We start from the raw sequence: 57,671 nt of genomic DNA, 5'->3' as shown, positions 1-57,671 counted from the left end.
CGGCGAACGTACCAACGTCACCGGTTCGGCTAAGTTCAAGCGCCTGATTAAAGAAGAAAAATATAACGAAGCACTGGACGTTGCCCGCCAGCAGGTGGAAAGCGGCGCGCAGATTATCGATATCAACATGGATGAGGGGATGCTCGACGCCGAAGCGGCGATGGTGCGTTTCCTCAACCTGATTGCCGGCGAGCCTGATATTGCCCGGGTGCCGATTATGATCGACTCCTCGAAATGGGATGTCATCGAAAAGGGCCTGAAATGCATTCAGGGGAAAGGCATCGTCAACTCTATCTCGATGAAAGAGGGGGTTGAGGCCTTCGTCGCGCATGCGAAAAAGGTCCGTCGCTACGGCGCGGCCGTCGTGGTCATGGCCTTTGACGAAGTCGGCCAGGCCGACACCCGTGCGCGCAAAATTGAGATTTGCCGCAGGGCGTACAACATTCTGACCAAAGAGGTGGGCTTCCCACCGGAAGACATTATTTTTGACCCCAATATCTTCGCCGTCGCCACCGGTATTGAAGAACACAACAATTATGCCCAGGACTTTATCGGTGCCTGCGAAGACATTAAACGCGAGCTGCCGCACGCGCTGATTTCCGGCGGCGTCTCGAACGTCTCGTTCTCATTCCGTGGCAACGATCCGGTGCGCGAAGCGATTCACGCGGTGTTCCTCTACTACGCCATTCGCAACGGCATGGATATGGGGATTGTTAACGCCGGGCAGCTGGCTATTTATGACGATCTCCCTGCCGAGCTACGCGACGCCGTAGAAGACGTGATCCTCAATCGACACGCCGAGGGTACCGATCGCCTGCTGGAGCTGGCGGAAAAATACCGCGGCAGTAAAACCGACGACGCTGCCAACGCCCAACAGGCGGAATGGCGCAGCTGGGACGTGAAAAAGCGCCTTGAATACTCGCTGGTAAAAGGGATTACCGAGTTTATCGAGCTGGACACCGAAGAGGCTCGCCAGCAGTCTGCTCGCCCGATTGAGGTGATTGAAGGCCCGCTGATGGACGGCATGAATGTAGTCGGCGATCTGTTTGGTGAGGGCAAAATGTTCCTGCCGCAGGTGGTGAAATCGGCCCGCGTCATGAAACAGGCGGTCGCCTATCTGGAGCCGTATATCGAAGCCAGTAAGGAAAAAGGCTCCAGCAACGGCAAGATGGTGATTGCCACCGTCAAAGGCGACGTCCATGACATCGGTAAAAATATCGTTGGCGTGGTGCTGCAGTGTAATAACTACGAAATTATCGATCTTGGCGTAATGGTACCGGCGGATAAAATCCTCAAAACCGCCCGTGAAGTGAATGCCGACCTGATTGGCCTCTCTGGGTTGATTACCCCGTCTCTGGATGAAATGGTCAACGTGGCGAAAGAGATGGAACGCCAGGGCTTTACCATTCCACTGCTGATTGGCGGCGCCACGACCTCGAAAGCGCATACGGCGGTTAAAATCGAGCAGAACTACAGCGGCCCGACGGTGTACGTGCAGAACGCCTCGCGTACCGTGGGCGTGGTGGCTTCGCTGCTTTCGGAAACCCAGCACGATGAGTTCGTCGCGCGTACCCGTAAAGAGTACAACACCGTGCGTATTCAACACGCCCGTAAAAAACCGCGCACGCCGCCGGTGACGCTGGCTGCCGCCCGGGATAACGACCTGGCCTTTGACTGGGATAACTACACGCCGCCGGTGGTCCACCGTCTGGGCGTACAAAGCGTGGAAGCCAGCATCGAAACCCTGCGCAACTACATCGACTGGACGCCGTTCTTTATGACCTGGTCGCTGGCCGGGAAATATCCGCGCATCCTTGAAGATGAAGTTGTGGGTGAAGAGGCGCAGCGGCTGTTCAATGATGCCAACGAAATGCTGGATATGCTGAGCGCCGGGAAGCAGCTCAACCCGCGCGGCGTGGTGGGATTATTCCCGGCCAACCGCGTGGGCGACGATATTGAAATTTACCGCGATGAGACCCGCACCCACGTCCTGACGGTCAGTCATCATCTGCGTCAGCAAACGGAGAAAGTGGGCTTTGCCAACTACTGCCTCGCCGACTTTGTCGCTCCGAAGCTAAGCGGTAAAGCGGATTACATCGGCGCCTTTGCGGTCACCGGTGGGCTGGAAGAGGATGCGCTGGCGGAAGCGTTTGATGCGCAGCACGATGATTACAACAAGATCATGGTGAAAGCCATCGCCGACCGTCTGGCAGAAGCCTTCGCGGAATATCTGCATGAGCGGGTGCGTAAAGTCTACTGGGGCTATGCGGCGAATGAAAACCTCAGCAATGAAGAACTGATCCGTGAAAACTACCAGGGGATTCGTCCGGCACCGGGTTATCCGGCCTGCCCGGAACATACCGAAAAAGCCGTTATCTGGGAACTGCTGGATGTTGAAGCCCAGACCGGCATGAAGCTCACCGAGTCGTTTGCCATGTGGCCTGGCGCCTCGGTTTCCGGCTGGTATTTCAGTCATCCGGACAGCAAGTACTACGCGGTGGCGCAAATTCAGCGCGATCAGGTGGAAGATTATGCCCGGCGTAAAGAGATGACCCCTGCCGAAGTTGAGCGCTGGCTGGCGCCAAACCTCGGGTACGACGCGGACTAGCTCGCGGCCGGTCACAAATCTGTCATCTCACCTTACAACTTACAGGGCGCGCCAGTCGCGCCCTGTCTCTTTATTGCTGCTAAACCCTTATACTGGTTATTGGTTCAGCGCGTGCCGTCTTCCATGGCGAGCGTTCTGGACGGTGTAGCCCGGTTGAGCACTGCCGGGGGAATTCCTGGCGGGGAAGCAATATTTATCCGTCGGGTAAGTAAGGAGAAAAAGAATCCGTGTTAACTCTGCTGCACCTGCTGTCTGCCGTCGCTCTACTGGTTTGGGGGACGCATATCGTTCGTACCGGCGTGATGCGCGTATTTGGTGCGCGCCTGCGCTCCGTGCTGAGTAGCAGCGTCGAGAAAAAGCCGCTCGCCTTCTGCGCGGGTATTGGCGTCACGGCGCTGGTACAGAGCAGTAACGCCACCACCATGCTGGTGACCTCGTTCGTAGCCCAGGATCTGGTGGCGCTGACGCCGGCGCTGGTGATTGTCCTCGGGGCCGATGTCGGTACCGCGCTGATGGCGAGGGTGCTGACCTTCGACCTCTCCTGGCTATCACCGCTGCTGATTTTTATCGGGGTAATTTTCTTTCTTGGCCGCAAACAAACCCGCGCCGGCCAGCTCGGGCGGGTGGGCATCGGTCTGGGGCTGATTTTATTAGCGCTGGAACTGATCGTGCAGGCGGTTCACCCCATTACGCAGGCCAACGGCGTACAGGTGATTTTCGCCTCGTTGACCGGCGACATCATGCTGGATGCGCTGATCGGTGCCATGTTCGCCATTATCAGTTATTCCAGCCTGGCGGCGGTGCTGTTAACGGCTACCCTGACCTCAACCGGCGTGATTTCGTTCCCGGTGGCGTTGTGTCTGGTGATTGGCGCCAACCTCGGCTCGGGGATTCTGGCGATGATCAACAACAGCGCCGCCAATGCCTCCGCGCGGCGCGTGGCGCTTGGTAGCTTGTTGTTTAAGCTGGTGGGTAGCCTGATTATCCTGCCGTTTGTCCATGTGCTGGCCGATGTGATGCACCGTATGCCGCTGCCGGAAGCTGAGCTGGTCATCTACTTCCACGTCTTCTACAACCTGATCCGCTGCGTGGCGATGGTGCCGTTTGCTGAACCGATGGCCCGGCTCTGTAAGCGCCTGATTCACGAAGATCCTGAGCTTGACCTGCATCTTAAGCCGAAGCACCTGGATACTTCGGCGCTGGATACGCCGACGCTGGCGTTAGCCAATGCCGCGCGTGAGACTCTGCGTATTGGCGACGCCATGGAGCAGATGCTGGAAGGGTTGCACAAGGTGATGCACGGTGAACCGCGAGAGGAGAAGGAGCTGCGTCGGCTGGCTGACGACATCAACGTGCTTTATACCGCGATCAAGCTGTATCTGGCGCGGATGCCGAAAGATGAACTGGCCGAAGAGGAATCCCGGCGCTGGGCGGAAATCATCGAGATGGCGCTGAACCTCGAGCAGGCCTCTGATATCGTCGAACGCATGGGCAGCGAGATCGCCGATAAATCTCTGGCGGCGCGGCGCGCCTTTTCCGTCGAAGGGCTGAAAGAGCTGGACGGGCTGTACGATCAGCTGCTCAGCAACTTACAGCTGGCGATGTCGGTCTTTTTCTCCAGCGACGTGCCGAGCGCCCGCCGTCTGCGCCGCAACAAGCACCGTTTCCGCATCCTCAACCGTCGCTACTCTCATGCGCACGTCGATCGTCTGCATCAGCAGAACGTACAGAGCATTGAGACCAGTTCGCTGCATTTGGGCTTACTGGGCGATATGAAACGTCTGAACTCGTTGTTCTGTTCCGTGGCGTATAGCGTGATGGAACAGCCGGATGAAGACGATGAGCGGGATGAGTATTAAGCCCGGGTTAGCGGCGGGTCTGTAGCCCGGCTGACGTGCGTACGTCAGCCGGGAAGCGGTCTTAAAAGCGGTGGCCTGCCTCGAGCGTCACCGCTTCTTCACCGGCCCTGAACACCAGCGTAGGGTTCGGGCCACCGAGGGTAGCGTGTCCCTGGGTCACCTGAATCCAGTTGCCTTCCGGTAAGCCGATCACCGTCAGCTCCGGCGCGACCACCAGCAGCTCGCGGATCCGCTGCTCACGGGTTTCACCTTTATGGCCTTCCGGCAGCGCATTGGTAAAGTGCGGGTTAATTTGCAGCGGGAACAGCCCCAGCGCAGAAAACCCCTGCGGGTCAACGATCGGCATATCGTTGGTGGTGCGGATGGTCGGACAGGCGAGATTCGCGCCGGCGCTCCAGCCGATATACAGCGCGCCGCGCGTTACCACATCGACGATAGGAGCCAGAAGCCCGCGCTCACGACACTCCTTCAGCAACTGAAAGGTATTGCCGCCACCCACGATCACCAGTTCGGCAGCGTTGATGGCGGCCACCGGGTCGGCGACGCTATGAATGCCGGTGACTTTGACACCGAGCGAGGCGAGTACCGCGGCAGTTTTGGCCGTGTAGTCATCCCAGGTTTGCGTCACCCCAGCGAAGGGGATAAACACCGCCGAACGGCGTCCGTTGAGCTGGCCGCTAATCACGGGCAGCGCGTGTTCCAGCCATGCTTTACCAGGTAGCGACGAGTTACTTAATAACAGCAGTTCCATCTTTTCTCCATGTAGCCAGGTGATAGCATCGGCTGCGGATCCTACCACCGCTTGCCTGCTCGCTCGCTGATATGGCTCACGATGTTGCAAGGTCGCGACAGGAATTGCGCCCTCCCTGGCGCTCAGCGTTACTCTGCCCGGGCGAATGCCGCGGCTTCTCTGACGAGGTCCGCATCCGGGCGCACGCCGGTATACAGCGCAAACTGCTCCACCGCCTGCAGTGCGATCACCTCGGCTCCGCTAATAATGTGTTTATCCAACTGCCGCGCCAGGCGAATCAGCGGCGTTTCCACGGGCAGGGCCACTACATCGAACACCACGCTGGCCTGGGCAACCATCGTCTGGCTGAACGCCAGGGTGTCGCTGTGCGCTCCGCCCGCCATGCCGAGCGGCGTGACGTTGACCAGGATATCGGCGGCGATCCCTTCCGGCTGGGGCTGCCACTGAAAACCGTACTGTCTGGCGAGCGCCAGGCCGTTGTCGCGGTTGCGCGCGGCGATCACCACGTTGCGAAAACCAGCATCGCGGAAGGCAGCGATTACCGCTTTCCCCATGCCGCCGCTACCCTGAATCATCACGGCGGCGGCGTTATTCAACTGGTGGCTGTCGATCAGGCTTTTCACCGCAATATAATCGGTATTAAGACCGGTCAGCCTGCCGTTGTCGTTGACGATGGTGTTCACCGAATCAATAACCGCGGCGGAAGGATCGATGGCGTCGAGAAAGGGCATGCAGCTCTCTTTAAACGGCATCGATACCGCGCAGCCGCGAATGCCCAGCGCCCGCACGCCGGCCACCGCAGCGGCAATGTCCTGCGTCGTAAAGGCCTTGTAGAGATAGTTCAGCCCCAGTTTCTGATACAGATAGTTGTGAAAGCGCGTGCCGAAATTACCCGGGCGACCGGCCAGCGACATACAGAGTTGGGTATCACGATTAATCATGAGCAATGTCCGGTGCGTGGGCTAACAGGTACTGTTCCGCTTCCGCAGACCAGATCCCATGGTGGCGCTCCATAATGGCCGCCAGTTGCGGATCGGCAATCTGGCCCAGGGGCGTCAGTGGAATAGATTTTTCGGTATACACCAGCTTTTTACCGCCGCCGACGGCGGGCAAATCGAGGGTCGTATCACCCGCGGCGTTAAGCCCAAGAATATGGGTAACCACTTTAGCGGCCTGGACTTTTTTCGCCTGCATCAGGGCGACGGCGGCCCGCATATCATCGGTATTCCCGCCGGATGTGCCGACGTAATGGGTGAAGGCGTAGTGCACATCGTAAAAGTTGATCGGCGCGCTGAACTGCTTATCCTGCGGACCGGCAAAGAAGTTCAGGCAGCCGTCAGGGGCCAGCAGCGAAGAGGCCATGGTAATCAGCTGATCATTGGGAACGAAGACGAAAATATCGTCAAAGCCGTGGCCGCCGGTCAGCGCCATCAGCGTCTCACGTCCGGCATCGTGTCCGTCAAGGTAGTGGATCAGCGTCTGCGGCTCGGACGGATAGTGCTGGCGGGCATAGCTCAGCTTCGGCTTATTGGTATCGGTCACCACCAGCAACGAAGGATTCACCGGCCCGTGCAACGCATAGTCGATCGCCAGCAGCCCCATTGGTCCGGTGCCGCCGAGGATCAGCGTGCGCCCCTGTGGCCGGATACCCATGGTGTGGTTGTAGGTGCCTTCCTGCAGGTGATAGTTGGCATTGAACGCGCCGATCACGCAGGAGAGCGGTTCGACCAGCGAGCCTTCAAACCAGCTATCGCCCTCCCAGGTGAGCAGGCAATCTTGCGTCATCACCTCGTCAGGGATCACCACGTGCGTGGCTTCACCACCGATCCACGGGAAAGAGTAGCCGGGACAATCGGGGCGGTCCGGCAGCTGCAGATTGGCCTGAATCACGTAGCGCTGACCGGCCTGAAACTTGTGCTGCCATTTTTTCCCGACCGCGAGAATTTCGCCGCAGAATTCATGACCGATGATGATGGGGTTGACCGCCACATCGTCCGGGACTTTCTTATGGTTTTCCCCCTGATTAGCCTCTTTCCAGGAAGAGAGACACAGGCTGTCGGTCACCACGCGGGCGAGGATTTCGTCGTCCTGCATGGCCGGGAGTTCGAAGGTTTCCAGGCGCAGATCGCGCTTGCCGTACAGTCGAAGAGCTGTTGTTTGCATAAACCACCTCATATTGAGCACAGTGGCCCCGGCGCGGCCGGGGCAGAAAAATCAGGACAAGAAGCCCAGCGCGTTGCCGATAATCCCCAGCCCGAACAGGGCGAAGATCAGCCATACTGGATTCACTTTTTTGTTGAGCAGGCGCACCATCAGCAGCGTCAGACCCAGCGCCAGCAGGCCAGGGCAGAGCTGATCGAGGATGTTTTGCACGGTCATGGTGACGGTTGTTCCGTCGGCGCCCGGCGTTTTCGATACCACCAACGGCACGTTGATGGTGGTCCATTTCGTGACCAGCACCCCCATGACGAACAGACCCAGAATCGACGCCCCTTCGGTCAGTTTTTGCAGCAGGTTACCGCCCATATCGCTGACGATATTGACCCCTTTACGGAAGCCGAGCTGCAGGCCATACCATTTCATGGCCAGACGTACTGCGTTGAAAATAAAGAAGAACAGCAAAGGACCCAGCAGGTTTCCGGAGAGCGCCAGCGATGCGCCGAGCGCCGCGGTAATCGGGCGTAGCGTCCCCCAGACCAACGGATCGCCGACGCCGGCCAGCGGACCCATCAGGCCAACTTTGATGCCGTTAATGGCTCCATCGTCGATGGCCGCCCCGTTGGCGCGTGCTTCCTCCATGGCCGCCGTCACGCCCAGCACCGGGCCACAGACGGCGGGGGTGGTGTTGAAGAACACCAGATGGCGCTTCAGCGCCGCCACCTGATCCTCTTTTAGCGGATAGAGGCGTTTGATCGCCGGGATCATGTCGTAGCAAAAACCGAGGCCATGAATACGTTCGAAGTTGAAGGAGGCCTGCTGCAGGTTGGAGCGCAGAAATATGCTAACCAGGTCGCCTTGTGTCAGTTTTTTCGGTTCCATTGTGGGCTCCATCAGTCGTCAAGTTGGTCAAGGGCGGTGGAAGAGGCGGCAGCCTGCTGCGGCTCGGTCTTACGCCATTGCGGGTTCAGCTGGATATAAATCAGCGCGATGATGACGCCCACGCCGCCAAAGGCCAGCAGGCTGAAATTGAGGTAGCCACCCGCCAGAAAACCGAGGAAAAAGAAAGGCATCAGATATTTCACGCCCATCATGCGCAGGACCATGGCGTAGCCCACCACCACAATAAAGCCGCCGGCGATTTGCAGACCGCGAGTGACAAATTCCGGGATGGCGTTGAGCATGTTGCTGACCATGTCGGCGCTGACAAACATCGAGACCACCAGTGCCGGAATGGCGACGCGCAGCGCCTGTACGCCCAGCGCCGAGACGTGCAACAGGTCGATAGTGCGAAAACGGGCCTCTTCTGCCGCTTTGTCCGCCGCATGCTGGAAGACGACGGTGATGGTGCGGGCGAAAACGGTTAATACCTGGCCTGCCGCCGCTACCGGCAGCGCGATGGCGATACCGGTGGCGATGCTTTGATGACCGACGATAACCAGAATGGCGGAGATAATGCTGGCCAGCGCGGAGTCCGGCGATTGTGCGGCACCAACGTTCATCCAGCCGAGGGCGATCAGCTCCAGCGTACCGCCGAGCATAATCCCGGTTTTTAAATCACCGAGAATTAACCCAATGACGGTACAGGCAATTAACGGGCGGTGAGTCTGGAATTCATCCAGCACGCTGCCCATGCCGGCAATACAGGAAAAAATAAATATGGCGATTATTTGTAGGGTACTAATTTCCATTATATGTCACCTTGCGGGTATACCCTTCATCCTTCCAGTTGCTTGGGTGTTGGCTGCACCCGTTCACCCCAGTCACTTATTTGAATAAGCTCCTGGGAATTTACGGTTTTGCCGCCTACAAGCAACTCGAATTATTTTGGGTAGATATTAATCCCTGCCTGTTACGGCATTAATATGGCATCGTGCGAACGATGGTATTAATACAGGCGCTTTTTTTATTCTGTAATGGACTGCTCAATTATTTTGTCGATAATATTTACGGATGGATCCGAAGCCACCACGCGTAAATCCAGTTTGACCCCAAGTTTATCCAGTTCACGAAACGCATTAATATCGCTTTGATCTAACGATACTGCTTTGGTTAATTGTTTTTTACCCGGTCGCCAGGCCATTCCGCCAATATTCAGAGTGGCGATATTCACCCCTTGTCTGACCATCGTTAACGCATCCTGCGGGTTGGTAAAGAGATAAAAAACGGTCTCGTTTTGATATTGCGGGTTGTGATAGACGGCGACCGCTTTTTCGAGGTTCACGACGTTGACCTTCATTCCCGGCGGGGCGGCCTGGCGCAGTAAGGTGCGCCGTACTTCATCGTTATACACCTCGTCGTTGCAGATAATAATGCGTTGGGCGTTAGCCACTTTGGACCAGACGGTAGTCACCTGGCCGTGGATCAGGCGGTCATCGATGCGGGCGAGCGTAATGTTCATCAGAAATCCTCCTCAATGGTTTCCGGCTGTCGCCAGACCACGCAGCACTGGCTGGCGATGGTGGTCAGGTGGTCGCATAATGCCTCTGCGCTCATGCTGTGCTGGTTATCCACCAGTTCCAGCGCCAGCGGTAACGAGAGGCCGCTGATGACCCGCAGTCGTGGGTTGCTCATCGCCAGTCCGGCGGCGGCATTCCACGGGCTGCCGCACTGCAAATCAACGGCAATCAGCCACTCGCTATCGTTGTGAGTGCTCACTAACTTTTCCAGCTTCGCGGCGATATCCCCGGCGTTTTCTCCCGGGACAAATTCCACGGCGTTGACGTCGACGTCGCCATAGACCATGCGGACCGAATCGAGCATGGCGCCGGCCAGCTGGCCATGTGCACAGAAAATAACATTCACCATTTCGACTCCTTAACCGCGGGTTTTTCCGCCGGCGATGTTAGTGGTTACTCCGGTTATATAGCTTGCCCGCTCTGACAGCAGATAGCAGACGTAGTCGGCAACCTCGCTCAGACGACCGGAGCGGCCAATGGGAATCGCATTTTTGCTATAGCCCGCCCGCAGCTGCTCAACGGTGATGTTGCGTGTCCAGGCCAGCGCTTCTTCATACTCCGGCGTGCGCAGCCCGGTCTTTTCAAGGATCCCTGGCGCCACGCCGACGACGCGGATGCCGTGTTTGCCCAGCTCTTTGGACCATGAACGGGTGAAGCTATTCAGCGCCGCCTTGGTCGCGGCATAGCAGCTCTGGCCCTCCGAGCCTTCCAGCCCGCTTTCCGAAGAGACGTTGACAATCACGCCTTCGCGCTGCTTCACCATCTGCCGCGCCACCGCCTGCGACATCAGAAAGACCCCTTTCTGGTTGATGTTGACCATTTTCTCAAAGGCGCTTTCGTTTAATTCATAACGGCCTTCCGGCGCTTTTTCATCGACCAGCAGGCGCGGGAAGTTGACCCCGGCATTATTCACCAGGCCATCGATACGCCCGTATTGCTGGATAATTTGCGCTACGCTGTGGTTGACTTCGCTGGCGCTGGAAATATCCGTTGGCCAGAACCGGTAGCGTTCGCTGTTTTGATATTGGTCACCGCCGTGAATATCTGTCATCTGGACATTGGCGCCGAGGTTTAATAATTCCTCAACAATTGCCAGGCCAATGCCCGAGGCGCCACCGGTCACAATAATGATTTTATCTTTCAGATTTAGCCAGGTTTGCATAATAGTCATCTCATTTTTTAGGTAAAGGGAACCCACGCAGCGCCAGCTGCGTTAACAGAAAACGATTTTTTATTTCAGTAATAGCTCTGCAGTTTCTCGATTAGTCACCAGACAGTTAATATAGCCACCGCGTAATGCACCAATAATACCCGTGTATTTTTCTTCTCCGATGGCAATACCTACGGAATAACGTACCTGTTTTAATCGGGCAATATCGATGGATAACGTTTTTTCATTCATCGTGGTCTCAACGGCATTGCCGTTGATATCGTAAAAGCGTGAACAAATATCGCCGGCGACCTGGCGTACGTTAAGGTCATCACTCTCTTCGCTGCCGTAAAAGGCGTGCCAGTTGGCGCCATCGCGGATCGCCGGGGAACCGATCCCTACCAGAGCCACGTCGAGGTTCTCCCAGTAGGATGAAATGGTTTTAAAGTGCTGGGACTGCATAATGCCGTTGCGGATCAGGGTGTTCTCCAGCAGCGCCGGGAAGTCAGCCAGGTGCGATTCGGCTTTCAGGCGGGCGGCGGCGCCATAGGTCAGCGTGTTCACATGATATTGGCTCTCCAGTTTTCCCGAAGGACCGCCGATGATCGGCACGCAGATCACCTGCCGCGACTGGCTTGCCTGAGGCAGGGTTTCCACCAGCGCCCGTACCGCCCGTCCCCAGGAAAAACCGATAATATCGCCGGGCTCAAGCAGGCGATCCACCAGTTGGGCCCCGTGCTGCCCGATGGTGCTGAGCTGGTCCTCTTCCTGTAAAGAGCTGCATGAGGCCACCACGGCTTCTTTAAGACCGAACTTCTGCTTCAGCTGCTGCTCCAGCCACAGGTTTTCGTTGTAGTCGTAGTTGATGGCGATGGTGACAATACCCTGCTCGCGTCCGCGCTTCAGCAGGCGGCTGATGGTGGTGCGATAAATACCCAGCTCGCGCGCAATCTGCGCCTGAGTCATGTCCTGCTCGTAATAGAGCTGGGCAACTTTCACTATTAAGCGGATATCATCACTGTTTTCGATCGCCATCTTCGGGCTCCTGCACATTTGTGCAAATGACATTCTTGCTCTCTTGATCTGATATAACCCCATCACAGGCCGACTACAAAGAAATATTCCACCATTTCATTATGATGAGATGGTGGTTTGTTTTGCACATTTGATCGTGAGCACCTCAGGAGATGGCACGTTTGTGCGTGATGCGCTAATGGATTGATTCTGCTTATATTCACCAGGCAAAGTTGCACGGTCTATGAATGGACACTTTTGTGTAGAAAGAGGTGGGAGATCACATTTATCGCTACCTGATACTGACGTGACTGTTTTTGATTGTCCGCAGGTTGAGGTATATTCCACGTTTTATGCCCGTCATACATCAAAGCATTCAAGTTTTATCAAGGCGGCAAGAGAGCGCACTCCGGCAGCATAGCAATCTATGTGGAATGAGTGAGCGGAGCCAACACAGTGACAACTTGAAGGATAAAGTGTCTCAGGAGACGTTATGCTGCCCGACTCATCAACCCGACTTAATAAATACATCAGTGAAAGCGGCATCTGCTCGCGCCGCGAGGCGGATCGCTACATTGAGCAAGGCAATGTTTTCATTAATGGCAAGCGAGCGACCATTGGCGATCAGGTTAACCCTGGCGACATCGTGAAGGTTAACGGTCAGCTGATCGAACCGCGCGAGGCCGAAGATCTGGTGTTCATCGCGTTGAATAAGCCGATCGGTATTGTCAGCACGACGGAAGACAGCGAGCGCGACAACATTGTTGATTTCGTCAATCACAGCAAGCGCGTCTTTCCTATCGGCCGCCTGGACAAAGACTCCCAGGGGCTGATCTTCCTCACCAACCACGGCGATCTGGTGAATAAGATCCTGCGCGCCGGCAACGATCATGAAAAAGAGTATCTGGTGACGGTTGATAAGCCGGTGACCGACGACTTTATTCGCGGCATGGGGGCCGGTGTGCCGATCCTCGGGACGGTGACGAAGAAGTGTAAAGTCAAAAAGGAAGCGCCGTTCGTGTTCCGCATTACTCTGGTCCAGGGGCTGAATCGTCAGATTCGCCGGATGTGCGAACATTTTGGCTATGAAGTCACGAAACTTGAACGGACGCGTATTATGAATATCGGACTGTCGGGACTGCCGCTGGGTGAGTGGCGTGACCTGACGGATGATGAGCTGGTGGCGCTGTTTAAGCTGATTGAGAACTCGTCGTCCGAGGCGCAACCGAAGGCGAAGGCAAAAGCCAAACCGAAAACGGCCGGGATCAAACGTCCGGTGGTCAAGGCTGAGAAGAGCAACGAGAAAGGGCGCCCGGCATCAAACGGTAAACGGTTTACTCAGCCGGGGCGTAAGAAGAAAGGGCGTTAACGTCTGCCGCGGGTCGGCGTGTTTGCCGACCACGAGAACGACGCGTCGCTATCGGGTTTGTAGGCCTGCTTTTTCTTCAGCTGGCGGGCCTTTTTCGCTTCTGCTTCACGCAGTACCATCAGTTTATCGATGTACTCTTTTTTGACGGCGTTGGTTTCTGCGTTAGTCAGCAGGCGGCCGTGCGCAATTCTCGCCCGGTCCAGCAGCGTTTTTAGCTCACGCTGCTCGCGTTCGGTCATATCTTGTTGCGTAATGCGGGGAAGTGCCATAGTAGAACCCTCAGTCAGCCGATAATTGAGTGTACGGCAATCGCGGGCCGACGGACAGCGCGTTCATCCGTCTCCCGCGTCATGGCGACTTAGTGTTTACGCTCTGATTTAGCGGTTGGTTTTCCGGACCAGTAGCCTGCCAGCAGGGAACCGGACAGATTGTGCCAGACCGAGAACAGCGCCCCAGGCAATGCGGCAAGCGGGCCGAAGTAGATTTTGCCCAGCGCGGCAGCCAGGCCGGAGTTCTGCATCCCCACTTCAATCGCCAGCGTGCGACAGGTTGACTCGTCAAAGCCAAACAGCCGCCCACCCCAGTAGCCGCCGAGCAGGCCGATGGCGTTATGCAGGATCACCGCGACAATCACCACCAGACCAACAGAGGCTATATGGGAAGCGGAACCGGCAACGACGGCGCTGATAATCGCCAGAATACAAATCATCGAGAAGGCGGGCAGGAAAGGCTCAACCGCGCGCACCACTTTTGGCAACGTATGGTGAATGACCAGCCCCAGCGCAATCGGGATCACCACAATTTGCAGAATGCTCAGCAGCATCCCCATCACATCCACCTGAATATGAGCATCCACATACAGCCGTGTTAACAGCGGGGTGGCGACGACCCCAACCAGCGTCGAGACGGACGAAATGGTGACCGACAGCGCCACATCACCTTTTGCCAGGTAGATCATCACGTTTGAAGCCGTCCCGCTGGCGACGCTGCCGACCAGCACCATGCCAGCGGAGAGCTCCGGCGGCATATGGAACAGCAGCGCCAGTGCCCAGGCCGCGAGCGGCATCACCAGATAATGCAGGAAGATCCCGGCGGCAACCGGCGCGGGGCGTGACAGCACGCGTTTAAAATCGTCGAGTTTCAGGTGTACCCCCATCCCGAACATAATGAGCATCAGCAGCGTCGTCACCCAGGGACCGATGGGCGTAAAGGTTGATGGGGTGTAATAGGCCAGAACGGAGAGCAGCAGCGCCCAGAGCGGGAACAGCCTCGTCAGAATAGCGAGCATGGTGTTTTCCTTGCGATTGACTCCTCACGCCGGGCGCGCGTCTGTGGTGCCTGCGTGGGCGCCACGTCGGCCAGCAGCCTGAGCGATGAGGGATGTTGTGTTGATATAGTTATAAAAAAGCCGGGTGCGAGCCCGGCTATAGGTAATATTTATCGTGCTAAGGGATATTATTCAAACAAATTATGATGAAGCTTCTGCACGACTTTCTCGGCATCGGCGCCAGGAACCAGGAAGCAGAGGTTATGGCTGGATGCGCCGTAGCAAATCATACGAATATTGAACGGCTCGAGCACGCCAAAGACTTCTTTGCCCACGCCGCAGGCACGGGAAAGATCGTTACCGATCAACGCCACCAGCGCCAGATCCTGCTCGACCTCCACCCGGCACAGGGAGGAGAGTTCGGTCAGCAGTGCCTGGGTTAACAGGGTATCGGTGGCGGACGTTGAGCCGGTGGTATCCATGGTCAGCGCGATGCTCACTTCAGACGTGGTGATCAGATCCACGGAGATATTGTGGCGCGCGAGGATCCCGAACACTTCCGCGAGGAAGCCGCGGGAGTGCAGCATATTCAGGCTGTGCAGCGTCAGCAACGTCTGGCGACGGCGCAGGGCCAGCGCCCGGAACAGCGGCGGGTTTTCGGTTTTATTGCACACCAGCGTACCGCCGGCGGTAGGTTCTTTACTGGAGCCGACGAAGACCGGAATATCGCTACGTACCGCAGGCAGCAGAGTGGCAGGATGGAGCACTTTTGCTCCGAAGGTGGCCATCTCAGCGGCTTCGGCAAAGGCGATAACGTCAATACGTTTGGCCGCCGGCGCAACGCGCGGGTCGGTGGTGTAGATGCCCGGGACATCGGTCCAGATATCCACACGGCTGGCGTTCAGCGCTTCGCCCAGCAGGGCAGCGGTATAGTCGCTGCCACCGCGGCCCAGCGTCGTGGTCCGGCCCTTTGCTTCGCTCCCGATAAAGCCCTGGGTGACCACCAGGCCTTCTGCCAGACGCGGAGTCAGCTGCAGCTGGGTCAGTTCGGCGAGGGCGGCAATATCCGGCTCGGCGCGACCAAAGCGATCGTTGGTACGCATAATTTTACGCACGTCGAACCACTGCGAGGCAATCCCGCGTTCGCGGAGGATTTCGACAAACAGCAGGGTAGACATCAGTTCGCCATGGCTGACCAGTTCATCGGTCAGGGCGGTGGAGCTTGCCAGCGCGGCGGCTTCTGCCAGGCTGGTGATATTTTCCAGCAGGCGCTCAATCTCTTCACGAATTACGTTGGGATAGCGCAGGCGCTCCAGGATATTGAATTGGATCTGGCGCAGGGAATCGAGTTTTTCAAAACGCGCGGTGGGTTCCAGCCCTTCAGCCAACGCCACCAGAAGATTGGTCACTCCCGCAGAGGCAGACAGCACCACTACGCCCGTGTTTTCATCGAGTCGCGCAACGTCAACGCTGCGGTTCATAGCATCGAAATCGGCAACGCTGGTGCCGCCGAATTTGGCTACAACTAAATCTGTCATAACAACCTCGTGTCAGGGGGCCTGACTTATTAAAACGATTCCTGAGTGGGTTTGGGCTGGACTCAAACTTACAGTAATAAAATGTCTTAATAAGCCAGGCCAAATTATTCAGCCATGGCACAAGGGAAGAGCGATAAACAGGGTGGGCGCAGAGCAAAAAACAGCTACGATGTCACCCAGAAGTGCTCCACCTTGTAGACCCGTACCCCAACGCGTTGCGTTAGTTCCCGAGTATGAAACGCCCGACTGCGAACGTTTCTGGTGACAACCCAGGGGATTCAGCCCCTGTGGCCGGCGAGCAGCGTACCAGACGCTTTTTCACCTCGGCGTTGCTCCCCCTCACGTATTTTCCCCGGACTGGTTCCTCCAATACGGCTACCTGGGCAACGCACCTCTTCTGGCAATTACTGACGTCTTTCACTTTGCCGGGAACGCCAGTGATGGCTCCCCCCGCAATACCCTTTCGCTGTAGCGTGAAATGCGCGAGCAATACATACCTGCAATGATGCAAGCTGTGCAGCTATATAAAGGCTTCAGGGCAGGTATGTCAACGCTGTGGTTATGCGGATTTTTCATGCACCGGCGATTAACAGAAAAAAGCCTTATGATGGCAATACCCAAAATAATTCGCGTTGCTTGTAGGCGGCAAGGCCGTAAATGCCCAGGAGCTTACTGAAGTAAGTGACTGGGGTGAACGGATGCAGCCAACACCCAGGCAACTTGAAGTATGACGGGTATATACTGGTAGAGGCTTTTTACCACAATGTAACCCTGTTCATGGCGCAGATCATCGGCATAACACAAAAATCATCACAATTTTTTGCCGCCGGCGCTACAATCGACCGCAGTCAAAATTCTCAAATCAGAAGAGTATTGCTAATGAAAAACATCAACCCAACGCAGACCGCTGCCTGGCAGGCATTACAGACACATTTTGATGCAATGAAAGACGTCACTATCAGCGAGCTTTTCGCCCAGGATAGCGATCGTTTCTCTAAGTTTTCCGCGACGTTCGACGATTTGATGCTGGTGGATTTTTCCAAAAACCGCATCACCGAAGAGACGCTGGCAAAGCTGCAGGATCTGGCAAAAGAGACCGATCTGGCGGGCGCCATCAAATCCATGTTCTCTGGCGAGAAAATCAACCGTACCGAAGACCGTGCGGTGCTGCACGTCGCGCTGCGTAACCGTAGCAATACTCCGATCATCGTTGATGGCAAAGATGTGATGCCGGAAGTGAACGCGGTGCTGGAGAAGATGAAAACCTTCTCCGAAGCTATTATCTCCGGCAGCTGGAAAGGCTATACCGGTAAAGCGATCACCGACGTCGTGAACATCGGTATCGGCGGCTCCGACCTCGGCCCGTTCATGGTGACCGAAGCGCTGCGTCCGTACAAGAACCACCTGAACATGCACTTTGTGTCCAACGTCGATGGCACCCACATTGCGGAAGTGCTGAAAGGCGTGAACCCGGAAACCACGTTGTTCCTGGTAGCCTCTAAAACCTTCACCACTCAGGAAACCATGACCAACGCCCACAGCGCGCGCGACTGGTTCCTGAGCACTGCCGGTGATGAGAAACACGTGGCGAAACACTTCGCGGCGCTGTCAACTAACGGCAAAGCCGTCGGCGAGTTCGGGATCGACACCGCCAACATGTTTGAATTCTGGGATTGGGTTGGCGGTCGCTACTCGCTGTGGTCAGCGATTGGTCTGTCCATCATCCTGTCCGTGGGCTTCGATAACTTCGTTGAGCTGCTGTCCGGTGCGCACGCCATGGATAAGCACTTCTCCACCACTGCCCCGGAGAAAAACCTGCCGGTGCTGCTGGCGCTGATCGGTATCTGGTACAACAACTTCTTCGGTGCAGAGACCGAAGCGATTCTGCCGTATGACCAGTATATGCACCGCTTTGCCGCCTACTTCCAGCAGGGCAACATGGAATCCAACGGCAAATACGTTGACCGTAACGGCAACGCTGTGGATTACCAGACTGGCCCGATTATCTGGGGTGAGCCGGGCACCAACGGTCAGCACGCGTTCTACCAGCTGATCCACCAGGGCACCAAAATGGTACCGTGCGATTTCATCGCGCCAGCCATTACCCATAACCCACTTTCCGATCATCATCCGAAGCTGCTGTCTAACTTCTTCGCGCAGACCGAAGCGCTGGCGTTCGGTAAATCCCGTGATGTGGTTGAGCAAGAATATCGCGACCAGGGTAAAGATCCGGCGACCCTCGATCACGTGGTGCCGTTCAAGGTGTTTGAAGGCAACCGCCCGACCAACTCCATCCTGCTGCGTGAAATCACGCCGTTCAGCCTGGGCGCGTTGATTGCGCTGTATGAGCACAAGATCTTCACTCAGGGTGCGATTCTGAACATCTTCACCTTTGACCAGTGGGGCGTTGAGCTGGGTAAACAGCTGGCTAACCGTATCCTGCCAGAGCTGAAAGCGGATGACGAAATCAGCAGCCACGACAGCTCTACCAATGGCCTGATCAACCGTTATAAATCCTGGCGCGCATAATAGCGGCAACGGATCTCCATGCCGGCCCACGTGGCCGGCATTTTTGTTATAGCTTCCGCAGCAGCTTTGCCGGATTACCCGCCCACACCCCTTTTTCGGTGATGGATTTTGTCACCACGCTCCCCGCGCCAATTACCGCACCGTCACAAATACTGACCGCCAGAATCGCCGCGCCGCTGCCGATAGCGACATCGTTACCGATGGTAATCCGCCCCCAGCTTTCCCGGTTGGCGTCGGGACGTCCGTCACGAAACATATCGTTGGCAAACATCACGCCGTGGCCGATAAAACACCGTTCACCGATTGTCACGTATTCGCAAATAAAGGTATGGGACTGGATTTTGCTGTCGGCGCCGATGCGCGTATTGCCCTGAATTTCGACGAACGGACCGACGAAGACATTGTCGCCCAGCTCGCAATCGTAGAGGTTGGCGGGCTGATAGATAGTCACGTTCTCGCCGCTGGTGACGTTACGAATACCGGTTTCACGAAGGGTGTGCATGCTGCCTCTCAGATCGGTTTGGCCAGAATATGTAAGATGCTCTGCTGGGTGGCGGAACGAAATACGACATCTTTTAGGTGCTGCATCCCCTGACGTTCATAAAAACGACGGGCGCTGGCATTCGCGGCGAGCACTTCCAGCCATAACCAGCTTTCACCGGCCTCTTTTGCCCGCGTTTCGACGGCGTTAAAAACCTGCTCGCCGTAGCGGTGCCCCGTTGCGTCAGGCAGCAGATAGAGCTTATGCAGCAGCGTACCGGACGGTCCGTCCGGGTTGAATTCCTGGCGGTACGCGTATTTCGCAAAGCCAATCGGGCGCGCAGCTTCAGCAATCAACCAGCAGCACTGCGCATCGGCCAGGCTGCATTCCAGCGAGGGCAGGGAGTACTCTTGTTGCAGATAGTGTTCCATCTCGTCGGCGCTATGCCAGAGGTGAGCAAAGTGGTGGCGATAGCTGGCATTACCCATTTCGTTGAGCAACGCCGCATCTTCCGGTTGTGCAGTACGGATTTTCAGCATGGTTGTTTCCTTTTTAACCCGCCAGTCTGGCAAATGATTGTTACATCTACGCCGACGGTGGCAAAAAGTTAACGAATAATGTCGATATAGATCACATTTTTGCGTTATACAGATTACAAGAAATGATAATGAAGAGGTGTACCTATGCCGTCGGTCTATCGTCCGTTGGTGAGCTTTATTGCCACTGCCATGCAGGCGGTGCTGAATCTGGCGCTGCTGTGTCTGGGCGTCATCCTGGTGGTGTTTCTGGGGAAAGAGACCTTTCATCTGGCGCACGTGCTGTTTACCCCGGAACCGGTCAGTAAGTACAAACTGGTTGAAGGGCTGGTGGTCTATTTTCTCTATTTCGAGTTTATCGCGCTGATTGTGAAATACTTTGAGTCGGGCTTTCACTTTCCGCTGCGCTATTTTGTCTATATCGGCATCACCGCGATTGTGCGTTTAATCATTGTCGATCATGAGTCACCGATGGCGGTGCTGATCTATTCCGGCGCGATCCTGATACTGGTGATAACGCTGTGGCTGTGTAACTCCAACCGGCTGAAACGCGAATAAAAAAAAGCGGCCTCCAGGGCCGCTGACCGACAGTCACAAAATTGAATTTATGTAGGGTCCAGTTGAGGATTGCAGTGGCATTTGCCTTACTTTTTCAGGGGGAGATGGACTGCTGCACCCGGTTGGGGTCGTGTACCGCAGTCCATCCCCTCTGAAATTTGGGGCGGGTGACCCATGATTTCTCAGGGTCAATAACGATGAAACTTAACCTTTCACTCCACCCGCCGTCAGGCCATTCACCAACCAGCGCTGCGCCAGCAGGAAGACCACGGTAATCGGGATGGCGGAGAGCACCGCCGCGGCGGCAAAGTCGCCCCACAGATAGTTCTGCGGGTTGAGATACTGTTGCATACCGACCGCCAGGGTGTAGCTGTTGACGTCACGCAGCAGCAGCGAGGCCACCGGCACTTCGGTAATCGCTGCGATGAACGACAGAATAAACACCACCGCCAGAATCGGTACCGACAGCGGCAGCAGCACCAGACGGAAAGCCTGCCACGGTGTCGCACCATCCAGCGCGGCCGCTTCTTCCAGCGAGCCATCGATGGTTTCGAAGTAGCCTTTAATGGTCCAGACGTGCAGTGCGATACCGCCCATATAGGCGAAGATCACGCCGCCGTGGGTATTCAGGCCGACAAACGGAATATATTGGCCGAGACGGTCAAACAACGCGTATAACGCCACCAGCGACAGAACCGCCGGGAACATCTGGAAAATCAGCATCCCTTTGAGCAGCGTAGCTTTGCCCGGGAAGCGCATACGGGCGAAGGCATAGGCGCAGGTGGTGGAGAGCGTCACGATCCCGATGGCGGTGATACCAGCCACTTTTATCGAGTTCCACAGCCACAGCAGAACCGGGAACGGTGGCGGAGTGACGCGACCGTCGGCGTGTTCGACGCTAAAACCCAGCGCCAGCCGCCAGTGCTCCCAGGAGATCTGTTCCGGGATCAGGCTCCCGGTAGCGAAGTTACCTTCGCGCAGGGAGATAGCGATAACCATCAGCAGCGGGAACATGATCGCCGCGATAAAAATCAGTAGCAGGAGATGCGTGGTGAACAGACGCAGCTTCTGAGATTTGGGTTGTACCATAGCCATAATATTTTCTACTCCTTAACGCCGATCCAGGCTATTTGGCTTGCCAGTGTTGGGCTGGCAAGCCCATGACGTCTGGCTATTCCAGTTAATCAAATTTCATGCGTGTGGCTTTCAGGTTCACAATCGCCAGCACGCCCACCAGCAGGAAGATCAGCGTGGCGATAGCGGCCGCCAGACCGAAGTCCTGACCCCCGCCGCCCTCAAAGGCGATGCGGTAGGTATAGCTCACCAGCAGGTCGGTATAGCCGGCCGGTGTGGTGGTGCCGAGGCGGTCCGGACCACCGTTGGTCAACAGCTGAATCAGGACGAAGTTGTTAAAGTTAAAGGCGAAGCTGGCAATCATCAGCGGCGTAAGCGGCTTGATCAACAGCGGCAGCGTAATCTTAAAGAAGTTCTGGAACGGGCCCGCGCCATCCATCGCCGAGGCTTCATACAGGTCGTCAGGGATCGCTTTCAGCAGGCCCATGCACAGAATCATCATGTACGGATAGCCCAGCCAGGTGTTGACGATAATGATCATCGTCCGCGCCGTGGTCGGGTCGCTGAACCAGGCTGGTTTGATGCCGAACAGCGCGCTGAGCATCATGTTGATCTCACCAAAACTCTGGTTGAACAACCCTTTGAAAATCAGAATCGAGATAAACGACGGTACGGCATAAGGCAGAATCAGCAGGACACGGTAGACCGCTTTGCCCTTCAGTGATTCCCACTGGACGAGGCAGGCGAGGATCATGCCGACCGCCACGGTCAGAATCACGGTCAGTACCGAGAAGACCACGGTCCAGACGAAGATGGCGAAGAACGGTTTCTGGATCCCTTCATCGGTAAAGACGCGCGTGAAGTTATCCCAGCCGATGCCTACGGTGTAGCCCGGGCTGAGTTTCTCTGCACCCCAGCTGCCGTCGGCATTGATGGATTGATAGAAGCCGACGTCGTTATTCGGACGGTATTTGACGCCGCTCTGGTTATTGGTCAGGGTACCGTCGTTCGCCAGGGCATACAGCGGCTGGGTACCGGAGAACTGACGCAGGGAACTCATGATCACTTTGCTGTCGTCTGGCAGCACGGCGGTCAGTTGGTTCAGGGCGGTACGGTTTTGCGTAATCACACGCAGCGTCGCGTGTTCGCCTTCCGGCAGGGCGTCAGCCTCTTTTAAGGCCAGCTTCTGTTCGCCGCCGAATTTAAAAGCGTCGGACAGATAGTTTTTGCCACTTTCACCGTCGGTCAGCGCCAGTTTCCACTCATCTCCCGCCGGATAAAGCGCGAAGTTGTAGGATTTACCGGCCTGGAAGGAGCGGTCCATCAGCACCTGCTGGGCACGCTCAAAGGTCAGCTGGTTGGTGCTGCTGTAGTTGGTGAAAGCGATAGCAATGGTGCAAATCAGTGGGAACAGGACGAACAGCCCCATTCCGGCAAGGCCAGGGTAGACATAACGCCAGGCGTAGGCCTTACGGTTGGTGAAAATATACAGGCCAGCAGAGCTTAAAATCAGCGTCAGTATGGCAAACAGGTACTCCCCCTGGGCATACATCAAAACGATAAGGTAACCCACCAGCAGGCACAGCAAGCCAATCACAGACCATGTCAGCTGCGGGCTTTGCCACCAGTGTTTCTTTTTCACGACATCCATGGGGATCATCCTCTTTACACTTTATCCTTCGCGCTACCTCTTTGTTGGCTGCGGATGCCCACCCCAGTCACTTACTCACGTAAGCTCCTGGGGATTTGCATCCTTACCGCCGCGATGTAGCGCGAAGGAGTTCGTGTAACAACGTATTCAATAAACCGTATTTCCTAAGAAATAAGGGAAACCGTATTACTTGGTGATACGAGACTGTGCGTCTTTCAGCGCGGCATCGACAGTCTGACGACCGCTAGCTGCGTTGATAACGGCAGTGCGTACGGCATACCAGAAGGCGGACATCTGCGGGATGTTCGGCATGATTTCGCCTTTCTGGGCGTTCGCCATGGTGGCAGCGATACGCGGATCTTTTTCCAGTTTTTCCTGGAAGGATTTCAGTGCTACTGCGCCCAGCGGTTTGTCCTTGTTCACTTCATCCAGACCCTGGTCGGTCAGCAGGTAGTTTTCGAGGAACTCTTTCGCCAGCTCTTTGTTCGGGCTAGCGGCGTTGATACCGGCGCTCAGTACGCCAACGAACGGTTTAGACGGTTTGCCTTTGAAGGTTGGCAGCAGGGTTACGCCGTAGTTAACCTTGCTCTTATCGATGTTCGACCACGCCCACGGACCGTTGATGGTCATCGCGGTATCGCCTTTGTTAAAGGCCGCTTCAGCGATGGAGTAATCGGTATCGGCGTTCATGTGTTTGTTCTTGATGAGGTCAACCAGGAAGGTCAGACCGGCTTTCGCACCTGCGCTATCCACGCCGACGTTTTTGACGTCATATTTACCGTTTTCAAATTTGAACGCATAGCCACCGTCAGCGGCAATCAGCGGCCAGGTGAAGTACGGTTCTTGCAGGTTGAACATCAGCGCGCTCTTACCTTTCGCTTTCAGTTCTTTATCCAGCGCCGGAATTTCTTCCCAGGTTTTCGGTGGGTTCGGTACCAGGTCTTTGTTGTAAATCAGCGACAGCGCTTCAACCGCGATAGGGTAAGCGATCAGTTTGCCGTTATAGCGTACGGCGTCCCAGGTGAACGGATAGAGTTTGTCCTGGAAAGCTTTGTCCGGGGAGATTTCAGCCAGCAGGCCAGATTGTGCATAGCCACCGAAACGGTCATGTGCCCAGAAGATGATGTCCGGGCCGTCGCCGGTCGCGGCAACCTGCGGGAATTTCTCTTCCAGCTTATCCGGGTGTTCGATGGAAACCTTAATGCCGGTGTCTTTCTCAAACTTCTTACCCACTTCGGCGAGACCGTTATAGCCTTTATCGCCGTTAATCCAGATGACCAGCTTACCTTCTTCAATTTTGGCGAGGGCAGAGGCGGAAAACATCATCGTCGTCAATGCAGACAATGCGAGGATGCGAGCGCCGGTTTTGATTTTCATATACCAGTCCTTTTTGGTGATGTGCTCGTGGATACACTTAGGTGGCTTAACGGTGATGAGTTTCCTTTTTTAACAACCCCTTTCCATCCTCCCTATGTCTACGCCCCACCCGCGGTTTGTGTGATCTGGCTTGCAGAAATGCCAGTAATGGGTCCTGGAGCACATAAAAACACGGCCATTTTTGTAACCTCCATCACGAAAATGACTTTGTCAGGCCCACCCTTGCTGCGAGGGGTAATCTCTCATCCTCCCGCCTCCTCCCCCATAAAAAAGGCGGGGGTGGAGGATTTACCCAATTAATGAATGCCGCATAGTCAACCCATCTTGAATATGTCGTTTAGTGACAGGTTGTAACGAAGGGAGATGGGGATGGCGAGCGTACAGCTGCGAAATATAACGAAAGCCTGGGGTGACGTGGTGGTGTCGAAAGATATCAATCTCGACATCCAGGAAGGGGAGTTCGTGGTGTTTGTCGGGCCATCGGGCTGCGGCAAATCCACTCTGCTGCGTATGATTGCCGGGCTGGAAACCATAACCAGCGGTGATTTATTTATCGGCGATACGCGAATGAACGATATCCCGCCCGCTGAACGCGGTATCGGAATGGTGTTCCAGTCCTATGCGCTTTACCCCCATCTTTCCGTCGCGGAAAACATGTCTTTCGGCCTGAAGCTGGCCGGTGCCAAAAAAGATCTGATTAACCAACGAGTAACTCAGGTGGCTGAAGTGCTGCAGCTGGCACATCTGCTGGAGCGTAAGCCAAAAGCGTTGTCCGGTGGCCAGCGTCAACGTGTGGCAATCGGGCGTACCCTGGTCGCCGAGCCGCGCGTATTCCTGCTCGACGAACCGCTCTCTAACCTTGATGCCGCACTGCGTGTGCAGATGCGTATCGAAATTTCCCGTCTGCATAAGCGCCTTGAGCGCACGATGATTTACGTTACCCACGATCAGGTTGAAGCGATGACCCTCGCGGACAAGATTGTGGTGCTGGATGCCGGTCGCGTCGCCCAGGTCGGGAAACCGCTGGAGCTGTATCACTACCCGGCCGATCGCTTTGTTGCGGGCTTTATTGGTTCGCCAAAGATGAACTTCCTGCCGGTGAAAGTCACCGCTACCGCCATTGAACAGGTTCAGGTAGAACTGCCGAACCGTCAGCAAGTCTGGTTACCGGTGGACAGCGCCCACGTACAGGTTGGCGCCAATATGTCCTTAGGTATCCGTCCGGAACATCTGTTGCCCAGCGATATCGCCGACGTGACCCTCGAAGGGGTGGTCCAGGTGGTTGAGCAGCTTGGTCACGAAACACAAATTCATATCCAGATCCCCGCCATCCGTCAGAACCTGGTGTACCGCCAGAATGACGTGGTGTTGGTAAAAGAGGGAGCCACATTCGCTATCGGTTTGCCACCAGAGCGCTGCCATTTATTCCGTGAGGATGGTACGGCGTGTCGTCGGTTGCATAAAGAGCCGGGCGTGTAAGGCTTCCCATTAAAAAAAAGCACGAACCCAGAGCGTTGCCACCAGACGGCATCACGATGGGCAAAGTGTTCAAAGAAAAGCAATGATCTCAGGAGATAGAATGATGATTACTCTGCGCAAACTTCCACTGGCGGTAGCCGTCGCGGCAGGCGTTATGTCTGCTCAGGCGCTGGCTGTCGATTTCCACGGTTATGCTCGTTCTGGTATCGGCTGGACCGGTAGCGGCGGCGAACAGCAGTGCTTCCAGGCAACCGGTGCTCAAAGTAAATACCGTCTGGGTAACGAATGTGAAACCTATGCGGAATTAAAACTGGGCCAGGAAGTATGGAAAGAAGGTGATAAGAGCTTCTACTTCGATACTAACGTTGCCTACTCCGTATCGCAGCAAAACGACTGGGAATCCACCAGCCCGGCATTCCGTGAAGCCAACGTGCAGGGTAAAAACCTGATCGACTGGCTGCCAGGTTCCACCATCTGGGCCGGTAAGCGCTTCTACCAGCGTCATGACGTTCACATGATCGACTTCTACTACTGGGATATCTCTGGTCCTGGTGCTGGTATTGAAAACATCGACGTCGGCTTCGGTAAACTCTCCCTGGCAGCAACCCGTTCTTCTGAATCCGGCGGCTCCGCGACCTTCGCCGATCGTGATGCGCAGGGTAACCGTATTTACGACAATATCGTACCGAACGACGTCTTCGACGTGCGTTTAGCCGGTATGGAAATCAACCCGGGCGGTACCCTGGAGCTGGGTGTTGACTACGGTCACACCAACATTCCAGACGACTACTACCTGCAGCCGGACGCCTCGAAAGATGGCTGGATGCTGACTGCTGAACACACGCAAAGCATGCTGAAAGGCTACAACAAGTTCGTGCTGCAGTACGCAACAGATGCTATGACCTCCAACGGTAAAGGTATTCCGCAGGGCGGCAGCATCGATAACGATGGCTCCATGTGGCGTGTGCTGGACCACGGTGCGATCTCCCTGGCTGACGATTGGGATCTGATGTACGTCGGTATGTATCAGGATATCGACCGTGACAACAACAACGGTACCCAGTGGTGGACCGTCGGTGTACGTCCTATGTACAAATGGACGCCGATCATGAGCACCCTGATGGAAGTCGGCTACGACAACGTCAAATCTCAGCGTACCGGCGATCGTAACAGCCAGTACAAAATTACCCTGGCGCAACAGTGGCAGGCAGGCGACAGCATCTGGTCCCGTCCGGCTATCCGTCTGTTCGCAACCTACGCCAAGTGGGATGAAAAATGGGGTTATGACAACGGTGTAGCGTACAACGACACCAGCGCCAAAACCTTCAGCCGTGGCGACAGCGACGAGTGGACCTTCGGTGCCCAGATGGAAATCTGGTGGTAATCGAAGCCAACCTGTAGTGACCAAAAGAGGGGCGTAAGCCCCTCTGTTTTCGGCCCAGCGGGCTATTGCCTGGCTACCGCTCGGCCATCGGAATTGAGGTGATAACAATGAAAATGAAGAAAAGTCTCGTTGCCCTCTGCCTGTCCGCCGGCCTGCTTGCCAGCGTACCCGCAGTCAGTTTTGCTGATGTCAATTTCGTGCCGCAGAACACCTCTGCCGCGCCGTCGATTCCGGCTTCCGCGTTACAGCAGTTAACCTGGACCCCGGTCGATCAATCAAAAACACACACCACCAAGCTCGCCATTGCCGGACAGCCGCTGAATGTCCCTGGTATTTCCGGCCCGGTTGCCGCCTATAGCGTTCCGGCAAATATCGGTGAGCTGAATATTACGTTAACCAGCGAAGTGGATAAGCAAACCAGCGTGTTTGCACCGAATGTTCTGATTCTTGATCAGAACATGACGCCATCGGCGTTCTTCCCCAGCAGTTATTTCGCCTATCTCGAACCGGGTGTTATGAGTTCCGATCGTCTGGAAGGGGTGATGCGTCTGACGCCTGCGCTGGGACAACAAAAAATTTATGTGCTGGTCTTTACGACGCCGCAGGACCTGCAGCAAACCACCAAATTAATCGATCCGGCGAAAGCTTACGCCAAAGGTACCGGCAATGCGGTACCGGATATTCCGGATCCGATCGCCAGACACGTGACTGATGGTACCGTCAGCCTGAAAGTGAAAACATCCTCCGGCTCCAGCGTGCTGGTTGGCCCGCTGTTTGGTTCCTCTGGCCCAGGTCCGGTGACCGTAGGAAATACGGCGGCACCGGTTTATAACGCACCGGCAACCGCACCAGCGGCAGCTCCGGTGGTTGCGCCAGTTGCTGCGCCAGCCGCGAAGAGCGAGCCGATGCTGGACGACACGGAAACTTACTTTAACAACGGCATCAAACAGGCTGTTGCGAAAGGTGATATCGATAAAGCCCTCAAATTGATGAACGAAGCCGAGCGCCTTGGCTCGAAATCAGCGCGTTCCACCTTTATCAGCAGTGTAAAAGGCAAGGGGTGATCGTCTCCCCACAATGCTGATGTTTAGGCACAGCCTTTAGGTGCGTCCGCCTGGACGCACCTTTTTTTATCGCGTAGTGGCTGCTGTTGCATGGCTGTTACGCCGATGATCGTATCTTGACGGTTTGCCCGCCCCGAATGCCCTATTCTGCGATACAATGCGGCTACGTTCTGTAACGGAGAATCAGGCATGTCACATCCTGCGCTTACGCAATTGCGTGCGTTGCGCTATTTTGCCGCTATGCCCCCGCTGGAACCGCACCTGCGCGACTGGCTGCTGCTGGAAGACTCAATGACTAAACGCTTTGAGCAGCAGGGGAAAAAAGTCAGCGTAAGCATGGTTAACGAAGGTTTCGTCGGGCGTGAGGCGCTGGTGGGTGAAGAGACGCTGTTGCCCGATGAGGCGCGCTACTGGCTGCGGGAAATTATCCTTTGTGCCGATGGCGAACCCTGGCTTGCCGGGCGGACCATTGTGCCAGAGTCGACGCTGTGCGGCCCCGAACTGGCCTTACAGCAGCTCGGCCAGACGCCGCTGGGGCGTTATTTGTTCACATCATCGACATTAACTCGTGATTTTATTGAAATTGGGCGTTATGCAGAGCTATGGGGGCGTCGTTCCCGCCTGCGTCTGAGCGGCAAACCGCTGCTGCTGACCGAGCTTTTTCTGCCGGCGTCGCCGTTGTATTAAGAGGAAGAGAAAATGGAGAGGAGTCTGACGCAGAACAAGCTGTTGGCGTTTCATCGCCTGATGCGTACTGACAAACCGATTGGCGCGCTGCTGCTGCTGTGGCCGACGCTGTGGGCGCTGTGGGTCGCCACGCCGGGGATCCCGCCTTTGTGGATCCTGGCCGTTTTTGTTGCCGGCGTCTGGCTGATGCGCGCCGCCGGCTGCGTGGTAAACGACTATGCCGACCGCAAATTTGATGGCCATGTAAAACGCACCGCCCACCGCCCGCTGCCCAGCGGCGATGTCTCGGAAAAAGAGGCCCGGGTGCTGTTTGCGGTGCTGGTACTGCTGTCATTTCTGCTGGTACTGACCTTAAACACCATGACCATTCTGCTGTCGGTGGCAGGACTGGCGCTGGCGTGGGTGTATCCGTTTATGAAGCGCTACACCCATCTGCCACAGGTGGTGCTGGGAGCCGCGTTCGGCTGGTCCATTCCGATGGCCTTCTCGGCGGTCAGCGAAGCGTTGCCGCTGAGCTGCTGGCTGATGTTCCTCGCCAATATCCTGTGGGCCGTGGCTTATGACACCCAGTATGCGATGGTCGACAGAGACGATGACGTCAAGATCGGCATTAAATCGACGGCGATTCTCTTTGGTGAACATGACCGCCTGATTATCGGTATTTTGCAGATTGGCGTGCTGGTATTGATGGCCGCTGTCGGCTGGCTGAACGGGCTGCAATGGGAGTTTTACTGGTCGCTGTTTATTGCCGCGGGGCTGTTTTTCTGGCAGCAGAAGCTGATTGCCCGGCGTGAACGCGACGGCTGCTTCAAAGCGTTTCTGAACAATAACTATGTTGGGCTGGTGCTGTTTCTTGGGCTGGCAATGAGCTATCTGGCATAGGCTGGCATAGGATTTTCCCGGCGCCGGGCTACCACATCAGCGGTAAGCCCGGCCAGGCGAAGCGCCAGCCGGGAAGAGAACATCCACGCTTAATCGTTACGCATCATCCTGGGTAACGCTTTCAATCGTCAAACGCACGTCCGACGTAATCAGCGCTGCCAGCATCTGGTAGACCTTCAGCGTTTCTTCCGGCTCGGCATCACCGGTATCACTGATATAGCCTTCGTCACGCAGCGTCAGCACCAGCGTGCTGAATACCGCTTTATCGAAGAACTCTGGTGCGTTGATACCGTGCAGAACCGACAGGCGTTGCGCCACGGTCCGGCTCTCTTTCTCCAGCGAACTGCGGTTGATCGACGGGTTCGCGCTCAGCAGCCAGAAGGTAATAGCATAACGCTGGAGCGTTTCGCGCGCGCCGGCGGCCAGCAGCTGCAGGGAACGAGAGTGAGACGGGTTGATACTGATTTCATCGTCTTTCAGGACAATCAGCCCCTGACGCTGCATTTCCGCCGTCAGTGCATCAAGCACGCCCGCCAGCTCAGATTTCTCCCAGCGCAGGAACAGCTCAGCCTTCAGCAGCGGATAGAACATTTCAACATGACGCAGCACTTCCGCACGGCTGATGCGACGATGCTGAGTGATAATCGCCGCCAGCAGTGACGGCAGCATCAGCATATGCGCGATGTTGTTGCGGTAGTAGGTCATCAGCACCGCCTGCTCGCGCGGCAGAATGATGATATCGCCGATAGTGTCTTTCTCGACTTCGAACTTGTTCATCTTCAGCGCGTGATCGATAAGCTCGCTGGCGGTCGCCGCCGGCGTGGTCGCGTCCGGGGAATATGGGACGTTACGCAGCAGATCGAGGTAGCATTCCAGCTGCTGCGTCAGCTGTTCACGGGTCAGTGAACGCTGACGTGAAGCCAGCAGCGCGGTGCAGCACAGGTTCATGGCGTTGGCCGCGCCGGCATTGTTGATACGCACCATCAGATCGGAGGCAATGTTGTTCACCGTCGGCGTCAACCACGATGGGCGCACGGCCTCAATCGGGTCGATGGATTCGCGCCATTCAGGAACGTGCTGGTTCAGGTAGGTCATCAGCGGCAGCGGTTCACCGAAGTTCACATAGCCCTGACCCAGGTTACGCAGCTTGCTCAGACCACGGAGCATCTGCGGCAGGCTCTCTTTTTCTTTGGTCGCGCCGCGCAGCTCTTTGGCGTAGGTTCCCACTTCCATGACGTGCTCGTAGCCGATGTAGATCGGCACCAGCGTAATCGGACGTGTCCCGCCGCGCAGCATGGCCTGGATGGTCATCGACAGGGTGCCGGTCTTCGGATCCAGCAGACGGCCGGTACGCGAACGCCCGCCTTCCACGAAGTACTCTACGGAGTAGCCGCGGCTGAACAGCTCGCCGAGATATTCGCGGAACACCGTGGAATAGAGCTTATTGCCCTTAAAGGTACGGCGAATAAAGAAGGCGCCACCACGACGGAAAATCGGACCAGCTGGCCAGAAGTTCAGGTTGATACCGGCGGCGATATGCGGCGGCACCAGACCCTGGTGATAGAGCACGTAGGAGAGCAGCAGATAGTCCATATGGCTACGGTGGCACGGCACGTAGACAATTTCGTGCCCTTCATGGGCCAGCTGACGTACGCGCTCGGCGTTATGGACATTGATCCCCTGATACAGACGGTTCCAGGTAAACCCGAGCACGCGGTCGGTCAGGCGAATCATCTCGTAGGAGAAGTTAGCCGCGATCTCTTCCATCAGCGCGACGGCGTTCTGCTGTGCTTTCTCGTGGGAGATTTTCTTGCTGCGTGCTTCATCTTCCACCGCGCGGGCGATGGCTTTGGAGGCCAGCAGCTTGTTGAACAGGTCCTGACGCGCAGGCAGACGCGGGCCGACGGCCGCCAGACGCTGACGGGCGAAGTGCATACGTGCGACACGCGCCAGTTTCTGGGCGATAATTTTATCGGTACCGTGTTCGGTAGCCATTCTGCGCAGCGACACCGGCGGGGAGAAGCGGACAAAACTGTCACGTCCCAGCCACAGCACGGCGAAGAACTTCTGAATGCCGTTCAGCATACGCAGCGGCGGGTTGACTTCGCCTTTCTCACGTCCTGGCGCGCGGCCGAACATCACCGACACCGGCACCATTTGCACGTCCAGGTCAGGATGGTTACGGTGCAGGTCCAGGTAGTCGTGGAACAGCTTGATGGACTCTTCTTTCGGCGTGTAATAGGTGAAAACACGCGGGCCGCCGTGGATAAAGACGTAGCGCGGCAGCAGAGCGCCGTCGATTTCCAGCGGTTCGAGCGGGTCTGGTAAATCATGCTCAAGGCACTGGGCGCGCAGCGTCAGCAGGTCTGCCTTCGAGTTATAAGGCAGGACATACATAATAGGACGCGAGGTATCCAGCCCTAATTCCTGAGCAGGTTCTGCGGGAATAGACTTGCTTTTTACCAGCACCCGTAATGGTAAATTCAGTAATTTATAGTAAATTCGTTGCCAGCCGGACATAAACGATGTGAAGCCTCTGGTTAATCATGCAAATGCGCGGCAAGAATAACAGAAAGCGCGCAAAATTTCCGTTGCCACACGGCAAACGCGTACACTCATTGACGTCATTTACATAAAAAGGTTCTTTTGATGGCCAATAATACCACTGGGTTAACCCGAATTATTAAAGCGGCAGGTTATTCCTGGAAAGGGTTCCGTGCGGCATGGATAAATGAGGCCGCCTTTCGTCAGGAAGGCGTCGCCGCCATTATTGCCGTGGCGATCGCCTGCTGGCTGGACGTTGACGCTATCACCCGTGTGCTGCTGATAGGCTCGGTCCTGATAGTGATGATAGTCGAAATTATTAATAGCGCGATTGAGGCGGTGGTGGACCGTATTGGCCCGGAACACCATGAACTGTCAGGGCGTGCGAAAGATATGGGGTCCGCGGCGGTACTGCTGGCCATCGCGATCGCGCTGATCACCTGGGGGCTTTTGCTGTGGGCGCATTACCATTAATTCGCCGTCGGCTGTGATGGGTGAGCAGCGGTGTAAAAAATGGAAGATAGCTCCTGATTTTTGTGTGAAATTTGATTCCAAAATCACCGTTAACTGTATATACTCACAGCATAACTGTATATACACCCAGGGGGCGGGATGAAAGCGTTAACGACCAGGCAGCAAGAGGTGTTTGATCTCATTCGGGATCATATCAGCCAGACGGGCATGCCGCCGACGCGTGCGGAAATTGCTCAGCGCTTGGGGTTCCGTTCTCCAAACGCGGCAGAAGAGCACCTGAAAGCGCTGGCGCGTAAAGGCGCAATTGAGATTATCTCTGGTGCCTCCCGCGGTATTCGTCTGCTGACGGAAGAAGAACCCGGTCTGCCGTTAATCGGCCGCGTGGCCGCCGGTGAGCCGCTGCTGGCTCAGCAGCATATCGAAGGCCATTTCCAGGTCGACCCGGCGATGTTCAAGCCGAACGCTGATTTCCTGCTGCGTGTTAGCGGTATGTCCATGAAAGACATCGGTATCCTGGACGGCGATCTGCTGGCTGTGCATAAAACACAGGATGTGCGTAACGGCCAGGTTGTCGTGGCGCGTATCGACGAAGAAGTGACGGTTAAACGCCTTAAAAAACAGGGAAATATCGTCGAACTCCTGCCAGAAAACAGCGAGTTTTCACCGATTGTGGTGAATCTGCGCGAACAAAATTTCACTATCGAAGGGCTGGCCGTTGGCGTGATCCGCAACGGAGAGTGGCTGTAACACCTTCACCACGCAGCATCGTCTGATGGATGATGCTGCGCTGTCTTCTCTTAGTCAGGCTCTTTCCTATGCTCTTTCACGCCGCTGATAAAGCCCTGTGGCGCCTGGCGCTACCCATGATTTTCTCTAATATCACCGTCCCGCTGCTGGGGCTGGTTGATACCGCCGTTATCGGCCACCTCGACAGCCCGGTTTATCTCGGCGGCGTTGCGGTGGGGGCCACGGCCACTAGTTTCCTTTTCATGCTGCTGCTTTTCCTGCGGATGAGCACCACCGGTCTGACGGCTCAGGCCTTTGGCGCAAAAGACCCTCTCCGTCTGGCGCGGGCGCTGGTGCAGCCGCTGGGACTGGCCTTAGGGGCCGGTCTGCTGATTGTCCTGTTGCGGGCACCGCTGATTGACCTGGCGTTGCATATCGTTGGCGGCAATGAGGCGGTACTGGAACAGGCGCAGCGCTTCCTGGATATTCGCTGGCTGAGCGCGCCGGCCTCGCTGGCAAATCTGGTGCTGCTTGGCTGGCTGTTGGGCGTGCAGTATGCCCGCGCCCCGGTGATCCTGCTGGTAGTGGGCAACCTGCTGAATATTGTCCTCGACCTGTGGCTGGTGATGGGCCTGCACATGAACGTGCAGGGGGCCGCGCTGGCGACGGTGACCGCTGAATACGTCACCTTTATCATCGGGCTACTGATGGCAAGGCACGTGCTGGTGCTGCGTGGTGTGTCATTCAGCATGCTGAAGAATGCCTGGCGCGGGGATGTGCGGCGACTGCTGGCATTAAACCGCGATATTATGCTGCGCTCCTTGCTGCTGCAGCTGTGCTTCGGGGCGGTGACCGTTTTCGGAGCCCGTCTCGGGGGCGATATCGTCGCCGTTAATGCTCTCCTGATGACGATGCTGACCTTCACCGCCTATGCGCTGGATGGCTTTGCCTACGCCGTAGAAGCCCATTCCGGGCAGGCCTATGGTGCACGTGATGGTAGCCAACTGCTTGAAGTCTGGCGGGCGGCGTGCCGTCAGTCGGGAATGGTGGCGCTGCTATTTGCGGCGATCTACGCCGTGGCGGGGCCGTACATCATCGCACTGTTAACCTCGATCCCTTCGCTGCAGCAGCTGGCCGACCGCTATCTGATCTGGCAGGTGGTTCTGCCGGTGATTGGCGTGTGGTGCTATTTACTGGATGGCATGTTTATCGGTGCAACCCGGGGAGCCGAGATGCGAAATAGCATGGCGGTGGCGGCGGCTGGGTTTGCGCTGACGCTGTTGACGCTACCGGTTCTCGGTAACCACGGACTGTGGCTGGCGCTGGCGGTCTTCCTTGCGCTGCGCGGCCTGTCGCTGGCGCTGATCTGGCGGCGACACTGGCAGCACGGCACCTGGTTTTCATAATGGTTTGTCGCGGTTTTTATCGTGTTAATGGTTAAAGATTCCGAATAATAAATTAAACCCGGAATTCTTAACTATAGTTAACGTTATGTCCGGCACGCAGCGGGCTGTTAACCCACCGAACGATGAGGACTGAATGATGAACAAAGACGAAATCGGCGGTAACTGGAAGCAGTTGAAAGGTAAAGCGAAAGAACAATGGGGTAAGCTCACCGATGATGACATGACGGTCATCGAGGGGAAACGTGACCAACTGGTAGGTAAAATCCAGGAACGCTACGGATTTGCCAAAGATCAGGCCGAGAAAGAAGTGTCTGAGTGGGAACGTAAAAACGGCCACCGCTGGTAGCGGGGCACATCAGTGTTCTGACCCTTTGTTATTGCCTGCCCGTGCGGTACACGGAGGTGCCGACAACCCTGATTCCCGCTCTGGCGCAAGCCTCAGCGGGCTTTCTTTTTAATCAGAATCGTATGGTCATGCTGGCAGTGCCCTGGCGTACTACAGGCTTCGACTTCGACGCAGCCGGCACACAGACCATGCGCCTCAATCACGTTGTGACGCAGCGCGAAGCCCATTCTGGCCGCCAGAGTATGCATAATATCTTCCAGCCCTTCGGCACACTCTTCTTTCACCACGCCGCAGCGATCGCAGATAAACATCGCGGAGGTATGGGTCGGCTGATCGATCAGATGGCACAGCACGTAGCTGTTGGTCGACTCCACCTTATGCACGAACCCCTGCTCAAGCAAAAACTCCAGCGCACGATAGACCGTGGGGGGCTTAGCCTGGGGCTCTTTATCCCGGAGCAGGTCGAGCAGATCATAGGCGCTAATTGCCCCTTGCTGCAGGCTCATCAGGCGCAACACTTCCAGGCGCTGGGGAGTCAGGCGCACGCCGCGCTGTGCACAGAGCTTTTCAGCATGCGCTAACAATTCTTGCGAAGTGGTCTTATTCATGAGCATCCTCTGGCCGCCTGAGTGTGAAGTTGTTACTTTATCACGATCCAGGCAAAACGCCGAGAACCGGCAGCTTGTGCTATACCTGATGCATCTCATTTTCGGGAGAAAACGATGAAACGACCTGATTGCATTCGACATTGGCATGAACTCGAAGGGCCCGATGACGCTACTTACCCCAATAACCCAGAGCGCTTTTCCATCGGCGCGCCGTTGGCGCGTGGGTTACGGCTGAACCGGTTGGGGATCCATCATGAACGTTTACCGCCGGGCCGTCGGACTTCTTATCCCCACGCTGAAAGTGATGAAGAAGAGTTTATCTACGTGCTGGAGGGGTACCCTGAAGTCTGGATTAACGGCTATCTGTGGAAGCTGGAGCCTGGTGATAGCGTTGGATTTCCCGCCGGCACCGGCGTATGCCACACCTTCCTGAATAACACTGAACAGGAGGTGCGCCTGTTGGTGGTGGGCGAGGCGAACAAAAAATTCAATCGCATCTATTATCCGCTTAACCCAGAGTATGCCGCGACGCGTCAGGATCGCTGGGTCGACCATCCGCCGCAATTTTTCGGCCCGCACGACGGCAAACCGCGCAGGCGATAGCCCGTGTATCAGGTGCAAAGCACCCGCGCCGGCGCTATGCGCCTGTGCTGTATCTTTGTGCTATAGTAGCGCCCCTTTTTACCCGGATGCCTGTTTATTCGCCATGATGCCAGAATCAACTTCTCACGCTTTTGCCGCCCACCGTTTTTCCATTGCGCCAATGCTCGACTGGACAGACAGGCACTGCCGTTACTTCCTGCGTCTGCTGTCGCGGCAAACGCTGCTGTATACCGAAATGGTCACCACCGGGGCGATTATTCACGGCAAAGGCGACTACCTGGCCTATAGCGAAGAGGAGCATCCACTGGCACTGCAGCTGGGTGGTAGCGATCCGGCGGCGCTGGCACAGTGTGCGAAACTGGCGGAAGCTCGCGGCTACGATGAGATCAACCTGAACGTTGGCTGCCCGTCCGATCGTGTCCAGAATGGCATGTTTGGCGCCTGCCTGATGGGTAATGCCCAACTGGTCGCCGACTGTATTAAAGCGATGCGCGATGTGGTGTCGATTCCGGTGACGGTAAAAACGCGTATCGGCATTGATGACCAGGACAGCTATGAGTTCCTGTGCGATTTCATCAATACCGTTTCCGGGAAGGGCGAGTGCGAGATGTTTATCATCCATGCCCGTAAAGCGTGGCTCTCTGGCCTGAGCCCGAAAGAAAATCGTGAGATCCCGCCGCTGGATTACCCGCGCGTATATCAGCTCAAGCGTGATTTTCCTCATCTGACCATGGCGATCAACGGTGGTATTAAATCGCTGGAAGAGGCGAAATTGCACCTGGCGCATATGGATGGCGTGATGGTAGGGCGTGAGGCCTATCAGAACCCAGGGATCCTGGCGTCAGTCGATCGCGAAATTTTTGGCTGTGATGGAGCCGATGCCGATCCGGTTGCGGTGGTACGCGCAATGTACCCGTATATCGAACGTGAGCTGAGCAACGGTACTTACCTGGGCCATATTACCCGCCATATGCTGGGTCTGTTCCAGGGCATCCCGGGTGCACGCCAGTGGCGTCGCTACCTGAGCGAGAATGCGCATAAAGCCGGTGCCGATATTAACGTGCTGGAGCATGCGCTGAAACTGGTTGCGGATAAACGTTAATTTTTCACTAAAACCTGGTCAAATTCACCATGCCCTGCATAAATCATGCGGGGCATTTTTCTTTATATTCAATGTGTTATGTTTGGCATGATTTTTGTAATACCCAAAGAAGTTGCATAGACATTTCTTTGGGGAGAAGACGATGCTGGAACTCTTATTCGTTATAGGCTTTTTTGTCATGCTGTTGGTTACCGGCGTGTCGTTACTGGGTATTATCGCCGCCATCGTGGTCGCGACCGCGCTGATGTTCGTGGGCGGGCTGTTTGCATTAATGATTAAACTGCTGCCGTGGCTACTGCTGGCAGTTGTCGTGGTATGGGTGATTCGGGCGATAAAATCGCCTGCTGACAACCGTTATCGTGGGAATAACCGTTGGCGTTACTAAGGTATTGAGCGGTGCATCACAACCTGAAGATATTTGCATAAAACAGCGTAGGCTTTGCTTATTAAATCTGTCACTATTAGCGCGTTAATGAATTCATCGCGCTGTACCCTACATACAGCCGAACAAAAAAAAGTAAGGGCTTCCCAGGTGGAAGCCCTAAACTTTTCTCCCTCTCCCGTCATTCTTCAGACTACAGGGGCGTTGGCGACCTCGTTATTCGGCTCATCCATGAGCCTCACCCTTATCAGGGCCGCTGCTCGCAGCGTTCAAATCTGTTCCAGACAGATTTGTCACCCCAGTCACTGACTCTTGTCAGCTCCCGGGAATTCATTCTCTTGCCGCCTGCCTGTAGCCCGAATTATTTAGGGAGAGCCATCCGTCATATGCCTTCAAACGACAAACTGCCTTATGGCAGCAGCAGGCTTGAGCCCTCGGTGACACGACTTTCCAGCACCTCATGTGCGCGTCGGGCATCGGTCAGGGCATATTTCTGGCTGTCCGCTACGTCAACGTTAATTGCCCCACTGGCAATCAATGAAAACAGCTCGCGGCTGGCTTGCTCCAGCTCTTCACGGTTGGTGATATAACCTTGCAGAGAAGGGCGAGTGACAAACAGCGAACCTTTCTGGTTAAGGATCCCCAGGTTGACGCCGGTGACCGGGCCAGAGGAGTTGCCAAAGCTGACCATCAGCCCCCGGCGCTGCAGACAATCAAGAGACGCTTCCCAGGTATCTTTGCCCACGGAATCGTAGACCACATGGACTTTTTTCCCTTCGGTTATCTCTTTCAGGCGCTCAACGATATTCTCTTCGCGGTAGTTAATCACCTGCCAGGCGCCGGCCTGCTTCGCCCGCTGTGCTTTCTGTGCACTGCCGACGGTACCGATCAGCTTTGCGCCCAGCGCCTTCGCCCACTGGCAGGCAATCAGCCCGACGCCACCGGCGGCAGCGTGGAACAAGAACGGCTCTCCGGGTTTGATTTCGTAGGTTTTACGCAGCAGATAATAGACCGTTAGCCCTTTCAAAAACGAGGCGGCGGCCTGCTCAAAGGAGATCTCATCCGGTAACAGGGCCGCTTTGTCCGCCAGGACGTTGTGTACAGAACTGTAGGCGCCGAGGGACGATTGTGCGTAGACCACGCGGTCGCCCTGCTGGATATGGGTCACGGCGCTACCCACTTTGGTCACCACGCCTGCAGCTTCGGTTCCCAGTCCGCTCGGCAGGGACGGCGGCGGATAGAGACCGCTGCGAATATAAGTGTCGATATAGTTAATACCGATGGCTTTGTTTTCTACCTGGATTTCGTTTTCACCGGGTTCTGCGGGGGTATATTCCACCGCGTTAAGCACTTCCGGGCCACCATGTTTGTGGAATTCAATGCGCGTTGCCATGCTCCCTCCGTAAGAAAAATATGGTAATCTTTCGACCCACTCTTTATCTCGGTAACTCCATTCACTATGGCAGGAAATAAACCCTTCAACAAACCACAGACTGAACCCCGTGAGCGCGATTATCAGGTCGCCGGGTTGAAAGTACCGCCGCACTCGATTGAAGCGGAACAGTCGGTGTTGGGCGGTTTAATGCTGGACAACGAGCGCTGGGACGACGTTGCCGAGCGTGTGGTAGCGGAAGATTTCTACACCCGCCCACACCGCCATATCTTTGTTGAGATGGCGCGCCTGCAGGAAACGGGCAGCCCGATTGACCTGATTACGCTGGCAGAATCGCTGGAGCGTCAGGGGCAACTGGACAGCGTCGGGGGCTTTGCCTATCTGGCTGAGCTGTCGAAAAACACACCAAGTGCGGCGAACATCAGCGCCTATGCGGATATCGTACGCGAACGTGCGGTTGTCCGAGAGATGATCTCGGTCGCTAATGAAATCGCTGAAGCGGGCTTCGATCCGCAGGGCCGCACCAGTGAAGACCTGCTCGACCTGGCGGAATCCCGGGTATTCAAGATTGCGGAAAGCCGTGCCAACAAAGACGAAGGCCCGAAAAATATCGCCGATGTCCTTGATGCGACCGTAGCGCGTATTGAGCAACTGTTCCAGCAGCCGCATGACGGCGTCACCGGGGTGAACACCGGCTATGACGATCTGAACAAAAAGACCGCCGGCCTGCAGCCGTCGGATCTGATTATCGTCGCTGCGCGTCCTTCAATGGGTAAGACGACATTTGCGATGAACCTCGTTGAAAACGCGGCGATGTTGCAGGATAAACCGGTACTTATTTTCAGCCTGGAGATGCCATCAGAACAGATCATGATGCGTTCTCTGGCGTCGCTGTCGCGGGTCGATCAGACCCGCATTCGTACCGGCCAGCTGGATGACGAAGACTGGGCGCGTATCTCCGGCACGCTGGGTATTCTGCTGGAAAAACGCAATATTTATATCGATGACTCCTCCGGCCTGACGCCGACGGAAGTGCGCTCCCGTGCGCGACGCATCGCCCGTGAACACGGGGGTATCGGCCTGATCATGATCGACTACCTGCAGCTGATGCGCGTGCCGTCGCTCTCCGATAACCGTACCCTGGAAATCGCGGAAATTTCCCGTTCACTGAAGGCGCTGGCGAAGGAGTTGCAGGTGCCGGTGGTGGCGCTGTCGCAGCTTAACCGATCGCTGGAGCAACGTGCGGATAAGCGCCCGGTTAACTCCGATTTGCGTGAATCAGGTTCCATCGAGCAGGATGCCGACTTAATCATGTTTATCTACCGTGATGAGGTCTATCACGAGAACAGCGATTTGAAAGGCATCGCGGAAATTATTATAGGTAAACAGCGTAATGGTCCCATCGGGACAGTGCGTCTGACGTTTAATGGTCAGTGGTCGCGCTTCGATAACTATGCCGGGCCACAATACGACGACGAGTAAATCTCCGTCATCCTTCATGCCGCAGATGCGTCGACTTCGCCTGTTCACCCCGGTCACTTAGTTTACTAAGCTCCCGGGCATTCTCAGGCTTGTCGCCTTCCTGCAACACGAATGATTCAGGAGATTCTTTTATTAAGGAATTCAAATGCAAGCGGCAACTGTAGTCATTAACCGCCGCGCTCTGCGACACAACCTGCAACGTCTACGTGAGCTGGCGCCCGCCAGCAAACTGGTTGCAGTCGTGAAAGCGAACGCTTACGGACACGGTCTTCTTGAGACCGCGCGAACGCTCCCTGATGCCGATGCTTTTGGCGTCGCCCGTCTCGAAGAGGCTCTGCGCCTGCGTGCCGGTGGTATCACCCAGCCGGTCCTGCTGCTGGAAGGCTTTTTTGATGCCGCCGATCTGCCGGTGATTTCCGCACAACAGTTACAAACGGCGGTACACAGTCTGGAACAGCTGGAAGCACTGGAGCAGGCCGAACTGCCTGAACCGGTTACCGTCTGGATGAAACTGGATACCGGGATGCATCGCCTGGGCGTATTGCCGGAACAAGCACAAGCGTTCTGGCAGCGTCTGAGCCAATGTAAAAACGTACGCCAGCCGGTCAATGTGGTCAGCCATTTTGCGCGCGCCGACGAACCTGAGTGCGGTGCCACCGAACGTCAGCTGGATATTTTCACCACTTTCACTGAAGGCAAGCCTGGTCTGCGCTCCATTGCGGCATCGGGCGGGATCTTGCTGTGGCCGCAGTCGCATTTCGACTGGGTGCGCCCGGGCATTATTTTGTACGGCGTATCGCCGCTGGATAGTCCGTCTACTGGCGCTGATTTTGGCTGTCAGCCGGTGATGTCGCTGACCTCGAGCCTGATTGCCGTGCGCGATCATAAATCGGGTGAACCCGTGGGCTATGGCGGCACCTGGGTCAGCGAACGTGACACGCGTCTTGGCGTGGTGGCGATGGGCTATGGCGATGGCTACCCGCGAGCAGCGTCCTCCGGCACGCCGGTACTGGTAAACGGTCGCGAAGTACCGATTGTCGGCCGTGTGGCGATGGACATGATTTGCGTTGACCTGGGGCCGGATGCGCAGGACAAAGCCGGGGATCCTGTCGTACTGTGGGGGGAAGGCCTGCCGGTTGAACGCATCGCTGCGCTCACGAAAGTGAGTGCTTACGAACTTATTACGCGGCTGACTTCCCGAGTCTCGATGACGTTTGTGGATTAAACCCGCCGCTGCGCTTAGGGTTTTATGGCTCTGAAGGCGGGCGATCCGCTAGCCCGGCTAAGGCGTTTACGCCGCAAGCCGGGGAAACTGACCGTCCGCACCGCACTCGCACACGCTCGCCGTCGACTATCGGCCAACATCCTCTCGATCTTCTTCTGCTTCCGGTTTATTGTGTTATTTCCTGCCTCTCAGTAAACCCGGAGAAACATCGCGTGTTTCAAAAAGTTGACGCCTACGCTGGCGATCCCATTCTCTCCTTAATGGAGCGTTTCAAAGAAGATCCACGTAGTGACAAAGTAAACCTGAGCATCGGTCTGTATTACAACGAAGACGGGATTATCCCGCAGCTCCAGGCGGTTGCTGAAGCGGAAGCGCGCCTGAACGCGCAGCCGCATGGCGCCTCGTTGTACCTGCCGATGGAAGGGCTGAATGCCTATCGCAATGCCATCGCTCCGCTGCTGTTTGGCGCGGAACATCCGGTACTGCAACAGCAGCGCGTTGCTTCCATCCAGACGCTGGGCGGTTCCGGCGCATTGAAAGTTGGCGCTGATTTCCTGAAACGCTACTTCCCGGGCTCCCGTGTTTGGGTCAGTGACCCGACCTGGGAAAACCACATTGCCATATTTGAAGGGGCTGGCTTCGAAGTAAGTACTTACCCTTGGTTTGATAGCGAAACCAACGGCGTGCGTTTCGACGCGCTGCTGGAAAAACTGCAGACGCTGCCAGAACGTGACATCGTGCTGCTGCACCCGTGCTGTCATAACCCGACCGGCGCTGATTTGAACCATGCGCAGTGGGATCAGATCGCGGACGTACTGAAAGCGCGCAACCTGATTCCGTTCCTCGATATCGCCTATCAGGGCTTTGGCGCCGGCATGGACGATGATGCCTACGCGATCCGCACGATTGCCAGCACCGGCATGCCAATGCTGGTCAGCAACTCATTCTCGAAAATTTTCTCGCTGTACGGCGAGCGCGTTGGCGGGCTGTCGGTGGTTTGTGAAGACTCGGATACCGCTAACCGCGTGCTGGGACAGCTGAAGGCGACCGTGCGTCGCAACTACTCCAGCCCGCCAAACTTTGGTGCTCAGGTGGTTGCGATGGTGTTGAATGACGCCGCGCTAAAAGCCAGCTGGTTGGCCGAAGTCGAAGCGATGCGTACCCGGATTCTGGCGATGCGTCAGGAGCTGGTGAACGTTCTGAAAGAGGCGGTGCCGGATGTGAATTTCGACTACCTGCTGAAGCAGCGTGGGATGTTCAGCTATACCGGCCTGAGCGCAGCACAGGTCGATCGTCTGCGTGAAGAGTTTGGCGTGTATCTGATTTCCAGCGGTCGCATGTGCGTCGCGGGCCTCAACTCACGTAACGTTCAGCGCGTGGCGAAAGCGTTCTCTGCTGTGATTTAACACCCTGCAAATCTCTTGCCCTTTCCAGCCTGGTGGAGAGGGCAATGCCCTTCATGAAGTGTGATCATTCTCTTTTTCTATGACATATAAGCAGATAATCCTTTGCATCATGAGATGCCGGGGTTAAGGTCATAGCGGTTTGCTGATCAGCCACATAATTGAAAACTATAACGATTAGATTATTTTTATACACAATCATTCAAGTTATGCCGTAGTAGGAACCCGGTAAACTGCATAGCGGTTGCTTGAAGGATGACGTCTGAAGGGATATTAAATATGCGCAAGATGACTCTGGCCTTGTCGGCCATTTGCTTACTGTTCACGCTTAACGGCAGCGTTATGGCCCAGGCCTCTACGCCCCAGCCGCTGTCAACCGGCACCAACGTCGCCAAACTTGCTGAACAAGCCCCCATCCACTGGGTCTCCGTGGCGCAAATTGAAAACAGCCTGTTAGGCCGTGAGCCGTTTGCCGTCGGGTTTGATATTGACGATACCGTCCTCTTTTCCAGTCCGGGCTTCTGGCGCGGGCAGAAAACCTTTTCGCCCGGTAGTGATGATTACCTGAAAAACCCTGAGTTCTGGGAGAAAATGAACAATGGCTGGGATGAGTTTAGTATGCCGAAAGAAGTGGCGCGCCATCTCATTGCCATGCATGTGAAACGCGGCGATCGCATTTACTTTGTCACCGGGCGTAGCCAGACCAAAACTGAAACCGTCTCTAAAACGCTGCAGGATGATTTTTTGATCCCGGCCGCGAGTATGAATCCGGTAATTTTTGCCGGCGACCAACCGGGCCAGAATACCAAAACACAATGGTTAAAAGAGAAGAACATTAAGGTCTTCTACGGTGACTCCGATAATGATATCTCTGCCGCGCGTGAGGCGGGTGCTCGCGGCATTCGCGTGCTGCGTGCGTCAAATTCCTCATACAAACCGTTGCCGATGGCCGGGGCGCTGGGCGAAGAAGTGGTGGTTAATTCCGAGTACTGACGATCGGTTGCGATAACATCAGATAGCACAGAACACGGCAGCGCATAAGCTGCCGTTTTTTTGTACAAAAAAGCGGGCGGGGAGGTTTTACCTTTTCGCTTATTGCTGCACACTTAGAAAGACTCATTCGCGGCAAGAATCATTGGTGTCGCATCCGTCAATGCTGACGTCAGGCTCAACATCTCCGCGCGTCACCTGACACACTGCCTCTGCTGCGCCAGCACGCCATTGCCAGACCAGGGGAACATCGTATTCACGGCGCTTAGCGGCAGAACGTCGCGACGCCAACGGGGGAATAACAGATGACAATTTCGGATTTATTGCTGTACTGCATGGCGAAACCGGGCGCAGAACAAAGCGTGCACAGTGACTGGAAGGCGACGCAGATTAAGGTGTCGGACGTGCTGTTTGCGTTGGTGAAAGAGGTGGAGGATAAGCGGCCGGCGGTTTCGCTAAAAGCCAGTCCTGAACTTGCCGAACTGTTGCGGGAGCAGCACGTCGATATCCGCCCCAGCAGACATCTGAATAAAGCCCACTGGAGTACGGTGTTTCTTGATGGCGCACTGCCGGACTCACAAATCTACTATCTGGTCGATGCCTCATACCAGCAGGCCGTCCGGCTGCTGTCGGAACCGACCCGACAGCAGCTTTCACGCTGATTAACCCAGTAAAGGTTTAAGGAAGCGTGCCGTGTGCGAAGTCTCGCACCCGGCCACGGTCTCTGGCGTTCCGGAGACGAGGATTTCGCCGCCGCCGCTACCGCCTTCAGGACCGAGGTCAACGATCCAGTCCGCGGTTTTGATGACATCCAGGTTGTGCTCAATCACCACGATGGTGTTGCCCTGATCGCGCAGCTGGTGCAGCACCTCCAGCAGCTGTTGGATATCCGCAAAGTGCAGGCCGGTGGTTGGCTCATCGAGAATATACAGCGTCTGACCCGTGCCGCGCTTGGATAGCTCGCGCGCTAGCTTCACACGCTGGGCTTCGCCACCGGAGAGCGTGGTGGCCGACTGGCCAAGGCGGATATAAGTCAGGCCGACGTCCATCAGCGTTTGCAGTTTACGCGCCAGCGCCGGCACGGCATCGAAGAACTCGCGTGCTTCTTCAATGGTCATATCCAGCACTTCATGGATGGTCTTGCCTTTGTACTTAATCTCCAGCGTTTCACGGTTATAGCGCTTGCCTTTGCACTGGTCGCACGGCACGTAAATATCCGGCAGGAAGTGCATTTCGACTTTAATCACGCCATCGCCCTGGCAGGCTTCGCAGCGCCCGCCGCGAACGTTAAAGCTGAAGCGCCCCGGCGTGTAGCCGCGCGAGCGTGATTCCGGCACGCCGGCGAACAGTTCACGAACCGGCGTGAAGACCCCGGTGTAGGTTGCCGGGTTCGAACGCGGCGTCCGGCCAATCGGGCTTTGGTCGATATCGATGACCTTATCGAAGTGTTCCAGGCCCTGCACATCGCGATAGGGCGCCGGTTCGACAATGGTCGCGCCGTTAAGCTGGCGCTGGGCAATCGGAAACAGGGTGTCGTTGATCAGCGTCGACTTACCCGAGCCGGAGACTCCGGTAATACAGGTAAACAGCCCTACCGGCAGCGTCAGGGTCACGTCTTTCAGGTTGTTGCCGCGGGCGCCGGTCAGCTTCAGCACTTTTTCCGGGTCGGCCGGTACGCGCTGCTTCGGCACTTCAATTTTGCGTTTGCCGCTCATGTACTGGCCGGTCAGGGATTCCGGGACCGCCATGATCGCTTCCAGCGTCCCTTCCGCCACCACCTGGCCGCCGTGAACCCCGGCGCCAGGGCCGATATCGATCACGTGGTCCGCGGCGCGGATGGCGTCTTCGTCATGCTCGACGACAATCACCGTATTCCCGAGGTTACGCAGATGAACCAGCGTCCCGAGCAGACGCTCGTTGTCACGCTGATGCAGGCCGATGGAAGGCTCATCCAGGACGTACATTACGCCAACCAACCCGGCACCAATCTGGCTGGCCAGGCGAATACGTTGGGCTTCACCGCCGGAGAGCGTTTCTGCTGAACGCGAGAGCGTCAGGTAGTTCAGGCCGACGTTAACGAGGAACTTCAGGCGGTCGCCGATCTCTTTCAGCACTTTTTCGGCGATTTGCGCCCGCTGGCCGGAGAGCTTCAGGTTAGTGAAGAAATCCATCGCATGGCCAATGCTCATATCGGAAATGGTCGGCAGCGGCGTGTTCTCGACGAACACATGACGGGCTTCGCGACGCAGACGGGTACCGTTACAGCTGGTACACGGACGATTGCTGATGAACTTCGCCAGCTCTTCACGCACCGCGCTGGATTCGGTCTCTTTGTAGCGGCGCTCCATATTATGCAGCACGCCTTCGAACGGATGGCGGCGTACCGAGGTGTCGCCCCGATCGTTCATATATTTAAATTCAATATTCTCTTTGCCTGAGCCATACAAAATGACCTTTTGCACGTCGGCACTGAGGGTTCCCCAGGGGGCTTCGATATCGAATTTATAGTGCTCTGCCAGCGATTTCAGCATCTGGAAGTAGTAAAAATTACGCCGATCCCAGCCGCGGATCGCGCCGCCTGCCAGCGACAGTTCGACGTTCTGAATCACGCGTTCAGGATCGAAGTACTGCTGGACGCCCAGGCCGTCACAGGTTGGGCAGGCCCCCGCCGGGTTGTTGAATGAAAACAGGCGCGGTTCCAGCTCACGCATGCTGTAGCCGCAAATCGGACAGGCGAAGTTGGCAGAGAACAGCAGCTCTTCCGCTTTGGTGTCGTCCATATTGGCGACAATGGCGGTACCGCCGGAGAGATCGAGGGCGGTTTCGAAAGATTCGGCCAGGCGTTGTGACAGATCGTCGCGCACTTTAAAACGGTCGATAACCACTTCGATGGTGTGTTTCTTTTGCAGCTCCAGCTTCGGTGGATCCGAGAGATCGCAGACTTCGCCGTCGATCCTCGCGCGGATATAGCCCTGACTGGCGAGGTTTTCCAGCGTTTTGGTATGCTCACCTTTACGCTCTTTAATAATCGGTGCCAGCAGCATCAGGCGTTGGCCTTCTGGCTGAGAGAGTACGTTGTCGACCATCTGGCTGACGGTCTGTGCCGCCAGAGGGACATCGTGATCCGGGCAACGCGGTTCACCGACGCGCGCGTAGAGCAGACGCAGATAGTCGTGAATTTCGGTGATGGTGCCGACGGTGGAACGCGGATTATGGGACGTTGATTTCTGTTCGATGGAAATCGCAGGCGACAGCCCTTCAATATGATCGACGTCCGGTTTCTCCATCAGCGACAGAAACTGGCGCGCATAGGCAGAAAGCGACTCAACGTAACGGCGCTGTCCTTCGGCATACAGCGTGTCGAAAGCCAGTGATGATTTGCCTGATCCTGACAGCCCGGTGACGACAATGAGTTTGTCGCGTGGGATGACGAGGTTGATGTTTTTGAGATTATGGGTGCGGGCGCCCCGAACTTCGATCTTATCCATTCACCTTTCCCGGTAGATACGCGGATTGCCTGGTTTGTTAGAAGGACAAACGGCAGAAACGGCTAATTATGACACAATTTAACCTGTTTGAATATACAGTATTGGAATGCATTTTCCGATGGGATATGCAAAAATGTCAGACCGCGAGAGATATCTGGAAGCTTCTTCGCAGCTATCAAAAGACCACCTGGAAATGGTACACTCGCGCGTTTACACTATTAAGAAACGCATTCAGGAGACACAAACATGGCCAGCAGAGGCGTAAATAAGGTGATTCTCGTCGGTAATCTGGGCCAGGACCCGGAAGTACGCTACATGCCGAGTGGTGGCGCAGTTGCCAACATTACGCTGGCTACTTCCGAATCCTGGCGTGATAAAGCGACCGGTGAGATGAAAGAGCAGACTGAATGGCACCGCGTTGTGCTGTTCGGCAAACTGGCTGAAGTCGCTGGTGAATACCTGCGTAAAGGCTCGCAGGTTTACATTGAAGGTCAGCTGCGTACCCGTAAATGGACCGATCAGTCCGGTGCCGAGAAGTACACCACGGAGGTTGTGGTCAACGTCGGTGGCACCATGCAGATGCTGGGCGGCCGTCAGGGTGGTGGCGCTCCGGCAGCGGGTGGCCAGCAGCAGGGCGGTTGGGGTCAGCCTCAGCAGCCGCAGGGTGGCAGCAACCAGTTCAGCGGCGGCGCACAGTCTCGTCCGCAGCAGCAGGCGCCAGCCGCACCGTCTAATGAACCGCCGATCGATTTTGATGACGATATCCCGTTCTGAGGCCAGCCTTAGTCGCGGTTGTTAGCAAATGATAAAAAGCCCCGTTTATCGGGGCTTTTTTTATACCTGTCGATCGCTCATCTGTCCCGACTTACTGCGTGGCAGGCGTAGCCTTGGCCTTCGCGTCTGCGTCCACAGGGCTGGCTTTCGCGGTAGCCTGCTGCTTACGCGCCATCTCATCGATGATCAGCCGGTAGGCGATGTAGTACTTATAGATATTGCTGACGTAGGTCACCGTCTCGGAACCGATCTTTTCCGCGGCCAGGTACTCGACGTTGCCAAACCAGATATTAGGGTCAAAACCGCGTTTTTGGGTCTCTGTACGTAAACGGGCTATCCGCGCCGGGCCGGCGTTATAAGAGGCGAATGAAAAGAGCGCCTTATCGAGTTTCGTCATCGGCTCGTCACCATAGTAGCGATCGATCATCCAGCGCATGTATTTCACCCCGGCATGGATATTCGGATCCAGCTTGTTGATATCTCCAACTTTGAGCTCTTTGCCGGTCCGCGGCATCACCTGCATCACCCCGATGGCGCCGACGTGACTGCGAACCGATTGATTAAGGCGTGATTCCTGATAGCCCTGCGCCGCCATTAACAGCCAGTCGACATCATACTCATCGCCATATTTACGGAAGATATCCACCATGGTTAAAAATTTGCGTCTCTCCTTCTGGGCGGCGGCATTTTTGACATATTTCGCGTCTTTCAGGTAGCGAAGCAGAATCGTATTGCCCAGCTTGCTGCCCTGACCGTTGGCTTTGATAAAGCTATTCAGCGAGGCGAGAAGCTGTGGGCTGTTCTTACGTACCGCCCAGCCGATGCTGGCATCGTCGCGTAGCACAATATCCTTGTGGACCTGAATTTTGGGGAAAACCTGCTGCCAGAACAGCGCGATATGGCGGTCAACGACGGTCAGTGGGATCAGGCCGGCGTTCAGCATTTCAATCAGATCTTCATCCTCGAGCGATTCCGGAACGGTTTCGATAATTACCGGTGGCTGCGAAGCTTTGGCCAGGCGTGCGTTGAGGGCTAGCAGACTCTGGTAATAGCTGGAGGACTGGCGCACATAGACTTTCTTACCAGAAAGCTGCTCGAGACTGCTTACCGCCGGGGTTCCCGGGGCGCTCAGCAGCAGCTCCTGGACGTTGGCGTAGACCGGCGCAGTGAAGTCCGCCAGCTGTTTACGCTCATCGGTCATGGTGAGGTTGGCGGCGATAATATCGCCTCTGCCAGCCTCGAGCTCGCTGAAGAGCCGGTCGCGGGCTACGGGAACAAAGACGATGCGCACCTTCAGATGGCGATGCCTGAGCTTCTGCTCTTTCATCAGCTGTTGGTTAAGGCTGCGTTCGTACTCGATAAAAATATCATGCGTTGCTCCGCGCTGGGTGCCTTTATCGATAAAGAAAAAGGTCTTGCTGTAGGTCGTTAATACCCGGATCACCCGCCGGTCGAGCATGCCGGGTAGATCGCCTTTCCAGGGCTTCAGCATCTCTTCCGTATGGACTTCCAGCGTCTCTCGTTCCTCATCGGACGGCGGTTTCTTTTCTGTGGACGCCGCAGAAACTACGGCGGTGAACAGCAGGGTCGCAAGGCAGGCAAAGCAGACGATAGCGTATCGGGAAAACGAAAGGATGTTCATGGAGTGACGCTCCGCAGATGCATCCTTTTATTTTAGCCAACTCTACGCCGTTAGCCCGTGCCTTTACCGGATAAAATGTGAGAGTTCGGCAAGCCATCCCTGACCTGTTTCCCGCTGCGCTGGGAAATATTTTCCACCAACAATATACGAGACCTATGACCATTAAATACGGGATAAGCATATAAATGGCCATTAATCATTGTGAAGACAATATGAGTAAATAATGTTTATTTTGTGATTGTGTTATTAATTTTATTAAATTAGTCACCTGTTGATTTATTTTTCGTTTTTTCTATCCTGTTGTTTTACTGCGTTAATCTAAAAATGGCAGGGTTATTTAATATTATCAACTTGATAATGAATCTCATTTCTAATAACGTGATGGAGCACAATAATCATATTCAGGGCTGATCGGAAAACGCTATCTAAGAATAGTGCGGAACGCGTATTTCTTCATTTTTGATAAGGCGAAAATTTATATTCTGGCCGCAGGCTATTGCTATCCCGTTCTTTGACCGGGAGGGGCTTCGCTACGCCAGAACCAGGCAGTCAGTGCTACGCATGGAAATGATGACCGTTATTTATCTGAATGATGGAAGTGCCGCGCCCCGGCAGCAACAAAGAAAACAGGGCATATTTCATGAAACAATACTCGAACTACTCGTTGGCCGTGCTCATTCACGCGGCTCTCTGGGGAGTGGTGTTACCTGCGCAAGCCGCTGATAGCAGCACCTCAAAAGAGACGAAAACCGCCAGTACCTCCACCGCTGCGCAAGAGAACGAAGAGACCATGGTGGTCACCGCCGCCAAACAAACCTTACAGGCCCCTGGCGTATCAACGCTGACCGCCGATGAGATCCGCAAACACCCGCCCGCCCGCGATATTTCAGAACTTATTCGTACCCAGCCAGGGGTGAACCTCACCGGTAACTCAACCAGCGGCCAGCGTGGCAACAACCGACAAATCGATATTCGCGGCATGGGGCCCGAAAATACCTTAATTCTGATCGACGGTAAGCCGGTCACCAGCCGCAACTCGGTGCGCTATGGCTGGCGTGGCGATCGGGATACCCGCGGCGATACCGGCTGGGTGCCGGCGGAGATGATCGATCACATTGACGTCGTGCGCGGCCCTGCAGCGGCACGCTATGGCAACGGCGCCATGGGTGGGGTGGTGAATATCATCACTAAACCGGTGAATAACGAATGGCATGGTTCCTGGAACACCTACATGAACGCGCCTCAGCATCGTAAAGAGGGGGCGACCAAACGCACCAACTTCAGCCTTGAAGGACCGATGTCGGACAGCGTCAGTTTTAATTTATGGGGCAACCTGAGCAAGACCCAGGCCGATGCCCAGGATATTAACTCTGGTCATGAGGCCGATCGTACCGGTAGCTATGCCGGTTCTTACCCGGCCGGACGTGAAGGGGTGGTGAATAAGGATATCCACGGTAAGGTGCGCTGGGAATTTGCGCCGATGCAGGCGCTGGAATTCGAAACCGGCTACAGCCGCCAGGGCAACCTCTATGCGGGGGATACGCAAAACACCAATACCAGTACCCTGGTGAAAAGCATGTACGGTAAAGAGACCAACCGGATTTACCGACAGACCTACGGCATCACCTGGACCGGCGGTTGGGATAACGGCGTGACCAGTAACAGCTATGCGCAGTACGAACATACCCGCAACTCGCGAATGAATGAAGGGCTGGCGGGGGGCACCGAAGGGATCTTCTCCAGTAACGAATTCTCGGATATCGATCTCGCGGATGTCCTGTTGCACAGCGAGGTCAACATACCGTTTACGCTGGGGTTCGAGCAGAACCTGACGCTGGGTACTGAATGGAACCAGCAGCGTATGAAAGATGGCACCTCGACGTCGCAGTCGCTCTCTTACGGCTCAATCGACGGCATTTCGACGTCCGGTCGTACGCCTTACAGCAGCGCTGAAATTTTCTCGCTGTTTACCGAAGACAATATCGCGCTGACCGATAGCACTATGCTGACGCCGGCCCTGCGCTTCGACCACCACAGTATCGTCGGCAATAACTGGAGCCCATCGCTGAACTTGTCGCAGGGGCTGAGTGATGACTGGACCCTGAAGCTGGGTATTGCTCGCGCCTATAAAGCGCCAAACCTCTATCAGCTCAACCCTAACTACATTCTGTACAGCAACGGACAGGGGTGCTACGCCAGCAGTTCTGCCTGCTATCTGATGGGTAACAGCGACCTGAAGGCCGAGACCAGCGTCAACAAAGAGATCGGTATTGAGTATAAGCACGAAGGCTATCAGGCCGGGATCACCTGGTTCCGTAACGACTACCACAATAAAATTGAGTCCGGGTATTCGGCCGTCGGTACGGCCAGCAACGGGACAACCAATATCTACCAGTGGGAGAACGTTCCTAAAGCGCTGGTTGAAGGGCTGGAAGGCTCGTTGAATGTGCCGGTAGGCGAAACGGTTAACTGGAGCAACAACCTGACCTGGATGCTGCAAAGCAAAAACAAGACCACCGGCGATCGACTGTCGGTGATCCCGGAGTTTACGCTTAACTCGACGCTGAGCTGGCAGGTTCGCGAGGACTTCTCGCTGCAAAGCACCTTTACCTGGTACGGACGCCAGAAACCAAAACGCTTCAATTACAAAGGTGAAGCGGTGTCGGGTAGCGAGTTGAACGAGCTGAGCCCGTACAGCATCGTCGGGCTGAGCGGGACCTGGGATGTGAACAAAAACCTGAGTCTGACCAGCGGTATCGATAACCTCTTTGATATTCGCCACTATCGTGCCGGGAATGCGCAAACCACCGGGAACGCCACCACTGGAGCCTATTTATACGGTGCCGGTGCCGAAACCTATAATGAGTCCGGGCGAACGTTCTATGTCAGCGTAAATACCCATTTCTAACCGTTGAGCGACAGGCCGGGAGTGTGACAGCTCCCGGCCTGTTATTTTCATCCTCGAATGCTTCATCCACAGGTGACATCAGGATTGCATACAAATATGCCGGCGAAATTGTGTCGGGGTCACCGAATAATACTTTTTAAATGTCCGGTTAAATGCACTAAGGTCTTCATATCCGGACATAATGCAAATATCCACAATCCGGAAAGCAGGTTGTCTTTGTAATAAATCCCGGCATAACAACATCCGCTGCTGCCGAATATACTCCATCGGCGACATGTTAAAGTGATGACGGAACAGGCGGAAAAGGTGCCACTCTGAGTACCCGGAAAATGCGCTTAGCGCGTTCACGGTGAGTTTTTTCTCGAGGTTGTTTTTTATCCAGCGTACAAGCTCGTTCAGTACGGACTGCTGGATCTCATTTTTACGCATGATGCATGCTCATTCGGGAGTGCGGCCCCTGCGCCACACGGTAAGCGACGGCAGGTAGCCTGGTAAATGCCTCACCTTCCCTGGTAAGGCGCCACTACTTTTCTATTAGATACAACAATTGGCTTGTTGTGATGCTCCCATTAGCCTCTGACACTCTATTCTGTGAATTTGAGGAAAATATGAAGGATTCATACCAATTATCTCTTTTATATACTGTGGGTACCGCCATGGCTTCTGCATAATTTATTCAAGATCTCTTCATTTTAATTTCGGTTTTTCAGGGTAAATTGCCCCTGTTCCTGGTTTATTCCAGAGGGCATCATTCCTAACAAGATCTTTTCCCCCTTTCATCCCAATTTGAAAGGGGGCTTTTTATTTTATAAATTACAAAAGTCATAGTGATATTTATTCTGTCTGCAAGATGTTGCTCTGACTGCTTCAGTAGAACGAAGTTCCGTTAAATTTAATTTTTTTCACCATTCACTAACATCCATTTTTTCTCCATTGTTTCACCATAATGAAGTGTAATTCTGCGCCGTGCTTACGCAAATCCCAGCAGAATTCTGCTATCGCCAAATATCTCTTAGACAAAACGTCCATGCTAAAGAAAACTAATATTATTGTCGGGTTATTACTTTCGCCATTTACGCTTTACGCATCAACCACCTACACCGTTGATGATATTCGTTTTGAGGGGTTGCAGCGCGTGACTGTCGGTGCGGCGCTCTTAAGCATGCCGATCCATACCGGGGAACCGGTCTCTAATGATGATATTAGCGAGTCGGTGCGTGCGTTATATGCCAGCGGTAACTTTGAGAATGTGCAGATCCTGCGCGATGGCAGCACGCTGGTGGTGCAGCTGAAGGAGCGACCGACGATTGCGAAACTCAGCTTTTCAGGAAACAAATCGGTAAAAGATGACGCCCTGAAAGATAACCTGTCAGCCAGCGGCATTACCGAGGGCAGCGCGCTGGATCGCAACGCGATCAGCGAAATAGAAAAAGGGCTGCAGGATTTCTACTACAGCGTCGGGAAATACAGCGCTCAGGTCCATGCGGTCGTCACACCACTGCCGCGTAATCGTGTCGATTTAAAATTTGTGTTTCAGGAAGGGATCTCCGCGACGATTGCCCAGATTAATATCATTGGCAACAACGCGTTCTCTGAGGAGACGCTGCTGGATCACCTTCAGTTGCGGGACCATATTCCATGGTGGAACGTGGTCGGCGACAAGAAATACCAGAAGCAAAAAATGGAAGCCGATCTCGAAGCCCTGCGCAGCTATTATCTCGATCGCGGCTATGCACGCTTTACCATTAATTCCAGCCAGGTCAGCATCACCCCGGATAAAAAATCACTGTACCTCACGATCAATATTTCCGAAGGCGAACGCTATAAGGTCACTCGCACCGTCGTCAGTGGTGAGATGGCCACCCATGGTCAGGAAATCGAAGCGTTAGCGCAGCCTTTGTCCGGCACATGGTATAGCGGGGCAGGTATTACCGGCGTTGAAAATAGTATCAAAAAACGCTTTGGCAAATACGGCTATGCCTGGCCGCAGGTGACGACCCGTCCGGAAATCGATGATGCCCAAAAGAGCGTGATCCTGCACATTAATGTGGATGCCGGGCGCCGCTATTCCGTACGCCAGATCCGTTTCACCGGGAATGACACCTCTCGCGACGCCGTTCTGCGTCGTGAGATGCGGCAAATGGAAGGCTCATGGTTGAACGACGAGAAAGTCCAGCAGGGGAAAGAGCGGCTGGATCGCACGGGCTACTTTGAGACGGTAGAGAAAGACATCGTACCGGTTTCCGGCAGTCCGGATCAGGTCGACGTGGTCTATAAAGTGAAGGAGCGCAATACCGGTTCGTTTAACGTCGGTCTGGGTTACGGAACCGATAGCGGTATCAGCTATCAGCTTGGCGTGACCCAGGATAACTGGCTGGGCACCGGCAACAGCGTCACGTTTAACGGGACGCGCAGCAGCTATCAGTCCTACCTTGAACTGGGCGTGACCGATCCCTACTTTACCGTGGATGGCGTGAGTCTCGGCGGTAAAGTCTTCTACAACAGCTATGATGCGTCCGATGCGGATACCGGGAGTTATAACCAGCAAAGCTATGGGCTGGGCGGCAATCTCGGCTTCCCCATTAGCGAAAATAACTCGCTAAGCCTGGGCCTGGACTATGTCCATAACAAGCTGACCAATATGGAACCGGAGCTGACAACGTGGAATTACCTGAATTCACGCGGTATTTATCCGGATGTTGTGACCAAAGACGGCAACAGCGGTGCCGAGTATAGCGCCAACGACTTCTTTGCCAGCCTGGGCTGGAGTTATAACGATCTCGATCGCGGCTTCTTCCCGCGATCCGGGAATAAAAGCAGCCTGAGCGGAAAAGTTACCGTGCCGGGATCCGATAACAGCTATTACAAAATCACCCTCGATAGCACACAGTATGTACCGTTTGATGAGGGGAAAAACTGGGTCTGGATGGAGCATCTGAAAGCGGGTTATGCCGGCGGCCTGAACGGGAAGACGGTGCCGTTTTACGACAGTTTCTACGCCGGCGGCTCGACCTCGGTGCGTGGCTTCTCTTCCAACACCATTGGCCCGAAAGCGGCTTACTATCGCTGTAATGGTACGGAAAGCAGCTATAGCAACTGCCCGTTGGACAGCTCTTCTGATGCCGTGGGTGGTAATGCCATGGTCGTACTGAACAGTGAGTTTATTGTTCCGACACCGTTTATCAACGATAAATATGCCGACAGCTTACGCACCTCGCTGTTTGTCGATGCGGGCACGGTATGGAGTACGACGTGGAAAAATACCGCCCAGACAGAGGCGGCCGGACTCGGGGATTATAGCGATCCGATGCATATCCGGATGTCTGCGGGTATTGCGGTGCAGTGGATGTCACCATTAGGCCCGTTGGTATTCTCGTGGGCTGAACCCTTCAAAAAATACAGTGGTGATGAGACCGAGCAATTTCAGTTTAACATCGGCAAGACCTGGTAAAGCGGTTCCGGTGACGCAGTGGGTCAGGGAAGGCCCATTGTCTCCTGTTATGACCGCCATGTGCTGACAGAACCTTGTTTGTAAATATATACCCGGTAGTTTGTCTTATTATGTCTACATCCCTTTTGCCCCTACGTATTTTATATTAGAACGCTTACCCCGCATTAAGTAGACTAGCTTTACGGTCACTTGTTTTTCATCACAATAATGGCCTGCGCACTTGCGGTTAAATATCATGTTTGCTATCACTATTGTTATGCTGTTTAAAATGGCAACCTAAGGATGCAATATGAAATGGACGGTTCAGAACACGATCATCTGCCCACATTCTGGTGTGGCATTTTCGAGTATCTCTGGCTTACGCTTTTTAAAATTTATCATATGGTATGAAGCGGATATTTTATTGCTACCGGGTGAATCCATGAAACTGTATTCATCGAAGGTGTTAGTTAATGATAAATATCACTATATCAATATTTATAATATCTCAACCTATAGCCATGCACAGTGGGAAACGCTGCGTGAACGGCCATCTTGCCCCTATGAATTCGGGGCGACGATGCGTGATGGCTGTTGCTATCAGCAACATTGTGCGGTCAAACGATGCCCGGGAAGTTTACAATATCAGCCACAGTGTTAACGGGGATAATATTAGCGGTTCGGGGTCTCGCAGATAAAATAGGGCGTATTGGTTGACATAAACAACCATGAGCCATTTTTTATTTTAATAATCCTGATGATAAAGCTGTCTTCGTTCTTTATTCCAGTAAAAAATGGTGGCAGGATCTCATCGAATTTATGATCGGCTAATGGTATTTGTGAGCGAATATCCTCACCCCTATTTTTAAAA

General features: G+C 55.2%; 50 protein-coding genes and 1 riboswitch (2 of these 51 only partly in view). Of the genes, 26 read left to right on the top strand and 24 right to left on the bottom strand.

Features of this window, described 5'->3' with window-relative positions:
- Window positions 1–2,608 carry the 3' portion of a methionine synthase gene (gene metH / locus ACMYSP_RS11175; RefSeq protein WP_434586829.1) on the top strand. 1,076 nt of this gene lie to the left of the window's left edge, so only the last 2,608 of its 3,684 coding nucleotides appear in the window; the start codon falls outside the window, past its left edge; the stop codon is at window positions 2,606–2,608.
- 227 nt (window positions 2,609–2,835) lie between these two features.
- Entirely contained in the window at window positions 2,836–4,467 is a 1,632-nt protein-coding gene (locus tag ACMYSP_RS11170; RefSeq protein WP_434586828.1) for a Na/Pi cotransporter family protein, read from the top strand.
- A 61-nt stretch (window positions 4,468–4,528) separates the two neighbouring features.
- Here the strand turns inward: ACMYSP_RS11170 and pepE are convergent, their stop codons facing one another.
- The 9 genes from pepE to ACMYSP_RS11125 all read right to left on the bottom strand — a co-directional run bounded on the left by pepE (window position 4,529) and on the right by ACMYSP_RS11125 (window position 12,019).
- Window positions 4,529–5,218 (bottom strand): dipeptidase PepE, encoded by a 690-nt coding sequence (gene pepE, locus ACMYSP_RS11165; RefSeq protein WP_434586827.1) that lies wholly within the window; start codon window positions 5,216–5,218, stop codon window positions 4,529–4,531.
- Window positions 5,219–5,346: 128 nt separating this feature from the next.
- Window positions 5,347–6,159 (bottom strand): shikimate 5-dehydrogenase, encoded by an 813-nt coding sequence (locus tag ACMYSP_RS11160; RefSeq protein WP_434586826.1) that lies wholly within the window; start codon window positions 6,157–6,159, stop codon window positions 5,347–5,349.
- The gene (gene sorE / locus ACMYSP_RS11155) at window positions 6,152–7,381 is read right to left on the bottom strand and encodes an L-sorbose 1-phosphate reductase (RefSeq protein WP_434586825.1); all 1,230 of its coding nucleotides are present in this window, start codon (window positions 7,379–7,381) and stop codon (window positions 6,152–6,154) included. The genes ACMYSP_RS11160 and sorE overlap by 8 nt, the downstream gene beginning before the upstream one ends.
- 51 nt (window positions 7,382–7,432) lie before the next feature.
- A complete protein-coding gene (locus ACMYSP_RS11150) occupies window positions 7,433–8,257 on the bottom strand; it encodes a PTS system mannose/fructose/sorbose family transporter subunit IID (protein WP_434586823.1) in 825 nt (274 codons plus the stop codon).
- Window positions 8,258–8,268: 11 nt separating this feature from the next.
- Window positions 8,269–9,066, bottom strand: coding sequence for a PTS mannose/fructose/sorbose transporter subunit IIC (locus ACMYSP_RS11145; RefSeq protein ID WP_434586821.1), 798 nt, complete (start codon window positions 9,064–9,066; stop codon window positions 8,269–8,271).
- Window positions 9,067–9,281: 215 nt separating this feature from the next.
- On the bottom strand, window positions 9,282–9,776 hold the full coding sequence (locus ACMYSP_RS11140) for a mannose/fructose/sorbose PTS transporter subunit IIB (RefSeq protein WP_434586819.1): 495 nt from the start codon (window positions 9,774–9,776) through the stop codon (window positions 9,282–9,284).
- Window positions 9,776–10,183, bottom strand: coding sequence for a mannose/fructose/sorbose PTS transporter subunit IIA (locus ACMYSP_RS11135; RefSeq protein ID WP_434586818.1), 408 nt, complete (start codon window positions 10,181–10,183; stop codon window positions 9,776–9,778). Before ACMYSP_RS11135 ends, ACMYSP_RS11140 begins: the two co-directional genes overlap by 1 nt.
- 9 nt (window positions 10,184–10,192) lie before the next feature.
- The gene (locus ACMYSP_RS11130) at window positions 10,193–10,996 is read right to left on the bottom strand and encodes an SDR family oxidoreductase (protein ID WP_434586815.1); all 804 of its coding nucleotides are present in this window, start codon (window positions 10,994–10,996) and stop codon (window positions 10,193–10,195) included.
- 69 nt (window positions 10,997–11,065) lie between these two features.
- A complete protein-coding gene (locus ACMYSP_RS11125; RefSeq protein WP_434586813.1) occupies window positions 11,066–12,019 on the bottom strand; it encodes a sugar-binding transcriptional regulator in 954 nt (317 codons plus the stop codon).
- Window positions 12,020–12,491: 472 nt separating this feature from the next.
- On the opposite strand from ACMYSP_RS11125, the gene rluF reads away from it, so the two are divergent.
- Window positions 12,492–13,367: a 23S rRNA pseudouridine(2604) synthase RluF gene (rluF, locus tag ACMYSP_RS11120; protein ID WP_434586811.1), complete on the top strand. Its 876-nt coding sequence runs from the start codon at window positions 12,492–12,494 to the stop codon at window positions 13,365–13,367.
- Here rluF and ACMYSP_RS11115 read toward each other — a convergent pair.
- The 3 genes from ACMYSP_RS11115 to lysC form a co-directional block, all read right to left on the bottom strand.
- Window positions 13,364–13,636, bottom strand: coding sequence for a DUF3811 domain-containing protein (locus ACMYSP_RS11115; RefSeq protein ID WP_123757723.1), 273 nt, complete (start codon window positions 13,634–13,636; stop codon window positions 13,364–13,366). The two genes, rluF and ACMYSP_RS11115, sit on opposite strands and share 4 nt — an antisense overlap.
- An 89-nt stretch (window positions 13,637–13,725) precedes the next feature.
- Window positions 13,726–14,655, bottom strand: a complete 930-nt coding sequence (gene panS / locus ACMYSP_RS11110; RefSeq protein WP_434586810.1) for a ketopantoate/pantoate/pantothenate transporter PanS — start codon at window positions 14,653–14,655, stop codon at window positions 13,726–13,728.
- 167 nt (window positions 14,656–14,822) lie between these two features.
- Window positions 14,823–16,172: a lysine-sensitive aspartokinase 3 gene (gene lysC, locus ACMYSP_RS11105; RefSeq protein WP_434586809.1), complete on the bottom strand. Its 1,350-nt coding sequence runs from the start codon at window positions 16,170–16,172 to the stop codon at window positions 14,823–14,825.
- A 172-nt stretch (window positions 16,173–16,344) separates the two neighbouring features.
- A riboswitch (Lysine riboswitch) is annotated at window positions 16,345–16,577 on the bottom strand.
- A 474-nt stretch (window positions 16,578–17,051) separates the two neighbouring features.
- On the opposite strand from lysC, the gene pgi reads away from it, so the two are divergent.
- Window positions 17,052–18,701 (top strand): glucose-6-phosphate isomerase, encoded by a 1,650-nt coding sequence (pgi, locus tag ACMYSP_RS11100; RefSeq protein ID WP_434586808.1) that lies wholly within the window; start codon window positions 17,052–17,054, stop codon window positions 18,699–18,701.
- Window positions 18,702–18,747: 46 nt separating this feature from the next.
- Here pgi and ACMYSP_RS11095 read toward each other — a convergent pair whose 3' ends face one another.
- Both ACMYSP_RS11095 and ACMYSP_RS11090 read right to left on the bottom strand, forming a co-directional pair.
- Window positions 18,748–19,203 carry an acyltransferase gene (locus ACMYSP_RS11095; protein ID WP_434586807.1) on the bottom strand — a complete coding sequence of 152 codons (456 nt, stop codon included), beginning with the start codon at window positions 19,201–19,203 and terminating at the stop codon, window positions 18,748–18,750.
- Window positions 19,204–19,211: 8 nt separating this feature from the next.
- Window positions 19,212–19,721, bottom strand: a complete 510-nt coding sequence (locus ACMYSP_RS11090; protein WP_434586805.1) for a GNAT family N-acetyltransferase — start codon at window positions 19,719–19,721, stop codon at window positions 19,212–19,214.
- Window positions 19,722–19,865: 144 nt separating this feature from the next.
- On the opposite strand from ACMYSP_RS11090, the gene psiE reads away from it, so the two are divergent.
- Window positions 19,866–20,276, top strand: a complete 411-nt coding sequence (gene psiE / locus ACMYSP_RS11085) for a phosphate-starvation-inducible protein PsiE (RefSeq protein ID WP_434586803.1) — start codon at window positions 19,866–19,868, stop codon at window positions 20,274–20,276.
- 204 nt (window positions 20,277–20,480) lie between these two features.
- Here psiE and malG read toward each other — a convergent pair whose 3' ends face one another.
- From malG to malE, 3 genes are all read right to left on the bottom strand, one after another.
- Window positions 20,481–21,371, bottom strand: coding sequence for a maltose ABC transporter permease MalG (gene malG / locus ACMYSP_RS11080; RefSeq protein WP_434586801.1), 891 nt, complete (start codon window positions 21,369–21,371; stop codon window positions 20,481–20,483).
- A gap of 85 nt (window positions 21,372–21,456) precedes the next feature.
- Complete coding sequence (gene malF / locus ACMYSP_RS11075) at window positions 21,457–23,001, bottom strand: maltose ABC transporter permease MalF (RefSeq protein ID WP_434586800.1); 1,545 nt, start codon at window positions 22,999–23,001, stop codon at window positions 21,457–21,459.
- Between the two features lie 186 nt (window positions 23,002–23,187).
- Entirely contained in the window at window positions 23,188–24,378 is a 1,191-nt protein-coding gene (malE, locus tag ACMYSP_RS11070; RefSeq protein ID WP_123757731.1) for a maltose/maltodextrin ABC transporter substrate-binding protein MalE, read from the bottom strand.
- A 369-nt stretch (window positions 24,379–24,747) separates the two neighbouring features.
- Here malE and malK point away from each other — a divergent pair, with 369 nt between their 5' ends.
- The 5 genes from malK (at window position 24,748) to ubiA (ending at window position 29,874) form a co-directional block, all read left to right on the top strand.
- Window positions 24,748–25,857, top strand: coding sequence for a maltose/maltodextrin ABC transporter ATP-binding protein MalK (gene malK, locus ACMYSP_RS11065; protein WP_123757732.1), 1,110 nt, complete (start codon window positions 24,748–24,750; stop codon window positions 25,855–25,857).
- Between the two features lie 100 nt (window positions 25,858–25,957).
- Complete coding sequence (locus tag ACMYSP_RS11060; protein WP_434586799.1) at window positions 25,958–27,241, top strand: maltoporin; 1,284 nt, start codon at window positions 25,958–25,960, stop codon at window positions 27,239–27,241.
- 107 nt (window positions 27,242–27,348) lie between these two features.
- Window positions 27,349–28,305 carry a maltose operon protein MalM gene (gene malM / locus ACMYSP_RS11055; RefSeq protein WP_434586798.1) on the top strand — a complete coding sequence of 319 codons (957 nt, stop codon included), beginning with the start codon at window positions 27,349–27,351 and terminating at the stop codon, window positions 28,303–28,305.
- A 189-nt stretch (window positions 28,306–28,494) separates the two neighbouring features.
- Entirely contained in the window at window positions 28,495–28,992 is a 498-nt protein-coding gene (gene ubiC / locus ACMYSP_RS11050) for a chorismate lyase (protein WP_123757735.1), read from the top strand.
- A 12-nt stretch (window positions 28,993–29,004) separates the two neighbouring features.
- The gene (gene ubiA, locus ACMYSP_RS11045; RefSeq protein WP_434586796.1) at window positions 29,005–29,874 is read left to right on the top strand and encodes a 4-hydroxybenzoate octaprenyltransferase; all 870 of its coding nucleotides are present in this window, start codon (window positions 29,005–29,007) and stop codon (window positions 29,872–29,874) included.
- Between the two features lie 96 nt (window positions 29,875–29,970).
- Here ubiA and plsB read toward each other — a convergent pair whose 3' ends face one another.
- Window positions 29,971–32,394 (bottom strand): glycerol-3-phosphate 1-O-acyltransferase PlsB, encoded by a 2,424-nt coding sequence (gene plsB / locus ACMYSP_RS11040; RefSeq protein WP_123757737.1) that lies wholly within the window; start codon window positions 32,392–32,394, stop codon window positions 29,971–29,973.
- A gap of 129 nt (window positions 32,395–32,523) precedes the next feature.
- On the opposite strand from plsB, the gene ACMYSP_RS11035 reads away from it, so the two are divergent.
- The 4 genes from ACMYSP_RS11035 to ACMYSP_RS11020 all read left to right on the top strand — a co-directional run bounded on the left by ACMYSP_RS11035 (window position 32,524) and on the right by ACMYSP_RS11020 (window position 35,370).
- Complete coding sequence (locus tag ACMYSP_RS11035; RefSeq protein WP_434586794.1) at window positions 32,524–32,892, top strand: diacylglycerol kinase; 369 nt, start codon at window positions 32,524–32,526, stop codon at window positions 32,890–32,892.
- 138 nt (window positions 32,893–33,030) lie between these two features.
- On the top strand, window positions 33,031–33,639 hold the full coding sequence (lexA, locus tag ACMYSP_RS11030) for a transcriptional repressor LexA (protein ID WP_004856448.1): 609 nt from the start codon (window positions 33,031–33,033) through the stop codon (window positions 33,637–33,639).
- Window positions 33,640–33,707: 68 nt separating this feature from the next.
- Window positions 33,708–35,024 (top strand): MATE family efflux transporter DinF, encoded by a 1,317-nt coding sequence (gene dinF / locus ACMYSP_RS11025; RefSeq protein ID WP_434586793.1) that lies wholly within the window; start codon window positions 33,708–33,710, stop codon window positions 35,022–35,024.
- Window positions 35,025–35,160: 136 nt separating this feature from the next.
- Window positions 35,161–35,370 carry a CsbD family protein gene (locus ACMYSP_RS11020; RefSeq protein ID WP_434587064.1) on the top strand — a complete coding sequence of 70 codons (210 nt, stop codon included), beginning with the start codon at window positions 35,161–35,163 and terminating at the stop codon, window positions 35,368–35,370.
- 92 nt (window positions 35,371–35,462) lie between these two features.
- On the opposite strand, the gene zur is transcribed toward ACMYSP_RS11020, so the two are convergent.
- A complete protein-coding gene (gene zur / locus ACMYSP_RS11015) occupies window positions 35,463–35,978 on the bottom strand; it encodes a zinc uptake transcriptional repressor Zur (protein WP_123757740.1) in 516 nt (171 codons plus the stop codon).
- 114 nt (window positions 35,979–36,092) lie between these two features.
- On the opposite strand from zur, the gene ACMYSP_RS11010 reads away from it, so the two are divergent.
- From ACMYSP_RS11010 to pspG, 3 genes are all read left to right on the top strand, one after another.
- Window positions 36,093–36,581 carry a cupin domain-containing protein gene (locus tag ACMYSP_RS11010; protein ID WP_123757741.1) on the top strand — a complete coding sequence of 163 codons (489 nt, stop codon included), beginning with the start codon at window positions 36,093–36,095 and terminating at the stop codon, window positions 36,579–36,581.
- 103 nt (window positions 36,582–36,684) lie between these two features.
- Window positions 36,685–37,683 carry a tRNA dihydrouridine(20/20a) synthase DusA gene (gene dusA, locus ACMYSP_RS11005; RefSeq protein WP_434586792.1) on the top strand — a complete coding sequence of 333 codons (999 nt, stop codon included), beginning with the start codon at window positions 36,685–36,687 and terminating at the stop codon, window positions 37,681–37,683.
- Between the two features lie 142 nt (window positions 37,684–37,825).
- Complete coding sequence (gene pspG / locus ACMYSP_RS11000; RefSeq protein ID WP_123757743.1) at window positions 37,826–38,068, top strand: envelope stress response protein PspG; 243 nt, start codon at window positions 37,826–37,828, stop codon at window positions 38,066–38,068.
- Between the two features lie 406 nt (window positions 38,069–38,474).
- Here pspG and ACMYSP_RS10995 read toward each other — a convergent pair whose 3' ends face one another.
- Window positions 38,475–39,458, bottom strand: coding sequence for a quinone oxidoreductase (locus tag ACMYSP_RS10995; RefSeq protein WP_434586791.1), 984 nt, complete (start codon window positions 39,456–39,458; stop codon window positions 38,475–38,477).
- 66 nt (window positions 39,459–39,524) lie between these two features.
- Between ACMYSP_RS10995 and dnaB the strand changes: the two genes are divergently transcribed.
- From dnaB to ACMYSP_RS10970, 5 genes are all read left to right on the top strand, one after another.
- Window positions 39,525–40,940: a replicative DNA helicase gene (dnaB, locus tag ACMYSP_RS10990; protein ID WP_434586790.1), complete on the top strand. Its 1,416-nt coding sequence runs from the start codon at window positions 39,525–39,527 to the stop codon at window positions 40,938–40,940.
- Between the two features lie 145 nt (window positions 40,941–41,085).
- Window positions 41,086–42,165: an alanine racemase gene (alr, locus tag ACMYSP_RS10985; RefSeq protein WP_434586788.1), complete on the top strand. Its 1,080-nt coding sequence runs from the start codon at window positions 41,086–41,088 to the stop codon at window positions 42,163–42,165.
- A 212-nt stretch (window positions 42,166–42,377) separates the two neighbouring features.
- Window positions 42,378–43,571, top strand: a complete 1,194-nt coding sequence (tyrB, locus tag ACMYSP_RS10980; RefSeq protein ID WP_434586787.1) for an aromatic amino acid transaminase — start codon at window positions 42,378–42,380, stop codon at window positions 43,569–43,571.
- 276 nt (window positions 43,572–43,847) lie between these two features.
- Window positions 43,848–44,561 (top strand): acid phosphatase AphA, encoded by a 714-nt coding sequence (gene aphA / locus ACMYSP_RS10975; protein WP_434586786.1) that lies wholly within the window; start codon window positions 43,848–43,850, stop codon window positions 44,559–44,561.
- A gap of 302 nt (window positions 44,562–44,863) precedes the next feature.
- On the top strand, window positions 44,864–45,220 hold the full coding sequence (locus ACMYSP_RS10970) for an MmcQ/YjbR family DNA-binding protein (RefSeq protein ID WP_123757750.1): 357 nt from the start codon (window positions 44,864–44,866) through the stop codon (window positions 45,218–45,220).
- On the opposite strand, the gene uvrA is transcribed toward ACMYSP_RS10970, so the two are convergent.
- Window positions 45,221–48,046 (bottom strand): excinuclease ABC subunit UvrA, encoded by a 2,826-nt coding sequence (uvrA, locus tag ACMYSP_RS10965; RefSeq protein WP_434586785.1) that lies wholly within the window; start codon window positions 48,044–48,046, stop codon window positions 45,221–45,223.
- A gap of 246 nt (window positions 48,047–48,292) precedes the next feature.
- Here uvrA and ssb1 point away from each other — a divergent pair, with 246 nt between their 5' ends.
- Window positions 48,293–48,820, top strand: a complete 528-nt coding sequence (gene ssb1 / locus ACMYSP_RS10960) for a single-stranded DNA-binding protein SSB1 (protein WP_434586784.1) — start codon at window positions 48,293–48,295, stop codon at window positions 48,818–48,820.
- A gap of 91 nt (window positions 48,821–48,911) precedes the next feature.
- On the opposite strand, the gene ACMYSP_RS10955 is transcribed toward ssb1, so the two are convergent.
- Window positions 48,912–50,462: a transglycosylase SLT domain-containing protein gene (locus tag ACMYSP_RS10955; protein WP_434586783.1), complete on the bottom strand. Its 1,551-nt coding sequence runs from the start codon at window positions 50,460–50,462 to the stop codon at window positions 48,912–48,914.
- 640 nt (window positions 50,463–51,102) lie between these two features.
- Here ACMYSP_RS10955 and ACMYSP_RS10950 point away from each other — a divergent pair.
- Window positions 51,103–53,370 (top strand): TonB-dependent siderophore receptor, encoded by a 2,268-nt coding sequence (locus ACMYSP_RS10950; RefSeq protein ID WP_434586782.1) that lies wholly within the window; start codon window positions 51,103–51,105, stop codon window positions 53,368–53,370.
- A 78-nt stretch (window positions 53,371–53,448) separates the two neighbouring features.
- Here the strand turns inward: ACMYSP_RS10950 and ACMYSP_RS10945 are convergent, their stop codons facing one another.
- The gene (locus ACMYSP_RS10945) at window positions 53,449–53,799 is read right to left on the bottom strand and encodes a helix-turn-helix transcriptional regulator (protein WP_434586780.1); all 351 of its coding nucleotides are present in this window, start codon (window positions 53,797–53,799) and stop codon (window positions 53,449–53,451) included.
- A 598-nt stretch (window positions 53,800–54,397) separates the two neighbouring features.
- Here ACMYSP_RS10945 and bamA point away from each other — a divergent pair.
- Complete coding sequence (gene bamA / locus ACMYSP_RS10940; RefSeq protein WP_434586778.1) at window positions 54,398–56,821, top strand: outer membrane protein assembly factor BamA; 2,424 nt, start codon at window positions 54,398–54,400, stop codon at window positions 56,819–56,821.
- 289 nt (window positions 56,822–57,110) lie between these two features.
- On the top strand, window positions 57,111–57,461 hold the full coding sequence (iraM, locus tag ACMYSP_RS10935) for an anti-adapter protein IraM (protein ID WP_434586776.1): 351 nt from the start codon (window positions 57,111–57,113) through the stop codon (window positions 57,459–57,461).
- A gap of 11 nt (window positions 57,462–57,472) precedes the next feature.
- Here iraM and ACMYSP_RS10930 read toward each other — a convergent pair whose 3' ends face one another.
- A protein-coding gene (locus tag ACMYSP_RS10930; RefSeq protein WP_434586774.1) for a hypothetical protein crosses the window boundary here: on the bottom strand, window positions 57,473–57,671 show its end. It continues 284 nt past the right edge of the window; 199 of the gene's 483 nt are visible here — the last part of the coding sequence; its start codon lies off the right edge, out of view; the stop codon is at window positions 57,473–57,475.

This window comes from Klebsiella sp. R390, assembly GCF_051131745.1.
GTDB lineage: Bacteria > Pseudomonadota > Gammaproteobacteria > Enterobacterales > Enterobacteriaceae > Klebsiella.
This window is presented reverse-complemented; position numbering and strand designations above follow the sequence as displayed.

Bases quoted from the DNA above. Each gene is read 5' to 3' on its own strand.
- ssb1 (WP_434586784.1), top strand. From the start codon at position 48,293: ATGGCCAGCAGAGGCGTAAATAAGGTGATTCTCGTCGGTAATCTGGGC.
- malG (WP_434586801.1), bottom strand. From the start codon at position 21,371: ATGGCTATGGTACAACCCAAATCTCAGAAGCTGCGTCTGTTCACCACG.
- pepE (WP_434586827.1), bottom strand. From the start codon at position 5,218: ATGGAACTGCTGTTATTAAGTAACTCGTCGCTACCTGGTAAAGCATGG.
- ACMYSP_RS11020 (WP_434587064.1), top strand. From the start codon at position 35,161: ATGAACAAAGACGAAATCGGCGGTAACTGGAAGCAGTTGAAAGGTAAA.
- dusA (WP_434586792.1), top strand. From the start codon at position 36,685: ATGATGCCAGAATCAACTTCTCACGCTTTTGCCGCCCACCGTTTTTCC.
- ACMYSP_RS11130 (WP_434586815.1), bottom strand. From the start codon at position 10,996: ATGCAAACCTGGCTAAATCTGAAAGATAAAATCATTATTGTGACCGGT.
- ACMYSP_RS11090 (WP_434586805.1), bottom strand. From the start codon at position 19,721: ATGCTGAAAATCCGTACTGCACAACCGGAAGATGCGGCGTTGCTCAAC.
- ubiA (WP_434586796.1), top strand. From the start codon at position 29,005: ATGGAGAGGAGTCTGACGCAGAACAAGCTGTTGGCGTTTCATCGCCTG.
- plsB (WP_123757737.1), bottom strand. From the start codon at position 32,394: ATGTCCGGCTGGCAACGAATTTACTATAAATTACTGAATTTACCATTA.
- ACMYSP_RS10970 (WP_123757750.1), top strand. From the start codon at position 44,864: ATGACAATTTCGGATTTATTGCTGTACTGCATGGCGAAACCGGGCGCA.
- uvrA (WP_434586785.1), bottom strand. From the start codon at position 48,046: ATGGATAAGATCGAAGTTCGGGGCGCCCGCACCCATAATCTCAAAAAC.
- pgi (WP_434586808.1), top strand. From the start codon at position 17,052: ATGAAAAACATCAACCCAACGCAGACCGCTGCCTGGCAGGCATTACAG.
- ACMYSP_RS10995 (WP_434586791.1), bottom strand. From the start codon at position 39,458: ATGGCAACGCGCATTGAATTCCACAAACATGGTGGCCCGGAAGTGCTT.
- malK (WP_123757732.1), top strand. From the start codon at position 24,748: ATGGCGAGCGTACAGCTGCGAAATATAACGAAAGCCTGGGGTGACGTG.
- ACMYSP_RS11140 (WP_434586819.1), bottom strand. From the start codon at position 9,776: ATGAACATTACGCTCGCCCGCATCGATGACCGCCTGATCCACGGCCAG.
- ACMYSP_RS11010 (WP_123757741.1), top strand. From the start codon at position 36,093: ATGAAACGACCTGATTGCATTCGACATTGGCATGAACTCGAAGGGCCC.
- pspG (WP_123757743.1), top strand. From the start codon at position 37,826: ATGCTGGAACTCTTATTCGTTATAGGCTTTTTTGTCATGCTGTTGGTT.
- panS (WP_434586810.1), bottom strand. From the start codon at position 14,655: ATGCTCGCTATTCTGACGAGGCTGTTCCCGCTCTGGGCGCTGCTGCTC.
- ACMYSP_RS10945 (WP_434586780.1), bottom strand. From the start codon at position 53,799: ATGCGTAAAAATGAGATCCAGCAGTCCGTACTGAACGAGCTTGTACGC.
- ACMYSP_RS11145 (WP_434586821.1), bottom strand. From the start codon at position 9,066: ATGGAAATTAGTACCCTACAAATAATCGCCATATTTATTTTTTCCTGT.
- sorE (WP_434586825.1), bottom strand. From the start codon at position 7,381: ATGCAAACAACAGCTCTTCGACTGTACGGCAAGCGCGATCTGCGCCTG.
- ACMYSP_RS10955 (WP_434586783.1), bottom strand. From the start codon at position 50,462: ATGAACATCCTTTCGTTTTCCCGATACGCTATCGTCTGCTTTGCCTGC.
- ACMYSP_RS11150 (WP_434586823.1), bottom strand. From the start codon at position 8,257: ATGGAACCGAAAAAACTGACACAAGGCGACCTGGTTAGCATATTTCTG.
- dinF (WP_434586793.1), top strand. From the start codon at position 33,708: ATGCTCTTTCACGCCGCTGATAAAGCCCTGTGGCGCCTGGCGCTACCC.
- zur (WP_123757740.1), bottom strand. From the start codon at position 35,978: ATGAATAAGACCACTTCGCAAGAATTGTTAGCGCATGCTGAAAAGCTC.
- psiE (WP_434586803.1), top strand. From the start codon at position 19,866: ATGCCGTCGGTCTATCGTCCGTTGGTGAGCTTTATTGCCACTGCCATG.
- ACMYSP_RS11135 (WP_434586818.1), bottom strand. From the start codon at position 10,183: ATGGTGAATGTTATTTTCTGTGCACATGGCCAGCTGGCCGGCGCCATG.
- dnaB (WP_434586790.1), top strand. From the start codon at position 39,525: ATGGCAGGAAATAAACCCTTCAACAAACCACAGACTGAACCCCGTGAG.
- ACMYSP_RS11060 (WP_434586799.1), top strand. From the start codon at position 25,958: ATGATGATTACTCTGCGCAAACTTCCACTGGCGGTAGCCGTCGCGGCA.
- malM (WP_434586798.1), top strand. From the start codon at position 27,349: ATGAAAATGAAGAAAAGTCTCGTTGCCCTCTGCCTGTCCGCCGGCCTG.
- malE (WP_123757731.1), bottom strand. From the start codon at position 24,378: ATGAAAATCAAAACCGGCGCTCGCATCCTCGCATTGTCTGCATTGACG.
- ACMYSP_RS11160 (WP_434586826.1), bottom strand. From the start codon at position 6,159: ATGATTAATCGTGATACCCAACTCTGTATGTCGCTGGCCGGTCGCCCG.
- ACMYSP_RS11115 (WP_123757723.1), bottom strand. From the start codon at position 13,636: ATGGCACTTCCCCGCATTACGCAACAAGATATGACCGAACGCGAGCAG.
- ACMYSP_RS11095 (WP_434586807.1), bottom strand. From the start codon at position 19,203: ATGCACACCCTTCGTGAAACCGGTATTCGTAACGTCACCAGCGGCGAG.
- alr (WP_434586788.1), top strand. From the start codon at position 41,086: ATGCAAGCGGCAACTGTAGTCATTAACCGCCGCGCTCTGCGACACAAC.
- ACMYSP_RS11125 (WP_434586813.1), bottom strand. From the start codon at position 12,019: ATGGCGATCGAAAACAGTGATGATATCCGCTTAATAGTGAAAGTTGCC.
- lysC (WP_434586809.1), bottom strand. From the start codon at position 16,172: ATGACAGATTTAGTTGTAGCCAAATTCGGCGGCACCAGCGTTGCCGAT.
- ubiC (WP_123757735.1), top strand. From the start codon at position 28,495: ATGTCACATCCTGCGCTTACGCAATTGCGTGCGTTGCGCTATTTTGCC.
- ACMYSP_RS10950 (WP_434586782.1), top strand. From the start codon at position 51,103: ATGAAACAATACTCGAACTACTCGTTGGCCGTGCTCATTCACGCGGCT.
- ACMYSP_RS11035 (WP_434586794.1), top strand. From the start codon at position 32,524: ATGGCCAATAATACCACTGGGTTAACCCGAATTATTAAAGCGGCAGGT.
- lexA (WP_004856448.1), top strand. From the start codon at position 33,031: ATGAAAGCGTTAACGACCAGGCAGCAAGAGGTGTTTGATCTCATTCGG.
- malF (WP_434586800.1), bottom strand. From the start codon at position 23,001: ATGGATGTCGTGAAAAAGAAACACTGGTGGCAAAGCCCGCAGCTGACA.
- rluF (WP_434586811.1), top strand. From the start codon at position 12,492: ATGCTGCCCGACTCATCAACCCGACTTAATAAATACATCAGTGAAAGC.
- aphA (WP_434586786.1), top strand. From the start codon at position 43,848: ATGCGCAAGATGACTCTGGCCTTGTCGGCCATTTGCTTACTGTTCACG.
- iraM (WP_434586776.1), top strand. From the start codon at position 57,111: ATGAAATGGACGGTTCAGAACACGATCATCTGCCCACATTCTGGTGTG.
- bamA (WP_434586778.1), top strand. From the start codon at position 54,398: ATGCTAAAGAAAACTAATATTATTGTCGGGTTATTACTTTCGCCATTT.